Origin of the sequence: Halobellus captivus, from assembly GCF_003697845.1 — an archaeon.
In the GTDB taxonomy this organism is placed as follows: Archaea; Halobacteriota; Halobacteria; order Halobacteriales; family Haloferacaceae; genus Halorubrum; species Halorubrum glutamatedens.
On the sequence record NZ_RDQE01000002.1, the window covers coordinates 277,282 to 332,172 of the forward strand.

General features: G+C 68.8%; 57 protein-coding genes and 1 tRNA gene (2 of these 58 cut by a window edge). 24 read left to right on the plus strand and 34 right to left on the minus strand.

All coding sequences use genetic code 11. The features are described 5' to 3' along the window. Positions 1–369 carry the start of a site-2 protease family protein gene (locus EAO78_RS03470; RefSeq protein ID WP_122104453.1) on the minus strand. Its footprint begins 1,464 nt before the window's first position, so only the first 369 of its 1,833 coding nucleotides appear in the window; its start codon is at positions 367–369; its stop codon lies off the left edge, out of view. Between the two features lie 118 nt (positions 370–487). Between EAO78_RS03470 and EAO78_RS03475 the strand changes: the two genes are divergently transcribed. Further along, entirely contained in the window at positions 488–727 is a 240-nt protein-coding gene (locus tag EAO78_RS03475; RefSeq protein WP_122104454.1) for a hypothetical protein, read from the plus strand. Positions 728–755: 28 nt separating this feature from the next. Here the strand turns inward: EAO78_RS03475 and EAO78_RS03480 are convergent, their stop codons facing one another. From EAO78_RS03480 to EAO78_RS03490, 3 genes are all read right to left on the minus strand, one after another. Next, positions 756–1,676, minus strand: a complete 921-nt coding sequence (locus tag EAO78_RS03480; protein WP_122104455.1) for a class II glutamine amidotransferase — start codon at positions 1,674–1,676, stop codon at positions 756–758. A gap of 155 nt (positions 1,677–1,831) precedes the next feature. Next, positions 1,832–2,815, minus strand: a complete 984-nt coding sequence (locus EAO78_RS03485; RefSeq protein ID WP_122104456.1) for a 5,10-methylenetetrahydromethanopterin reductase — start codon at positions 2,813–2,815, stop codon at positions 1,832–1,834. 1 nt (position 2,816) lies between these two features. Then, positions 2,817–3,593, minus strand: coding sequence for a coenzyme F420-0:L-glutamate ligase (locus EAO78_RS03490; RefSeq protein ID WP_122104457.1), 777 nt, complete (start codon positions 3,591–3,593; stop codon positions 2,817–2,819). A gap of 442 nt (positions 3,594–4,035) precedes the next feature. Here EAO78_RS03490 and EAO78_RS03495 point away from each other — a divergent pair, with 442 nt between their 5' ends. Then, the gene (locus tag EAO78_RS03495) at positions 4,036–4,539 is read left to right on the plus strand and encodes a DUF367 family protein (protein ID WP_122104458.1); all 504 of its coding nucleotides are present in this window, start codon (positions 4,036–4,038) and stop codon (positions 4,537–4,539) included. Positions 4,540–4,586: 47 nt separating this feature from the next. Here the strand turns inward: EAO78_RS03495 and EAO78_RS03500 are convergent, their stop codons facing one another. The 3 genes from EAO78_RS03500 to EAO78_RS03510 form a co-directional block, all read right to left on the minus strand. Then, positions 4,587–5,492 (minus strand): decarboxylating 6-phosphogluconate dehydrogenase, encoded by a 906-nt coding sequence (locus tag EAO78_RS03500; protein ID WP_122104459.1) that lies wholly within the window; start codon positions 5,490–5,492, stop codon positions 4,587–4,589. Between the two features lie 74 nt (positions 5,493–5,566). Further along, a complete protein-coding gene (locus tag EAO78_RS03505) occupies positions 5,567–6,781 on the minus strand; it encodes a threonine synthase (protein ID WP_122104460.1) in 1,215 nt (404 codons plus the stop codon). A 136-nt stretch (positions 6,782–6,917) separates the two neighbouring features. After that, positions 6,918–8,168, minus strand: a complete 1,251-nt coding sequence (locus tag EAO78_RS03510) for a CaiB/BaiF CoA transferase family protein (protein WP_122104535.1) — start codon at positions 8,166–8,168, stop codon at positions 6,918–6,920. Between the two features lie 109 nt (positions 8,169–8,277). Between EAO78_RS03510 and EAO78_RS03515 the strand changes: the two genes are divergently transcribed. Further along, a complete protein-coding gene (locus EAO78_RS03515) occupies positions 8,278–9,075 on the plus strand; it encodes an SDR family oxidoreductase (protein WP_122104461.1) in 798 nt (265 codons plus the stop codon). A 73-nt stretch (positions 9,076–9,148) separates the two neighbouring features. Further along, on the plus strand, positions 9,149–10,054 hold the full coding sequence (locus tag EAO78_RS03520; protein ID WP_122104462.1) for an AEC family transporter: 906 nt from the start codon (positions 9,149–9,151) through the stop codon (positions 10,052–10,054). Positions 10,055–10,083: 29 nt separating this feature from the next. Here EAO78_RS03520 and EAO78_RS18070 read toward each other — a convergent pair whose 3' ends face one another. The 8 genes from EAO78_RS18070 to EAO78_RS03555 form a co-directional block, all read right to left on the minus strand. Further along, positions 10,084–10,248 (minus strand): DUF7838 family putative zinc beta-ribbon protein, encoded by a 165-nt coding sequence (locus tag EAO78_RS18070; protein WP_203227815.1) that lies wholly within the window; start codon positions 10,246–10,248, stop codon positions 10,084–10,086. Between the two features lie 88 nt (positions 10,249–10,336). Beyond that, the gene (locus EAO78_RS03525; protein WP_122104463.1) at positions 10,337–10,735 is read right to left on the minus strand and encodes a hypothetical protein; all 399 of its coding nucleotides are present in this window, start codon (positions 10,733–10,735) and stop codon (positions 10,337–10,339) included. Between the two features lie 80 nt (positions 10,736–10,815). Continuing rightward, positions 10,816–12,003, minus strand: coding sequence for a DUF7118 family protein (locus tag EAO78_RS03530; RefSeq protein ID WP_203227816.1), 1,188 nt, complete (start codon positions 12,001–12,003; stop codon positions 10,816–10,818). Beyond that, the gene (gene hisI / locus EAO78_RS03535; protein WP_122104464.1) at positions 12,003–12,383 is read right to left on the minus strand and encodes a phosphoribosyl-AMP cyclohydrolase; all 381 of its coding nucleotides are present in this window, start codon (positions 12,381–12,383) and stop codon (positions 12,003–12,005) included. The genes EAO78_RS03530 and hisI overlap by 1 nt, the downstream gene beginning before the upstream one ends. Before the next feature lie 77 nt (positions 12,384–12,460). Next, on the minus strand, positions 12,461–12,976 hold the full coding sequence (locus EAO78_RS03540; protein WP_122104537.1) for a GNAT family N-acetyltransferase: 516 nt from the start codon (positions 12,974–12,976) through the stop codon (positions 12,461–12,463). Positions 12,977–12,981: 5 nt separating this feature from the next. Further along, positions 12,982–14,406, minus strand: coding sequence for a DUF92 domain-containing protein (locus EAO78_RS03545; protein WP_203227817.1), 1,425 nt, complete (start codon positions 14,404–14,406; stop codon positions 12,982–12,984). 460 nt (positions 14,407–14,866) lie between these two features. Then, the gene (locus EAO78_RS03550) at positions 14,867–16,108 is read right to left on the minus strand and encodes an RNA-guided endonuclease InsQ/TnpB family protein (RefSeq protein WP_122104465.1); all 1,242 of its coding nucleotides are present in this window, start codon (positions 16,106–16,108) and stop codon (positions 14,867–14,869) included. A 198-nt stretch (positions 16,109–16,306) separates the two neighbouring features. After that, positions 16,307–17,086, minus strand: a complete 780-nt coding sequence (locus EAO78_RS03555) for an HAD-IIA family hydrolase (RefSeq protein WP_122104466.1) — start codon at positions 17,084–17,086, stop codon at positions 16,307–16,309. Between the two features lie 176 nt (positions 17,087–17,262). Between EAO78_RS03555 and EAO78_RS03560 the strand changes: the two genes are divergently transcribed. The 3 genes from EAO78_RS03560 to EAO78_RS03570 are packed head-to-tail and all read left to right on the plus strand — an operon-like array spanning position 17,263 to position 19,538. Next, positions 17,263–18,036 carry a GTP cyclohydrolase III gene (locus tag EAO78_RS03560; RefSeq protein ID WP_122104467.1) on the plus strand — a complete coding sequence of 258 codons (774 nt, stop codon included), beginning with the start codon at positions 17,263–17,265 and terminating at the stop codon, positions 18,034–18,036. A 1-nt stretch (position 18,037) separates the two neighbouring features. Then, a complete protein-coding gene (locus EAO78_RS03565) occupies positions 18,038–19,258 on the plus strand; it encodes a glycosyltransferase family 4 protein (protein ID WP_122104468.1) in 1,221 nt (406 codons plus the stop codon). Between the two features lie 49 nt (positions 19,259–19,307). After that, positions 19,308–19,538 (plus strand): hypothetical protein, encoded by a 231-nt coding sequence (locus tag EAO78_RS03570; RefSeq protein ID WP_122104469.1) that lies wholly within the window; start codon positions 19,308–19,310, stop codon positions 19,536–19,538. A gap of 22 nt (positions 19,539–19,560) precedes the next feature. Here EAO78_RS03570 and EAO78_RS03575 read toward each other — a convergent pair whose 3' ends face one another. Continuing rightward, positions 19,561–19,764, minus strand: coding sequence for a hypothetical protein (locus EAO78_RS03575; protein WP_122104470.1), 204 nt, complete (start codon positions 19,762–19,764; stop codon positions 19,561–19,563). A gap of 95 nt (positions 19,765–19,859) precedes the next feature. Between EAO78_RS03575 and EAO78_RS03580 the strand changes: the two genes are divergently transcribed. Then, positions 19,860–21,431, plus strand: a complete 1,572-nt coding sequence (locus EAO78_RS03580; protein WP_122104471.1) for a heme-binding protein — start codon at positions 19,860–19,862, stop codon at positions 21,429–21,431. 511 nt (positions 21,432–21,942) lie between these two features. Next, entirely contained in the window at positions 21,943–22,407 is a 465-nt protein-coding gene (locus tag EAO78_RS03590) for a universal stress protein (protein WP_122104473.1), read from the plus strand. Between the two features lie 23 nt (positions 22,408–22,430). On the opposite strand, the gene EAO78_RS03595 is transcribed toward EAO78_RS03590, so the two are convergent. Continuing rightward, positions 22,431–23,795: an MFS transporter gene (locus EAO78_RS03595; protein ID WP_122104474.1), complete on the minus strand. Its 1,365-nt coding sequence runs from the start codon at positions 23,793–23,795 to the stop codon at positions 22,431–22,433. A gap of 120 nt (positions 23,796–23,915) precedes the next feature. Then, positions 23,916–24,863, minus strand: a complete 948-nt coding sequence (locus EAO78_RS03600; protein WP_122104475.1) for a D-2-hydroxyacid dehydrogenase — start codon at positions 24,861–24,863, stop codon at positions 23,916–23,918. A 243-nt stretch (positions 24,864–25,106) separates the two neighbouring features. Here EAO78_RS03600 and EAO78_RS03605 point away from each other — a divergent pair, with 243 nt between their 5' ends. From EAO78_RS03605 to EAO78_RS03620, 4 genes are read left to right on the plus strand one after another with little or no spacing between them, the layout of a single operon-like run. After that, positions 25,107–25,727 carry a DUF2589 domain-containing protein gene (locus tag EAO78_RS03605; RefSeq protein WP_122104476.1) on the plus strand — a complete coding sequence of 207 codons (621 nt, stop codon included), beginning with the start codon at positions 25,107–25,109 and terminating at the stop codon, positions 25,725–25,727. 9 nt (positions 25,728–25,736) lie between these two features. After that, positions 25,737–26,381, plus strand: a complete 645-nt coding sequence (locus EAO78_RS03610; RefSeq protein ID WP_122104477.1) for a DUF2589 domain-containing protein — start codon at positions 25,737–25,739, stop codon at positions 26,379–26,381. Then, entirely contained in the window at positions 26,378–27,250 is an 873-nt protein-coding gene (locus EAO78_RS03615) for a hypothetical protein (RefSeq protein ID WP_122104478.1), read from the plus strand. The genes EAO78_RS03610 and EAO78_RS03615 overlap by 4 nt, the downstream gene beginning before the upstream one ends. Beyond that, positions 27,243–27,575 (plus strand): hypothetical protein, encoded by a 333-nt coding sequence (locus EAO78_RS03620; protein ID WP_122104479.1) that lies wholly within the window; start codon positions 27,243–27,245, stop codon positions 27,573–27,575. The genes EAO78_RS03615 and EAO78_RS03620 overlap by 8 nt, the downstream gene beginning before the upstream one ends. Positions 27,576–27,645: 70 nt before the next feature. Here the strand turns inward: EAO78_RS03620 and EAO78_RS03625 are convergent, their stop codons facing one another. Both EAO78_RS03625 and EAO78_RS03630 read right to left on the minus strand, forming a co-directional pair. Next, positions 27,646–28,842, minus strand: a complete 1,197-nt coding sequence (locus EAO78_RS03625) for a cystathionine gamma-synthase (RefSeq protein ID WP_122104480.1) — start codon at positions 28,840–28,842, stop codon at positions 27,646–27,648. 188 nt (positions 28,843–29,030) lie between these two features. Continuing rightward, positions 29,031–29,141, minus strand: a tRNA-Glu gene (locus tag EAO78_RS03630). A gap of 339 nt (positions 29,142–29,480) precedes the next feature. Between EAO78_RS03630 and EAO78_RS03635 the strand changes: the two genes are divergently transcribed. Further along, a complete protein-coding gene (locus EAO78_RS03635; RefSeq protein WP_122104481.1) occupies positions 29,481–30,479 on the plus strand; it encodes a phosphate signaling complex PhoU family protein in 999 nt (332 codons plus the stop codon). Between the two features lie 65 nt (positions 30,480–30,544). Next, complete coding sequence (locus EAO78_RS03640) at positions 30,545–30,928, plus strand: hypothetical protein (RefSeq protein WP_122104482.1); 384 nt, start codon at positions 30,545–30,547, stop codon at positions 30,926–30,928. A 31-nt stretch (positions 30,929–30,959) separates the two neighbouring features. On the opposite strand, the gene EAO78_RS03645 is transcribed toward EAO78_RS03640, so the two are convergent. Beyond that, entirely contained in the window at positions 30,960–32,156 is a 1,197-nt protein-coding gene (locus tag EAO78_RS03645; protein ID WP_122104483.1) for a PAS domain-containing response regulator, read from the minus strand. Between the two features lie 149 nt (positions 32,157–32,305). Further along, positions 32,306–32,569, minus strand: coding sequence for a hypothetical protein (locus EAO78_RS03650; protein ID WP_122104484.1), 264 nt, complete (start codon positions 32,567–32,569; stop codon positions 32,306–32,308). An 86-nt stretch (positions 32,570–32,655) separates the two neighbouring features. On the opposite strand from EAO78_RS03650, the gene EAO78_RS03655 reads away from it, so the two are divergent. After that, positions 32,656–34,062 (plus strand): class II fumarate hydratase, encoded by a 1,407-nt coding sequence (locus EAO78_RS03655; protein WP_122104485.1) that lies wholly within the window; start codon positions 32,656–32,658, stop codon positions 34,060–34,062. Positions 34,063–34,134: 72 nt separating this feature from the next. On the opposite strand, the gene EAO78_RS03660 is transcribed toward EAO78_RS03655, so the two are convergent. Continuing rightward, on the minus strand, positions 34,135–34,917 hold the full coding sequence (locus EAO78_RS03660; protein WP_122104486.1) for a response regulator: 783 nt from the start codon (positions 34,915–34,917) through the stop codon (positions 34,135–34,137). A gap of 180 nt (positions 34,918–35,097) precedes the next feature. On the opposite strand from EAO78_RS03660, the gene sucC reads away from it, so the two are divergent. From sucC to EAO78_RS03685, 5 genes are all read left to right on the plus strand, one after another. Continuing rightward, positions 35,098–36,243, plus strand: a complete 1,146-nt coding sequence (sucC, locus tag EAO78_RS03665) for an ADP-forming succinate--CoA ligase subunit beta (RefSeq protein WP_122104487.1) — start codon at positions 35,098–35,100, stop codon at positions 36,241–36,243. Next, positions 36,240–37,109, plus strand: coding sequence for a succinate--CoA ligase subunit alpha (gene sucD, locus EAO78_RS03670; protein WP_122104488.1), 870 nt, complete (start codon positions 36,240–36,242; stop codon positions 37,107–37,109). The genes sucC and sucD overlap by 4 nt, the downstream gene beginning before the upstream one ends. Positions 37,110–37,192: 83 nt before the next feature. Next, entirely contained in the window at positions 37,193–39,691 is a 2,499-nt protein-coding gene (locus tag EAO78_RS03675; RefSeq protein WP_122104489.1) for a GAF domain-containing protein, read from the plus strand. A 106-nt stretch (positions 39,692–39,797) separates the two neighbouring features. Continuing rightward, on the plus strand, positions 39,798–40,085 hold the full coding sequence (locus tag EAO78_RS03680; protein ID WP_122104490.1) for a helix-turn-helix domain-containing protein: 288 nt from the start codon (positions 39,798–39,800) through the stop codon (positions 40,083–40,085). Positions 40,086–40,175: 90 nt separating this feature from the next. After that, a complete protein-coding gene (locus EAO78_RS03685) occupies positions 40,176–41,543 on the plus strand; it encodes a tRNA (N(6)-L-threonylcarbamoyladenosine(37)-C(2))-methylthiotransferase (RefSeq protein WP_122104491.1) in 1,368 nt (455 codons plus the stop codon). 5 nt (positions 41,544–41,548) lie between these two features. Here EAO78_RS03685 and EAO78_RS03690 read toward each other — a convergent pair whose 3' ends face one another. From EAO78_RS03690 to EAO78_RS03725, 8 genes are all read right to left on the minus strand, one after another. Further along, positions 41,549–42,157 carry a trimeric intracellular cation channel family protein gene (locus EAO78_RS03690; RefSeq protein WP_122104539.1) on the minus strand — a complete coding sequence of 203 codons (609 nt, stop codon included), beginning with the start codon at positions 42,155–42,157 and terminating at the stop codon, positions 41,549–41,551. A 424-nt stretch (positions 42,158–42,581) separates the two neighbouring features. Beyond that, positions 42,582–43,313, minus strand: a complete 732-nt coding sequence (locus EAO78_RS03695; protein ID WP_122104492.1) for a GNAT family N-acetyltransferase — start codon at positions 43,311–43,313, stop codon at positions 42,582–42,584. Positions 43,314–43,374: 61 nt separating this feature from the next. Beyond that, the gene (locus EAO78_RS03700) at positions 43,375–43,752 is read right to left on the minus strand and encodes a hypothetical protein (RefSeq protein WP_122104493.1); all 378 of its coding nucleotides are present in this window, start codon (positions 43,750–43,752) and stop codon (positions 43,375–43,377) included. Position 43,753: 1 nt separating this feature from the next. After that, the gene (locus EAO78_RS03705; protein WP_122104494.1) at positions 43,754–45,418 is read right to left on the minus strand and encodes an FAD-dependent oxidoreductase; all 1,665 of its coding nucleotides are present in this window, start codon (positions 45,416–45,418) and stop codon (positions 43,754–43,756) included. Then, positions 45,415–47,061, minus strand: coding sequence for an electron transfer flavoprotein subunit alpha/FixB family protein (locus tag EAO78_RS03710; RefSeq protein ID WP_122104495.1), 1,647 nt, complete (start codon positions 47,059–47,061; stop codon positions 45,415–45,417). The genes EAO78_RS03705 and EAO78_RS03710 overlap by 4 nt, the downstream gene beginning before the upstream one ends. A 2-nt stretch (positions 47,062–47,063) precedes the next feature. After that, positions 47,064–47,918 carry an electron transfer flavoprotein subunit beta/FixA family protein gene (locus EAO78_RS03715; protein WP_122104496.1) on the minus strand — a complete coding sequence of 285 codons (855 nt, stop codon included), beginning with the start codon at positions 47,916–47,918 and terminating at the stop codon, positions 47,064–47,066. A 185-nt stretch (positions 47,919–48,103) separates the two neighbouring features. Continuing rightward, positions 48,104–48,433 carry a 4Fe-4S dicluster domain-containing protein gene (locus tag EAO78_RS03720; RefSeq protein ID WP_122104497.1) on the minus strand — a complete coding sequence of 110 codons (330 nt, stop codon included), beginning with the start codon at positions 48,431–48,433 and terminating at the stop codon, positions 48,104–48,106. A 105-nt stretch (positions 48,434–48,538) separates the two neighbouring features. Next, positions 48,539–50,596, minus strand: coding sequence for an AMP-dependent synthetase/ligase (locus EAO78_RS03725; protein ID WP_122104498.1), 2,058 nt, complete (start codon positions 50,594–50,596; stop codon positions 48,539–48,541). A gap of 126 nt (positions 50,597–50,722) precedes the next feature. On the opposite strand from EAO78_RS03725, the gene EAO78_RS03730 reads away from it, so the two are divergent. Beyond that, complete coding sequence (locus EAO78_RS03730; RefSeq protein ID WP_122104499.1) at positions 50,723–52,642, plus strand: helicase C-terminal domain-containing protein; 1,920 nt, start codon at positions 50,723–50,725, stop codon at positions 52,640–52,642. A 93-nt stretch (positions 52,643–52,735) separates the two neighbouring features. Here the strand turns inward: EAO78_RS03730 and EAO78_RS03735 are convergent, their stop codons facing one another. After that, a complete protein-coding gene (locus tag EAO78_RS03735) occupies positions 52,736–52,918 on the minus strand; it encodes a hypothetical protein (protein ID WP_136516479.1) in 183 nt (60 codons plus the stop codon). Between the two features lie 104 nt (positions 52,919–53,022). Here EAO78_RS03735 and EAO78_RS03740 point away from each other — a divergent pair, with 104 nt between their 5' ends. After that, positions 53,023–53,214, plus strand: a complete 192-nt coding sequence (locus EAO78_RS03740) for a UPF0175 family protein (protein WP_122104501.1) — start codon at positions 53,023–53,025, stop codon at positions 53,212–53,214. Positions 53,215–53,328: 114 nt separating this feature from the next. Here the strand turns inward: EAO78_RS03740 and EAO78_RS03745 are convergent, their stop codons facing one another. Further along, complete coding sequence (locus tag EAO78_RS03745; protein ID WP_122104502.1) at positions 53,329–53,877, minus strand: hypothetical protein; 549 nt, start codon at positions 53,875–53,877, stop codon at positions 53,329–53,331. Between the two features lie 105 nt (positions 53,878–53,982). On the opposite strand from EAO78_RS03745, the gene EAO78_RS03750 reads away from it, so the two are divergent. Continuing rightward, positions 53,983–54,396: a MarR family transcriptional regulator gene (locus tag EAO78_RS03750; RefSeq protein WP_122104503.1), complete on the plus strand. Its 414-nt coding sequence runs from the start codon at positions 53,983–53,985 to the stop codon at positions 54,394–54,396. A 12-nt stretch (positions 54,397–54,408) separates the two neighbouring features. Here the strand turns inward: EAO78_RS03750 and EAO78_RS03755 are convergent, their stop codons facing one another. Then, positions 54,409–54,891, minus strand: the 3' portion of a protein-coding gene (locus tag EAO78_RS03755; protein WP_122104504.1) for a 60S ribosomal export protein NMD3. It continues 621 nt past the right edge of the window; only the last 483 of its 1,104 coding nucleotides appear in the window; its start codon lies off the right edge, out of view; its stop codon occupies positions 54,409–54,411.

A 54,891-nucleotide genomic window follows, 5' to 3' on the forward strand; every position in this document is an offset into this window, starting at 1 on the left:
GCCGACGATCTCGGGCGCGACCGAGAGCGGGAGGAACTCGTTGACGCCGGGGATGATGAGGAAGTTCTGCGGCTGCTGGATCGCGGAGGGTTGCGTGGCCGAGAGCGCGGAGAGTCCCGAGGAGACGATGAGGACGAACGAGCCGACCATCGCGACGAGCGCGCCGCCGAGCCCGAGGTTCGCGACCGCGCGCCAGAACCGCCGCGGTCCGGCGAGTCGTTCGAGGAACGCCCGCCCGCGACGGGTATGGAGGGTCGTGAGCGGACCGGAGATCCGCACGGAGTCCGGGAGGATCCCCCGGTTCCGGAGCCACGTCATGGCCGCCGTGTACGCGAGGATCCCCGTCAGAACCCACAGCACCGTGTTCATGTCGAAGCCGTCAGGGTCGCCCGGGTGTAAGGCGTTCGGTTCGGGGAACCGGGCCCGGTCCGGGGCGGCCCGTCCCGCGAACTAAAACCCCAAGTACCCCCCCGTTCAACGTCCGGTCATGATCGCGCTCATCGGCTTCGTCTCTCGGCTGGTCGGCGACGTCGGCCGGTTCGTCGACGTCTTCGCGAACGACCTGATCCTCGGCGCGGGCGACCCGCTCTCCGCGGTGCTCGTCCTCGTCGGACAGCTGTTGATCGTCGCCTCCGTGGCCGTCCTCGGCTACGCGGCGGTCGGCGCGCTCCTCGGCGAGATCGGCGTGAAGCTCCCGTCGCTCGGCGGCCGCGGCCCGAGCGAGTAGCGCCCGTCACTCCGCGAAGCAGCGTTCGTCACCCCGCGAGGTCCAACTCGATCGGGTCGATCGAGACCGTCCCGTCGGGTTCGACGGTCACCCGGTGGTTCCGCGGGACCGCCCGCCAGACCCGGTCGTTCTCGAACAGCGCTTCGCTGGCCACGATCGTCGCGGCGGTTCCCTCGGGGTCCGGCGTCGAGCAGAACTCGCCGCCGGACTCGAACGAGCCCGCCTCGCCGACGTAGAGGCTCTGCGCCGCGGTCCCGGGGGTGGCGTATCGGGTCGCCACGATCGATTCCCCGTCGGTGAGACAGAAGTTCGCCTGCGTCCCCGCCTCCTCGTCGACCTCGGCTCTGAACGTCTCCAGCCGTTCGAGCGCCGCATGAACCGCCGCCGCGAGGTCGTCGAGGGACGGGTCAACCACGTCCCGGCCGAGTTCGTCCTGTATCACCGCGAACGCGTGCTCGCTGTCGGTCGAGCCGTGGATCCCGAAGTAGAACTCGTCGTCGAGCGACTCGCGGACGCGACGGATCACCTCGCGGTGGGCACCGAGCGTCCCGTTGTGCATGAACAGCAGCCGTCGTCGACCACGCTCGACCGGGTCGAGGTCGGCGTCGCGCTCGTGAAGCCCGGTGCCGCCGGTGAAGGGGTGACAGTTCAGCTGTTGGACCGAGAGGCCGGGGCTGGCCGCCCGGACGTGCGCGAAGTACAGCGACGTCTCGATCAGCGGGCTCACGTGCCGCATGTTGTCGTCGTTCCAGGCGGGACGCACCCGCTTGTGGAGTGCCGGCTCCGGGGAGCGCTCGCGGTCGTACCAGCCGACGCCCCAGCCGTCGCCGTTGAGCGGCTCGCGACGCTCCTCGGCGTGCATCGACTGGTCGATGATCGAGTGATCCGGCCTGTACAGCAGTTCGTCGAGCTCCATCGGCGGCCCGTGGTACGCCACGAAGCGGCACATACGTCACGACAAAAGTTCAACCGAGTTAAATTTGTGTCACGACAGCAGGTGTCGTGATGTTCGATCGCACGGGGATCCGCAGTGATCCGCACCGAGCGACCTCGAACCGTCTTCGCCGGCAGCCGGGAACGGGGGATCGGGGACCGGACGTCGACTCAGAAGAGCCCGCGGACCGCCTCGGCCGCGAGGTCGACGCCGGCCTCGAGGTCGGGCCCGAGCGGCGAGCCGACGACGAGCCCGTCGGCGTGCTCCGCGACGGCGGCCGCGCGTTCGCGGACCGTTTCCGTCGTTCCCGCCATACAGAAGGCGTCGATCATCGCGGGCGTCACCAGGTCGAAGGCGGCGGAGAACTCCCCCGCGGAGACGCGCTCGCCGATGGCGTCGGCGACGTCGGCGTCGATCCCGTGTCGGTCGAGCACCGGCGGGGCCGCGCCGCCGGCGATGAACGCGACCGGCGGGCGGGCCGCCTCCCGGGCGGCGGTCTCGTCCTCCGCGACCGACACCGCGGCGTAGGCGACGAGGTCGAAGTCGCCGCGACGGTCGGGGCGGTCGTCGACCCCGTCGTCGACCTGGTCGCGGGCCCACGCGAGGTCCTTCGGGTGCGAGCCGTTGAACAGCAGTCCGTCGGCGTGCTTCGCCGCCATCCGGCACATGTGGGGCCCCTCGCCGCCGACGTGGACGGGGATCGACGCGCCCTGCGGGGGCTCGTAGTTGAGCCCCGCCCCGCTGGCGTCGAAGCTCCCGTCGTGGTCGACGCGCTCGCCGGCCCACAGCTTCCGGGCGGTCTTGAACGCCTCCAGCACGGGCCGGAGCCCGCGCTGGTCCGCGAGCCCGAGGTTTCGCAGCGTCGAGGGGTCGCCCGGGCCGATACCGAGGACGGCGCGTCCCTCCGACAGCTCGTCGAGGGTGGCGACCCGCGAGGCGAGGGTGACGGGGTGGGTCTCGTAGGGGTTGGCGACGCCGGGACCGAGCCGAACCGACTCGGTCACGGTCGCGAGCTGTGAGAGCACCGCCCACGGGTCGCGGTTGTTGTAGTGACACGTCGAGTAGACGGCGTCGTAGCCGGCGGCCTCGGCGCGGACGCCGAGGTCGACGACGCGGTGCGGGTCGTGTTCGGGGGTGAGTTCGATTCCGAGCATGTCAGTGGTCCTCATGTCGTCCGTTGTCCTCGTAGCGCCAGTCGCGTAACGCCTGCCGGACGAAGTCTCCCTCGACCGCGCGGAAGTGCTCGTCCGAACCGGCGTGGTCGCCGAACGCCCAGTCGCGGACGACGACGACGGGCGTGCCGCCGTCGCCCTCGCCGGCGACGAGGTTGGCGGCGCCGGCCAGTTCGTCGATCACGTTCTGGACGGTGACGCCCATCTCGCGGCCGTCACGGTCGCGTTCGCCGCGCCAGTCGCGGCTCGCGGGCGTCCCCGACCAGCCGATCGCGACCCCGCGTTGGCCGTGTCTGAACGGCCGGCCGCAGGTGTCGCTGACGACGACGCGGTCGGCCGCGAGTCCCTCGCGGATCCGCGCCGCGCTCTCGGAGGGGCGTTCCGGGAGCAACAGCAGGTCGCCGTCGGGGACGTTCGACCGATCGATCCCCGCGTTGACGCCGATGTGGCCGAACCGGGTCGCCGTCAGGAGGAACGGCGCCTCCATGATCAGCTCCGTCGACTCCTCGAGGACGGCCTGGGCGAACCGGGGGTCCTTCTCCTCGCCGGCGATCGCCGCGAGCCGGTCCGCGATCTCGTTCGCGCGTGGGCCCGCCGGGAAGTCCGCGAGGTCGAACGTGCGCCCCTCGGCCTTGGAGACGACGGTGCTGGCGACGACGACGACGTCGTCCTCGCGGAGGTCGACGCGCTCGTCGATCATCGCCGCGAGGTCGTCTCCTTCCCGGATCTCCGGGAGGTCCGGGACGGCGAACAGCTCCATACTCGATCCTGCGTGTCGGCGAGGAAAAACCCCGCCGGTACCGGGCCGGCTTGACGGTATCCGGCGACGCTCGAACCGGGATGGGGCGATGAAGTCCGGCGTCTCGGACGCCGCGGTGGCGCGTGCCCGTGAGCGCCCGACAGGGCGCGAACCGGCCCGCGCGAGGGACGCGGCGAGCGCTCGAAGAGCGCGAGCCGCGAGGCTGGGGAGGCGTGAGGTGCGGTGCTGTGCGGGGCGGCTGGGGCTTCGGCAGTCATGTCCAAGTCGGGAACCGCGTATCATCGAGCGGCTGGGGCCTCACCGACGTTGGCCGTCGGTTCGGCGTTCCGATCCTCGCACCCCGATCCTTGACATCCTCCCACGGCTGAAGCCGTGGGCTCTCTCCTTGATTCTCTGTCGACCGCTCCGTACGCCTTATCAACGACACCGCCCATCTGGTATCGTGGACCTCCACGTCCGGTACGAGGGCGACGACGACCCCGACAAGTGTACGGCCCGGAAGCTCGCCCGGTTCGACCTCGCGGAGCTCCATCGATCGGACCGGGCCACCCCGTACGGGGTCGTCCTCAATCCCCACGCCGAGCGCGCGCTCTCGCCCGCGGACGCCGACATCGCCCGCGGGAACGCGCTCGTCGCGCTCGACTGCTCGTGGGAGTCGGCCGGCGAGAAGCGGTTCTCCCTCCCCGGCGAGCACCGCGCGCTCCCGTATCTCGTCGCCGCCAACCCCGTGAACTTCGGCCGGCCGATGAAGCTCACGACCGTCGAGGCGTTCGCGGCCGCACTCGCGATCCTCGGCGAACCGGACCACGCGGAGCGGGTCATGGCGAAGTTCACCTGGGGCGAGACGTTCCTCGAGCTCAACGAGGAACCGCTTCGACGGTACGCCGACTGCGAGGACTCGAGCGAGGTCGTCTCGGTCCAGCAGGAGTACCTCGACCGGGAGTGAGCCGGAGGTCCCGATCCGACCCGTTCCCGCTCGATCCGGTGCGGTCCCTACTCCCCGTCGGCTCGTCGTTTCACCTCGTGGCGACCGAATCCGTAGCGCAGCCGGTTGGCGAGCCGCCGCGAGAACCGGCCCTCGTTGCGGGAGTCGAACCGCTCGGCGAGCGCGCCGTAGATGAGCGGGACGGGGACCTCCTGTTCGAGCGCCTCCTCGACGGTCCACGTTCCGGTCGATCCGCCGGCGACGTGGTCGGCCACGTCGCCCAGGTCGTTCCCCTCCTCGCGGAACGCCTCCTCGCAGAGTTCGAGCAGCCACGACCGGATCACCGCGCCGTTGTTCCAGGTGCGCGCGATCGACTCCATCTCGAGGTCGTACCGGCCCTCCGCGAGCAGCTCGAACCCCTCGCCGTACGCCTGCATCAGCGCGTACTCCACGCCGTTGTGGACCATCTTCACGTAGTGGCCCGCGCCCGACTCGCCCATGCGGTCGTGGCCGGCGGGGCCGGTCGCGACCGCGTCGAGGACGGGCACCAGTTCCTCGTAGGCCCACTCGGGGCCGCCGACCATCAGGGAGAACCCCTCCTCCGCGCTCGCGGGCCCGCCGGACGTCCCGCAGTCGAGGTAGGCGGCGTCGGTCCCCTCGGCGCGACGGACCGACGCCTCGAAGTGGGAGTTGCCGCCGTCGACGACCACGTCCTCGCGTTCGAGGTGTGGCTCGAGGTCCGCGAGCGTGGCGTCGACCGCGTCGCCCGCGGGCACCATGAGCCAGATTCGCTTTTTTGTACCCAACCGCTCGCAGAGGTCCTCGACCGAATCCGCGGGATCCGCGCCCGCCTCCGCGGCAGCCGCCGTCGCCTCCGCCGAGAGGTCGAACGCGACCACGTCGTGGCCAGCGTCGAGGGTCCGGTCGACGACGATCCGCCCCATCCGTCCGAGTCCGATGACGCCGAGTTGCATGTGGGGGCGGTCGCCGGCGCGGGCCCTAGTGGTTCCGGTTCGCGACCCGATTCGCGTCTCCGTGGCCTCCCGATTCAGGCCTCCGTCTCGCCGACGTGCGCCCGCAGGGTGTCGACGTCCTTGTTGCCCGCGCCGGTGTTCAGGAGGACGACCGTGTCGTCGGGGCCGAACTCGCCCGACTCCGCGAGCGCGAATGCCCCCGAGGCCGCGGCCGCACACGTCGCGCCGATCTCGAGACCCTCCTCGCGGGCGACGGTGATCGCGGCGTCGAGGATCTCCCGGTCGGTCGTCGCCACCGCGCCCCCGTCCGACTCACGGATCGCCTCCAGGATCAGCGGGCTCGCGCCGGGGTCGGGGATCGCGATCCCGTTACAGGCGGTGTCGACCTCGTCGTCCGCGAGCGGCTCGTGTCGGTCCGCGCCCGCCTCGTAGGCGTCCACGACCGGCGCGCAGCCGGCGGCCTGCGCCGCGTACATCGGAACGAGCTCGTCGCTCCACCCGAGCTCGCGGGCCTCGCGGGCCGCCTTGTGCATCCCGACGAGTCCGACCCCGCCGCCGGTCGGGTAGACGACCGCGTCCGGGGCCTCCCAGTCGAGCTGCTCCAGGAGCTCCAGCGCCATCGTCTTCTTCCCCTCGTGGCGGTACGGCGTGACGAACGTCTTCGTCGAGTACCACTCGGGGTGCTCCTCCATCGCCGCGGCGTACGCCTTCCCGGCGTCGCCGATCTGCGAGTTCCCGCCGACGGGGTCGGTCACGGTCAGGTCCGCGCCGTGGACCTCCGTCATCGCCTTCTGGGTGAACCCCGCCCGCGACGGGAGGTAGACGTGCGCGTCGAGGTCGGCGCGGGCCGCGTACGCCGCTGCCGCCTGTCCCGCGTTGCCGGCGCTGTTCAACGCGACCTCGCTCGCGCCGTGCTCGCGCGCCGCCGTGGTCGCGAGCGACTGGCCGCGGTCCTTGAACGTGCCCGTGGGGTTCGCGCCCTCGTCCTTCAACAGCACCCGGCCGACGCCCATCGCATCCGCGAGCGCGGGGCACTCGACGAGCGGGGTTCCGCCCTCACCCAGCGTCACGGCGGCCTCACGGGCGAACGGCAGCAGCTCCTCGTAGCGCCACATCGACTCGCCGGGACGGGTTTCGAGGTCCGCCGGCGTCAGGTCGACTCGGTCGAGGTCGTAGCTCGGATCGAGGATCCCGTCGCAGTCCGGACAGCGGTGCGTGGCCGTCTCCGCGTCGAACGTCTCCCCGCAGTCGACACACGTGAGCCCCTCGAAGGCAACGGTCGTTTCCATGCGCGGGGATCGCACACCGGGGGACTTCCCTCCATCGGTCGGGGACGTTCGTCGCCCTCGCCCGGTCCCCGATCCCGTTCAGCCCTCGACCCGCTCGACCTTCGACCCCTTCATTCCCCGATCGGGTCCGGGACCTTCACTCCTCGACCGGAGCCGGGATCACGTCCGCCTCCGCCAAGCGGGCGAGGTCGGCGTCGGCGTAGCCGTACTCGTGGAGGACCTCCTCGGTGTGTTCGCCGAGCATGGGCGGGTGCCGGCGGACCGTCGTGGGCGTCCGCGAGAACTTCATCGGCGACCCCGGAACCTCGACCTCGCCGACTCCGGGATGGTCGATCCGCTGGCGCATGTCGCGCGCCTCGAGCTGCGGGTCGTCGAACAGCTCGGCCATGTCGCGGACGTGGCTCGCGGGCACGTCGTGTTCGGTGAGCGTCCGAACCGCCTCCTCCGTCGACATCCCCGCGAACTCCGCCTCGAGGTCCGCGTCGAGCGCCTCACGGTTCTTCACCCGCTTCTCGTTGGTCTCGAACCGCTCGTCCTCGAGGAGGTCGGGCCGGTCGAGCGCGTCACACAGTCCCGGCCAGAAGGAGTCCGCCGAACAGCCGACGACGACGTAGTCGTCCGCGGTCTCGAACGCCCGATAGGGCGCGATGTTCGGGTGTTTGCTCCCCATCCGCCCCGGCACCTCCCCGCTCGCGAAGTAGTTCGTCGCCATGTAGCTCATCCAGGCGGCCTGTCCGTCGAGCAGGCTCACGTCGATCTTCTGGCCCGTTCCGTCGCCGAGCTCGCGTTCGAGCAGCGCGGCCAGGATGGCCTGCGTCGCGTACATCCCCGCGCCGATGTCCGCGAGCGCGACGCCGACCCGGACCGGCGCCCCGCCGTCGACGCCCGTGATCGACATCAGCCCGCCGCGCGCCTGCATCACGATGTCGTAGGCCGGCTCGTCGCGGTCGGGTCCCCACTCGCCGTACCCGGAGATCCCGCAGTATATCAGCTCGGGGTTCTCCTCGACGAGGTCGGGGTAATCGAGCCCCCAGTCCGCGGTCTTGCCCACACGGAAGTTCTCGACGACGACGTCCGCCTCGCGGGCGAGGTCGCGGAAGACGTCCCGGCCCTCCTCGCTCGCGAGGTTCAACACGACGGAGCGCTTGTTCCGGTTGACGCTCGTGTAGTAGGCGCTCTGGGCGTCCTCGCCCTCGCCGAACGACGGCGGCCCCCAGCCTCGGGTCTGATCGCCGATGCCCGGTCGTTCGATCTTGATCACGTCGGCTCCGAGGTCGCCGAGCTGCATCGTACAGAACGGCCCCACGAGCACGCGGGAGGCGTCGAGCACCGTGACGCCGTCCAGCGGTCCGGTATCGCCCGACGGATGGCGCGCCTCACCGACCATGGTTCCCTCGCATACGCGCACCTCCGAGCCGACCATGATAAAGGCCCCGTCCCCGGCCCCGAATGCCGAGTCGATAACGATTAACCCCTCGGGTGAGAGGGAGTCACGTATGGATCTCGATATCGACGGGAACGTAGCACTGACGACGGCATCGAGCGACGGCCTCGGAAACGCGGCCGCGACCGCGCTCGCCCGCGAGGGCGCCAACGTCGTGATCAACGGCCGCGACGAGGACCGACTCGAAGCGGCCGCCGAGGAACTGCGCGAGGAGGCGGCGGGCGACGCGCGCGTCCACCCCGTCCAGGGCGATCTGACGGACGAGGACGACGTGGTCGGGCTCGTCGACGAGACGCTCGAGGAGTTCGGCCGGCTCGACCACCTCGTCACCTCCGCCGGCGGTCCGCCGTCGGGTCCGTTCCTGGAGACCGACGAGGAGGACTGGTATCACGCGTACGACCTGCTCGTGATGAGCGTCGTCCGGCTCTGCCGCGAGGCGGCCGATCCGCTCCAGGAGGGCGACGGCGGCACCATCGTCAACGTCACCTCCCGGTCGGTCAAGGAGGCTATCGACGGGCTCGTGCTCTCGAACTCGGTCCGCATGAGCGTGATCGGACTGGAGAAGACGCTCTCGAAGGAGCTCGCTCCCGACGTGCGCGCGAACGCCGTCCTTCCCGGTCCGCACGAGACGAGCCGGATCGAGGACCTCGTGACCCAGGCCGTCGAGCGCGGCGAGTACGACACCTACGAGGAGGGCCTCGCCGCCTGGGGCGAGGGGATCCCGGTCGAGCGCATCGGCGACCCGATGGAGCTCGGTAACACCGTCGCGTTCCTCTCCTCGCCGAAGGCCGGCTACATCAACGGCCAGTCGGTCGTCCTCGACGGCGGCGCGGGCAACGCGAACCTGTAGGGACCGGTCGAAGCCGTCCCCCATCGCGGTCGTCGACCCGAACGGTGAACACCCCCGGACGCCTCCGGGGTCCATGGACGTTCTTTTGCGGCTCCTCGGGATGCTCGCGGTGCTGCTCGTCGGCACGGGCCTCCGGAGCGTCGGCGTCCTCGATTCGTCCCGGACCGGCCGGCTCAACGCCGCCACCTACTACGTCGCGTTACCCTCCCTCGTCTTCGTCGCGACGTACGACCGATCGATCGCGGCCCTCCTCTCGGGCGCGCTCGTCGTCGCGGTCCTCGCCGCCCTGCTGGCCACGGCGGGGATCGCGTGGGTCCTCCACCGGAACCGCCCGGCCGCGCGTCGAAGCGTCGCGGTCGTCCAGTCGTACCACTCGAACCTCGGCTACCTCGGCCTGCCGCTCGTCGCCGCGACGTTCGATCCCGACGTGACCGCGCTCGCGAGCGTGGTCCTCGGCGTGGCGCTCCTGGTTCAGGTGCCGCTCACCGTCGCCGTGTTGAGCGTCGTCAACGGCGCCGACACGAGCGTCGTCCGGGAGGCGAGCACCCTCGCGCGGAACCCCGTCCTGATCGCGTTGGTCGCCGGGATCCTGATCGGTGCCGTCGGGGCTCCCGTACCCGTCGCGGTCGCGTCCGGACTCGACCGCCTCGGGTCGCTCGTGCTCCCGTTGGCGCTGCTCTGTGTCGGGGCGTCGCTCCGCGTCGACAGAGCGGTGGCCGACCCCGGCGCGACCGGGTGGGTCCTCGCGCTCAAACTCGGCTGTGCCCCGGCCATCGCGTGGGCGACGCTCGTCGGGTTCGGCGTCGACGCCGCGACGCTCACGGCCGGAGTCGTCATGCTCGGGACGCCGACGGCGGTCTCGACGTACGTGTTCGCGACCGAACTCGGCGGCGACGAGGCGTTCGCCTCCCGGAACGTGTTCGTGACGACCGTCGCGTCGGTCGCGTCGCTGTACGTACTCATCGGACTGGTCGGGTGAGAAGCGGGAACGGGACGGGGACCGACGGTTCAGGCCGGAAGCGTGTTGATGCCGTTTATCTCCACGTAGCCGAAGCCGCACTCCGGACACCGCCACTTCGTCTTCTCCCCGAGGTGGAGGGTCGTCGCCGCCGTCCGGTAGAACGCGTGCGTCTCGCCGCAGGCCGGACAGTCCACGTCCTTTTCGAGCGCCATGCGTACCGATGCGGGTACGTCGGGTTTCAAGCTATTGATCCGCAGAACGGCGAGAGGAGGCGAGGGAACCGACAGGCAGGGAGACGGGCTAGACGGCGGTGACCCACGCCTTGTACGTCGGGTCGAGCCCGTACACCTCCCGGAAGGCGCGCTCGATGAAGCCCGCGACGCGGTTCGCGTCCGACCGGGCAGTGACGACCGCGTTCGTTCCCTCGGCCTCCTCCGGAGTCACGAGCTCGTCGATCCGGAACTCGGGGAACTCCCCGAGCAGCTCCTTCAGCCGGTCGAGCTCCTCGTCGGTACAGTCCATCACGACCTCGGTGCCGGCGAGCTGGATCCACGGCGGGACCTCCCCGCCGTCCGTGACGTCGCTGTCGGGGTCGACGTCGACGGTCATCACGTCGCTCGAGCGGGCGCGGTGGGCCGCGGCCGCGTCCGCGTAAAGCGCCAGCCGCTCGGACTCCGTCGCGGCGTCGAATCGGGTCATGCCGTCGTCTCGTCGCCCTCGAGACTTAAACTACGGCGGTCGCCGAGGCCGTCGCGGTGCCGGACCGCTGCGGAGCGACGCTACCCGCGTTCCGTCTCCGCGAGCACGTCGTCGACGATCGCGAGCGTCCGCTCCGCCTCGGCGACCCGGTCGTCGATCTCGCCGCGTTCGAGCAGGGACAGTTCGGCGTCGCCGAGGGCGTCCCGGACGACCGCGGCGCGTCGGAGCCGCTCGTACTCCGACGAACGGGCGAGGTCCCGGATCGACCGGAGGTCCGCGACCGTCCCGTCGTCGGCGATCCGCGAGGCGAGCGGGATCAGCTCGTCGATCTCGTAGGCCAGCTCGTCGCCGGGGGCGGGCGGCCACGCGAGCGTCAGCGGCTCCGCGTCGATCCGGTCGAGGAACGTCCGGTGGACGGCCACCGCCGTCCGGAGCGCCCCCACGTCCTCGACGTAGTGTTCGAGCTTCGAGTTGGAGTAGTCGGCGTACTCGAGCAGGGTCGGGATCGACTCCTCGCCGGCGGGGTGGTCGTCGACGTACTCGCGGAGGTCCGCCGGCGGGAGGTCGGCGTCGACGAAGGGGGTCGCGTCCGCGCGCTCGAGGAAGTCCAGGACGTCCCGGGCCGACGCCGACCGGTAGAACTCGCGGAACGCCTCGCGGACCGCGTCGTCGTAGCCCTCGATCGGCTCGCGGAGCCGGGAGACGTCGGCGTCGAGGTCGGCGTCCGCCATGTCGGCGACCGCTCGGAGTTCCTCCAACCGGTCCGCGAGCGCGCCGCGGGCGTCGGTGGCGGCCTTCCGTGCGCGCCGGTACGCGTCGACGGCGTCGTCGCGGTCGGACAGCAGGTCGACGTAGTCGCCGGCGGGCTCGAGCGCCTCGCGGGCCGCGGCGAAGTCCGACTCGGAGAGCCGGCGCTTGTCGACGGCCTCGTCGGCGGCGGCGAACGCGTCCGCCGCGGGGGTGTCGTCGTCGACGTCGACCGCGTTCGCGAACGCCCCCTCGAACTGGACGTAGGAGCCGAAGTCCCCGGTGCCGACCGCGTCCTCCTCGTACTGGTCGAGCACGCGGTGCGCCCGGCGATAGGCGTCGGCGGCGGCCTCGACCCGCTCCTCCCCGAGGTCCGCGATCCGCGATTCGAGCCGGTCGAGCTCGTCGTACCGCTCGCGAAGCTCAGCGGCCGCCTCGCCGGCGGATCGGACCGGATCGTCGGGAGCACCGGGGTCGTCGCCGACGGCGTCGCTCGAATCGCCGCCGTCCAGTCCCGCCATCAGTACACCTCGTCGGGGTCGAAGACCTCCTCGCCGACGTGCTCGCCGTCGATCGTGCGGTGGAAACACGACCGATGGCCGGTGTGACACGCGCCGACCGACTGGTCGACGAGGTACAACAGGGTGTCGGCGTCGCAGTCGACGCGGATCTCCTCGACGGTCTGGGTGTGTCCCGAGGAGCCGCCCTTGTGCCACAGCTCCTCGCGCGACCTGGAGTAGTAGTGCGCCTCGCCCGTCTCGCGGGTCCGCTCGAGCGCCTCCGGCGAGACGTACGCGAGCATCAACACCTCGCCGTCCTCGGCGTCCTGTGCGATCGCGGGGACCAGTCCGTCCTCGCCGAAATCCACCGTCACGTCGGCGTCCGCGTCGACCTCACTCATACCTCGCCGGAGGCGGGCCCCTCGAATAGGCCTTTTGTCTGTTCTCGCGTCCATCCGCTCCGGCCGCGACGCCGGACCTACTCCCGGCGCAACACGAGCGCGTCGCCGTCGGCGTACGCGTCCGGCCGCCGGTCGACGAGGTCGAACCCGCACGCCTCGTAGAGCGCGAGCGCGGCGTCGTTGTCGGGGTGTGCCTGGAGGGTCACGGGCCCGGCCGCGGCGTCGACGACCGCCGCGAGGAGCCCGCGGGCACGGCCCTGCCGGCGGAAGTCGGGGGCGACGACGAGCTCGGCGAGGTGACAGCCGGAGCGGGTCGGCGCGTCGACCGGGAGCGCGTAGCCGACGACGCGGTCCGCGTCGGAGGGGACGCGTCCGTCGCCGGAGCCGATCGCGTTGGAGCCGCTCTCGTCGAGGGTACTCCCGTCGGAGCCGCCCCCGGCGACGCTCACGAACCCCGCCCCGACCGCGACCCCGTACTCGAGAAGGTCCGGGCTCGGCCGTCGAAGGTGCGTCTGGAGGGTCCGAACCCGGTCGGCGTCGGCGGGGCCGATCGGGCGGACGCGCGGGTCGGAGACGGCCTCGAGGTCGGCCATCGAGATCACCCGATCACGACGCCGACGCCGACCGCGAGGGCCGCGCCGGAGAGGGTCGCGAGGAAGTTCACCGTCTGGTTGCCGATCCGGCCCCCCTCGATCAGCGCGCCGAGAACGCTGTCGACGGTCATCCCGACGGCGCCGGCGGCGACGACGACCCCGCCGCCGAGGAGGGTGCCGCCGACGACCGGGTCGACGACCGGCAGCGGGGCCGCGGCGAGGAACGCGATCAGCGCGGCTCCGGCGAGCCCGGCGACCTCGCCCTGCCAGGTGACGGCCCCGTCGGTTCCGGGCTCGACCGGTCGGAGCGTCGTGATGAGTCGGGGGGCGTCGAAGAGCCCGCCGATCTCCGAGGAGAGCGTGTCCGCCATCGCGGTGGAGACCGCGCCGGCGAACGCGAGCCGAAAGACGGACTCGGGCACGCCGACGTGGGGGGCCGCGGCGTACCCGAGGAGCGCGACGAGCGCGACCGCGGAGTTGGCGAGGACGTTCCCCGTCCCGCGTGCGCCCTGGTTCTCCTGGGCGACGCCGCGGTCGGCCTTCTCGTCGAATCGGTACTTCGAGGCGAGACCGCCGACCGCGTAGAACGCCATCAGCGTGAGGAACCAGGCCACGCCGCCGAGCACGACGGTGAGAAGCGAGAGCAACACTCCCGTGAGCATCCCCGGGACCGAGGCGGCCCCGAGCGCGTACGAGGCGTACCCGAGCCCGGCCGTCACGGCGAGCGCCGCGACGACGCCGACGGCGGTCACGGTCGGATCGAGCGCCGTGAACCCCCACGCGACCAGCGCGACGATGACGACCGTGATGTGCGCGTCCCGCGCGTACACGAGCGATCGGACGAGCGCCGCGGTCAGGACCGCGACGGCTCCGAGGAACGCGAACGCGGGAAGCGAGCCGACGAGCGCGTCGAACCCGCCGGCGGGGAGGAAGCCGGCGGGCGCCGCGGCGGCGGCAGTGGCGCTCGCGTCGGGCGAAGCGGCCGAACCGCCTCCGAGGAGGATCGCGATCGCGCCGGAGACGACCTGACCGGCGACCGCGGCGACGCCGCCGGCGACGAGGTAGGCGGCGACGAGCCGGAACTCGTCCTCGGAGCGGATACGGACGAGCTCGCGCCCGAACCGTCCGCCGCCGACGGCGAGCGCGGCCGCCGCGAACGCGCCGGCGGGCAGCGGAACGGGGGGGACGGTGGCGACCGCCGCGAGTCCCGCGAGCGCGAGCGCGAACGCACCGACGCCGTAGAGGCGCTCCTCCTCCCTGTCGCCCGGGAGCGCGAGGACTTCGAACCACTCCCCGTCGCGGATTCCGAGGAGGAACACCCCGGCGACGACCAGGAAGGGAACGGGGGCAGCGTAGCCGAGCGCCGGCGTGAGCGCCGCGAGCGCGGCCACCGCGGCGAACACGCTCGCGCGTCTGACCCTCCGATACACGTCCACGAGTATCCCCGACGACCACTTAACCCTCCCGACAACGGGGCGGTGACCCGACCGATGGAGCGAGGAAAGGTGGAGACGCCAAACGGACGAACGCGGCGGTACCGCGAGGAAAAGGGGGTGGACGGGAGAAGGGGAGGAAACGGACGACGGACGGGAGAAGGGGAGGAAACGGACGACGGACGGGAGAAGGGGAGGAAACGGACGACGGACGGGAGAAGGGGAGGAAACGGACGACTGACGGGAGAAGGGGAGGAAACGGACCCGTCCGGCTCAGTACCGGTACTCGTTGAACTGGACCGCGTGACCCTCGATGACCGGAATCGTGCTCTCCGGCTCGGGCTCCGGGTCGTCGTCCGCGGCCGTGTCGTGTGAGTCAACCGCTGTCATACTCCGGTAGTTACCGTACTCCTACTTGAACGTTACCCCGCGCACGGTGGCGCGGGGAATCCTGCTCTCACGAGGGCAGACTTCCTGTTTCGATGACGTGACTTGCAGACACAGACTCAAACTGAGTTGTGTCCGTAGCCGTCACAGTCTCTACAGGCGTTGATTCGGGCCATCCCAGCCCTACTTCAGCAAAGCCTCGCTGCAACACGTTCATCGCCGCATTCGCATCCCTATCCGTCTCGAACCCACACGCCGGACACGAATGTTCCCTGACCCAGATTGGCTTCGCTGTCTCCACACCACACGACGCGCACTCCTTCGTCGTCCCTCTTGCCTCGACCTGAACGACGTGAGCACCGTAGAGGTCGGCTTTGTATTCGAGGAGCGTGATGAACTGTCTCCACGCCGCATCCTGCTTGTTTCGGGCGTTCCCGTCGCCCTGAAGCATACTCTGGATGTGTAGGTCTTCCACGAACACCGCGTCGTACTCCTTGACGAGCCACGTCGTGATCTTGTGCTGGTAGTCCAGCACTTTTCGACGAATGTGGCGTTTGATCGTGGCGACCCTCTGGCGTTGTCGCTCGTAGTTGTTCGATCCGTGTTGCTTCCGCGAGAGTTTGCGTTGCTCGCGGCGAAGACGCTCGTAGTCGTCCTCGAGATCAATCCAATCCACGGTCTTGCCATCCGATGTGTGGATGTAGTTCTGGATGCCGAGGTCGATCCCAACGCTGTTGCTCGCGTCCAGCGAGTCTACGTCGGGTTTCTCGGGCAAGTGGGCATCGTCGGTTTCCAGACCGAAGGAGACGAACCACTCGCCAGTCGTCTCTTTTTTGATCGTGACCTCTTTGATCGTGGCGTGGTCAGGAATCGGACGAGAATACCGGATTTTCACCCACCCGATTTTGCTGAAGTGCACGTATGCGTACTTGTCGTAGCCCCTCTTTTCATCGAGGTCAAAACCAGACTGATTGTACGTCACGCTTCGGTACTCGGTCGGTGATTGTCGTTTGAGCCGACCAACGTTGTACCCTTTCTGTTTCTTTTTACGAAGGTTCGAGAGGTTACGGTGGAAACGAGCGACGGTAGCTTGTGCGGCTTTCGAGTACAACTCACCGAACACCGGCCACTTGCGTTTCCACGCGGGGAGTTTGTTGTTCTGGTCGTACTCGCTGGGTTTGTCGTCCTCGGGGCTGTTCGTGTAGTCCCAGCGGACGTGGTTGTAGAGTTGGCGATGAACGTCTAGATGGAATTCCAGATCAGCCGCTACCTCTTGTGTCGGATAGGCGTGGTAGCGGTGACTGTATTCCATCGCTGTCTGCTGATTATCGATGTGTTCATTTGATGGTTTGTATCACGAGTTGTCGGCTTCATCCCCGACCACGGTGGGTCGAGGTATTCGCCTCGCTGACCAGTATAAATGATCCGGTAAGAACGTCCGGATCCGGGCGCGGGGTCGACCCGGATCCGTCCGGGTCCGGCCGGAGAGGCGACGTCCGGTACCGTTCGGTCAGTCAAGCACGCGGTCGATCTCGCCGAGGTGGTCGATGACGTGGTCGGGGTCGTGGTCGCTCCCCGCGAGGTCGGCCTCGTCGGTGACGCCCGACAGCACGAGAACGGTGGTCATTCCGGCGCGCGCACCGAGCGCGACGTCGGTGTCGAGCCGGTCGCCGACGACGAGGCACTCCTCCGGCGGGTAGGGGAGTCGCCCGCGAACCATCGCGATGGCGGGATCCGAGGGTTTTCCGAGGACGACGTCGGGGTCGCGCTCGGCGACGGCCGCGACCGCTCGGATCACCGCGCCGGACCCGGGAACGTCCCGCTCGGCGGCGGGGATGACGACGTCGGGGTCCGTTCCGATGAACGGTATCCCGCGATCGAGCGCCCACAGCGCCGTACACAGGTCGTCGTAGTCGAACGATCGATCGATCGAGGCGACGAGCGCCTCCGCGGCGTCGACGTCCTCGGTCGTCGAGAGCCCCGCGTCGGCGAACTGCTCGAGGAGGCCGGGCGCGCCCAGACAGAGCAGGTCGTCGTCGGAGTGGTGTTCCCGGAGGTAGGCCGTGGTCACGCTCCCGGCGGTGATCACGTCCGCGGCGGTGACGTCGTATCCCGCCGCACCCAGGCGGTCGACGTACGCCGGCGGCGCCTTCGTCGGGTTGTTCGAGACGAACAGCGTCTCCACGCCGGCCTCGCGAAGCCGGCGGTAGCCCGACGGCGCGCCGGGGATCGGGTCGTCGCCGCGCACGACCGTCCCGTCGACGTCGAGGACGGCACCGGAGAAGTCCATGCCCTCCCTCGGGCCGCCGTCGCCGTATGGGTTGCGCTCGACCGCTCGACGCGCCCGCTCGATGACGCGTTCCGTTCTCCGAGGACCGCCGCCGCCGCACGTTCCAACATCGGGATGGGTCGCAGCTTCGGGATAACGGAAGGGTAAAGCGGCGCCGGTCCGAATCGACGGGTACTGTGACGACGACCCAGGTGACCCTCGTCCAGATCGATAACTACGGGCCGTGGACGGTGACGCCGGAGCCCCGTCGGGAGATGGACCTCCAGAGCCTCCAGTCCCGACTCTTCGCCGACATCGCCGAGTTCCTCGGCCACCGCGACGGGTACGCCTTCTTCACCCGGTTCGACAACATGATCGCGGTGACGAACGGCGTCGACGGCGACGCGCTCGCCACGCTCCAGGAATCGATCGGCAACCGCTACCCGGTGACCGTCAGCCTCGGGACCGCCGTGAGCGATCGGCCGATCGACGCCCTCGAGGCGGCCAACGAGCGACTGCAGACGGAGGGGAGCGCGCAGGACGAGGGCCGGACCGAGGTGCTCGCCGGCGAGTACCTGACCGAGACGAGCCCCGGAGACGTCCGGATCGCCCACTTCGACGTGGTGAACGTGACCGGCAAGTACACCGACCGGCTCAACGAGTTCGACACGTTCATCGACATCGAGCGGGCCTACGCGTCCCTGATGCGACACCTCCGGCGGGAGCACGGCGCGCTCTCCTTCTTCGTGGGCGGCGACAACGTGATCGCCGTCTGCCCGGACATGCCCGAGTCCGCGTTCTCGGACGCGGTCGACCACGTCGTCGCCGACGTCGACGTGGAGCTTCAGGTCGGGGTCGGACACGGAGCCTCCGCCCACGAGGCGGGGTTCGCCGCCAAACACGCCCTGGAGGACTGCCGCCACGCCGGGACTGCGGTCGAACTGTTCGGCGCGCCCGCCGCGAGCGACTGAGATGGTCGGTCGGGGCGGCGACCCCGCTTTCGACGGATCCGGCGAGGGCGACAACGGAACCGAGCCCCACGTCGGGATCGTCGTCTACGGGGATCTCGATGCTCGCTCCGGCGGGTTCCTCTACGACAGACGGCTCGCCGATCACCTCGCGGACCACGGCTGGACGGTCGAGGTCGTCTCGCTTCCGGAGCGGTCGTATCGCCGGTCGCTTCTCACGAACCTCGCTCCCGGGCTCGTCGACCGGCTCGAGCGGTTCGACGTCGTCGTTGAGGACGCCTACTGCGGCCCGTCGCTGTTCCTCGCGAACCGCCGGCTCGAGACGCCCGTGGTCGCGTTGGTCCACTACCTCCGGTCGGCGGTCGTCGGCGACGGCGTCGGCGACCGGGCGGTTCGAGCGATCGAGCGCGACTACCTCCGAACCGCGGACGCGTACGTGTTCAACAGCCGCCCGACGCGGGACGCGGTCGCCGAGCTGTGCGGGGTCGATGGCGGTGACGGGCGAACGGGGCGAGCGGACCGGACCGGACGGGTCGGACCCCTCCCGGGGGTCGTCGCGCCCCCCGCCGGCGACCGGCTCGGAATGGCTCCGGCGCTCTCGGGCGATCGGCTGACCCAGAACCCGTTCCGGGTGGTCGCCGTCGGCAACGTCACCCCGCGGAAGGGGATTCCGACCCTGATCCGGGGACTGTCGCTCCTCGAGGAGGGGATCGACTGGCGGCTCCGCGTCGTGGGCGACACCAGCGTCGCGCCCGATCACGTCGCGTCGCTACGGGCGCTCGCCGATCGCCTCGGGATCGCCGACCGGGTCGCGTTCGCCGGCCGCGTCGACGACGACGCCCTCCGGGAGGAGTTGCGCTCGGCGCACGTCCTCGCGGTGCCGTCCCGATACGAGCCGTTCGGGATCGTCTACCTCGAGGGAATGGCGTTCGGGCTGCCGGCGATCGCCTCGGCGAACGGCGGGGCGAGCGACTTCGTGGGCGAGCACAACGGCGCGCTCGTGTCGCCGGGCGACGCCGAGGCCGTCGCCGAGGCGATCGGGCCGCTGGCGCGCGACCGTGACCGTCTCCGTCGGCTGAGCGAGGGGGCACGCGAGACCTTCCGGAAGCATCCCACCTGGGGGGAGACCTGTGATCGGGTCCGGCGGTTCCTCCGGCGGATCGTGGCGGACGGGACGGACCCCGTGTCGGCCGCGACGACCCGATCGTGGCGGTCTCACGAGTGATAATTCGCGTGTGACCTTTTTATGTACATGCGGGGAACGGCCGGATAGCATGTCGGAAGAGATAGTCTTCATCTGTACGGCGGAGGGCTGTGATGCCGGACCGTGGGAGGGAGCGCACGACGCGATGGCCCACTGCGAGGAGACTCCCGACCACGGGTACACCGGTCGGCCGCGGTCGGAGGTCGAGGACGTGATCCCCGCGACGAGGGTCGAGAAGCGTGACAACCGGAACCTCCAGCACAAGGGCCACCCGGAGGGCGCGCTGGCGAACGACGACTGAGAGGCGGACGTCCCCGCGCCCCCTACTCCTCGAACAGATCGAGGTCGTCGGCGACGAGGTCGGCCAGGCGGTCCTTGAGGCCCGGATCGACCTCGGCCACCTCCTCGCCGCCGTGTTTCCCCTCGTTGTGCCGGGAGAGCGCGTCCGCCACGTCCGAGAGCGGGACCCGCGTCTCCGTCTCGCAGTCGGTACACACGATCGGGACGGTCGGATCCTCGGAAGACATCGCTCTGACAGTGGCGGGTAACCGGTATAGGCCTTCGGGGACGCGCCGCGCCGTCGACTCGAAAGCCCCTAAGTCACGGCGACCCAAGGCCGCGTATGGTCGAGGCACCAGCGACGGAGGAAGGGTGGTTCGCGCTGCACGAGTTCCGGTCGATCGACTGGGACGCGTGGCGGAACGCGCCCGACCGGAGGCGGGAGCGGGCCGTCGAGGAGGGCCGATCGTACCTGCAACATCGCGAGGCGCTCGCGACCGCCGACGCCGGCGACTCCGCGCTCTTCTCCGTGCTCGGACACAAGGCGGACCTGTTGACGATCCACTTCCGGCCGACGCTGGACGAGCTGTCGACGATCGAGCGCGGCTTCGAGAACACCGCGCTCGCCGAGTTCACGACCACGGAGTCGTCGTACGTCTCCGTGACGGAGGTGTCGGGATACGTCTCGGACGCCTACTTCGAGGACGGCGAGGACGCCGATATCGACGAGGGGCTCCGTCGGTACATCGAGGGGAAGCTGAAGCCGGAGATCCCCGACGACGAGTACGTCTCCTTCTACCCGATGAGCAAGCGCCGCGGCGAGGAGTACAACTGGTACGACCTCTCCTTCGAGGAGCGCGCCGACCTGATGTCCGGCCACGGCGACGTCGGTCGCGAGTACGCCGGGAAGATCAAGCAGGTGATCGCCTCCTCCGTCGGCTTCGACGACCACGAGTGGGGCGTGACCCTGTTCGGGTCGGACCCGACCGACATCAAGGACATCGTCTACGAGATGCGCTTCGACGAGGCCTCCTCGCGGTACGGCGAGTTCGGGCAGTTCTACGTCGGCCGCCGGTTCCCGCCGAGCGATCTGGGCGCGTACCTCGCCGGCGAGGCGGTCCCGACCGGGGATGACGGGCACGCCGCCCACGGCCACCACGGCGAGGGTGACACGCACGGTCACCACGGGGAGAGCGGTTCGGCACACGGCGACCACCCCCACGGTGGCGAGGGTTCGGGCGGCGAGGGCGACCATCCTCACGGGGTGGACGACGTCGGAACCGCGGCCGACGACGATGGGGGACCTGCCGACGACGATGGAGGGTCCCCCGACGACGGGATCCGCGGCGAGCTCGCCGACCTCGACATCTACGCCGGCAAGCCCCACGGCGAGGACGTGTTCGCGACGGTGCTGTACAGCGAGGCCGACGTCGACGAGCTGTTCGGGGAGGTCGAGGGGCTCCGCGCCAACTTCGACCACTACGGCACCCACGTGAAGACCGCGGTCTACGGGGGACGGACGACCGACCGGGCCGCGGTCGTCTCCCTCTGGGAGACCGCCTCGGCGGCCGAGACCGCCGCGGGGTTCCTCTCGGAGCTGCCGGGGGTCGTGGGTCGCGCCGGCGAGGAGTCCGGCTTCGGGACGATGGGGATGTTCTACACGATCAAACCCGAACACCGCGAGGACTTCACCGACACCTTCGACGAGGTCGGCGAGGCGCTCGCCGGGATGGACGGCCACCTCGAGACGGATCTGATGGTGAACGTCGAGGACGAAAACGACATGTTCATCGCCAGCCAGTGGCGCGCGAAGGACGACGCGATGGAGTTCTTCGGCTCCGAGGAGTTCCGCGAGATCGTTCAGTGGGGCCGAGAGGTCCTCGCGGACCGGCCACGGCACGTCTTCCTGGCCTGATCGCGTTCCGATCGCGTCCCGATCGTCGTTCGATCGAACGAGCGTTTTCTCGGGAAGTCGTCTCCGAGGAGGTGGTCACGGGGAACACCTCCAAAGCCCCAGTCGCTCGGTACGACGGTGTCGTCAGCGTGACTAGAGAGAACACCGCCAAAGCCCCAGTCGCGAGGGCTCACGGCTTTGCCGTTCGCCAGTCGAGGGCTCCCTTCGGTCGCCCTCGCACGACTCGCGCGGCTCGCTGCGCTCCTCGTCACTCGCTCTACTCGTTCCTGCGGTGCTTACTTCGCCGGGCTTCGTCCTCGCGACTGCCCCTTTGAATCCCACCCGAACCGCACAACCCCGCGCCTCAGGCCTCCCCAACCTCGTCGACCGTCCTCCGCTCCGCTCCGGACGGCCGACTCCCTCGCGCGTGCTGACTCGCGCCCGTCGGGCGCTCGCAGGCGCGCGCCGACCGCGTCCGTCCCCGATCCGCCGACCGCCCCCTTTTAACTTCCGCGTCGACGAACGCTCGCGCATGTTCGACAGGATCGTGGTCGCGACGGACGGCTCCGACAGCGTGGGTCGGGCGGTCGACGTCGCGGTCGATCTGGCCGCCCGGTTCGACGCGACGGTCCACGCGCTGTACGTCCTCGACACCGGCGAGGTCGAGTCGTCGCCCGACGAGGTGCGCGAGGACCTCCGCGACGCGCTCGACGACCACGGCGAGAACGCGCTCGCGGCGGTCGTCGAGACCGGCGAGGCGCGCGACGACGACCTCGAGGTGGCGACGGACGTTCGCGAGGGCCGGCCGGCCAGGGAGGTCGTCTCGTACGCCGACGAGATCGACGCCGACCTCGTCGTCACCGGGACGCGCGGGCGACACGGGGAGAACCGCTTCCTCATCGGGTCGGTCGCCGAGACCGTCGTCAGGACGTGTAAGGTACCCGTGTTGACGGTCCGCCGGCTCACGGACGAGGACCCGCGGCGCGTCACGTTCTGACGGTCACGCCCCCGTCGTCGGAGTCACCGATACGCCTCGAACTCCTCGCCGAAGACGAGGAAGTACCCCGTTCCGACGACGCCGATGACCGCCGCGATCGTGAACGCGACCTCCGGGCTGACGAAGTCCCAGAGGTATCCGCCGATCGCCGCGCTGGGAATGACGACCGTGTTCCGGAGGAGGTAGTACGTCCCCGTGACGCGGCCGCCCGCGTCCCGCTCGGCGGGCCCGACGATGAGCGCCTTGTGGGAGGGGAGGCCCGCGAACCGGAGCCCCGAGAAGGCGAAGACGAGCACCATCGCCCACTGGAGCGAGAGGACCGGTTCGAGCGCTTCGGGACCCGCGATGAGGACGACGGGGAAGGTCCCGTACACGAGGAAGCCGAGCGCGACGATGGGCTTGAGCCCGACGCGCTCGGCGAGCTTCGCGGCCGGTGCCATCGTCGCCAGCGCGACCAGCATCTCGACGCCGAGCAGGTAGCCGAAGAACGCCTCCGGGGAGAGGTCGACGGCGTAGGAGAACCCGCCGAGCGCCAGCGTCGCGTCGAAGCCGACGTCGTAGAACTGGGTGATCACCAGCACGAAGAACACGTACACCATCCCATTGGCGAACCGGACGAGCGTGTCCCCGATCAGGAGCGGCCGCAGCGTGTCGGGCATCTCCCGGAGGTCCGTGCGGATCCGGTCGAGCCCCTCGAAGCTACCGCCGAAACTGTCCTCGCTCGCGTCGTAGAGGACGTGCTGAACGAGCGTGCCGACGGCCCCGAAGACGACCGCCACGGCGAGCACGTACCGGAAGCTCACCGTGAACGCGGGATGGAACCCGATGAGGACGGCGGCGAGGACGGGACCGACGAGGAACGCCGTCCGACGGAACGTCTCGGTGCTGGCGAACCCGGCAGCCAGCTTCGAGGGGTCGGTCGCCTGCTTGACGACCGCGAACGTCGCGCCGAGGCCGAACGACTTCCACGCCTGCGCGAGGACTAGCCCGACGAAGATCCACGCCCACGGCGGGACGGTGACGCCGCCGACCGAGAGCGCGCCGACGGACGGGGCGACGAGCCAGACGACGAACCCGAGCGTCGAGAGCAGGCCGAACAGCGTGAGCGCGTATCGGGAGCCGATGCGATCGGAGACGGCACCGCCCGGGTACGGGTACACCGCGCCGATGACGTTGCCGGCGGTCCCGTACAGGCCGACGACGAACCCGGACGCGCCGAGGGCGGCCATGTACTCGGGGAGGTACCGGCTCGTCATCTGGAACCCGAGGCTGAACGTGAACATCGCCAACGACAACACCAGCACGTCGCGCTCCAACGCGAAGAACCGCCGAAAAGTGTCCAGCGCCCCCGACTCGTCCGTGTCGTCCGCGGATGGGTCCTGACTCATGGTCGATCGGATCCTCCTCGCCCGTGTGGAGAACCGTCGTCCCGCGAGATAGTTCCTCCGGGGCGATACCCTCCGGGCCGACTCCCGTCGACGGTTCCGAGACCCCGACCCGCTCGGTTCTCAGACCGTTCGGTTCCGGAGTTCCTCGTCCGCCGCCAGCCGTTCCAGGTTCGCCGCGAGGATGTCGGCGACGCGGTCGAAGTACTCGGGGGTGTGCCCGGCGTTGTGCGGCGTGATCGTGACGTCCGAGAGCCCCCACAGCGGGTGGTTCTCGGGGAGCGGCTCGGGGTCGGTCACGTCGAGGGCCGCCCCGCGGATCCGGTTGTTGCGGAGCGCGGAGACGAGCGCGTCGGTGTCGACGACTCGCCCGCGGGCGACGTTGACGAGCACGGCGTCCGAGCGCATCGTCCGGAACACGTCGGCGTCGATCAGCCCCTCCGTCTCCTCCGAGAGCGGACAGGCGAGCACGACGTACTCGGCGTCGGTGACCGCCTCGTGGATCCGGTCGAATCCGACCACCTCGTCGGTCGGGCCGCCCTTTTCGGGGGTGTACCGGACGCCGACCGTCTCGACGTCGAACGCGGAGAGGCGGTCGACGACCGTCTCGCCGATGGCCCCGAGGCCGACGACGGCGACGCGGGAGCCGTACACCTCGGTCGTAGGATACGAGCACCACTCGCGGCGTTCCTGCTGGCGCTGGGCGCGGGGGAACTCGCGCGCGTGTCCGATCATCGAACCGACGACGTACTCGGCGATGTTCGGCCCGTGGACGCCGGAGGCGTTCGTCACCGCGACGCCGTGCTCCTCGAACGCCTCGCGAGGGAGGTGACCCGTTCCCGCGTACACGCAGGCGAAGAGCTCCAGGTGCTCCGCGACCTCGAGGTCGGCCTCGTCGAGCGAGAAGCCGGTGGCGACGCGGGCGGTTCGCAGGTACTCTCGCTCCTCGGCGGGCGTCCGTGCGAGCGCGACCTCGCGGTTCGGAAGTCGTCGGCGGAGCGCCTCGGCGTACTCGCTTCCCTCGATTCCGTGGATCTTCTGTCGCAGGACGACGACGTCGGGATCGCTCATGGAGCCGTTTTCGACGACGTCCCCCAAAAGCCTGCGTACTGCGGCCGCGGGCGGGTCGGCAACCGCGAGCCCTCGAGGACGCCCGGACCGTGCCGTCGGGGTGGTATCGTTCCGTCGGTGACGTCCGGCGTATCGAGTCGAACCGGGGCTGTGAGGCGTTATTCCACTTCACCTATCGATGATTTTCCACGTGATTCGCCGAAAAAACTTAGTGTCTTGATACGAATGTGGCAACCGTTAGCTATGCCCAATCCAGACTTCGCGGCCGAACTGGGGAACATCCCGTACGAGGAGGTGATCGGAACGCCGTTGCGAGCCGCCGTGGAGGCGAACGCGAAGGCCTCGATGACGGCGGCGGAGTTCATCAAGTCGGTCGGGTTCACCGATCCGACGGTCGGCGATCCGGAGCCGGTGACGGTCGACTTCGGATACCAGAAGCGAACCGTCGACGAGAACGGCAACGAGATCACCGAAAATCGCTCGCTTTCGGTCCCGTTGCTGCTGCTCCTGAACATCCCGTACTTCGAGGTCAGCAACGTGACCATCGACTTCAACGTCAAGCTGAACTCGGTGGAGTCGTTCGAGCAGTCGAGCGAGTTCGAGTTCGGCTACCAACGGGAGACGGAGGCGAGCGCGAACCTCGGGTTCCTCCAGGGAAAGACCAAGTCCGAGGTCAACGTGAGCTACAAGCGCTCGACGTCCCGCGGACAGGAGGTCGAGCGGACCTACGACCAGACCGTTCACGTGGAGGCGGAGTCGGTCGAGCCGCCGGAAGGGGTCAACCGGCTGATGGGCGCGCTCGAACAGACCATCGCGGACGACTCCTCGAACGGGAACGGCAACGGCAACGGAAACGGGAACTGACGAGGAACAGTGAACGGAACCGATACCCTCGCGGACCTCCCGCTGTCGTCGCTGTTCTCCGGGCCGCTCGTCGCGGCCGTCGAGGCCAGCATCCAGGCGCAGTCCGAGTCGCTCTCGCTGATCCGGGAGGTCGCGTTCGACGACGGCGAGCTGGTGACGGTCTCCTTCGAGTACCGGAAGGCCGAGGTCGACCCCGACACGGGCGAGGAGCGGCAGGTCACCAGACATCTCACGGTGCCGATCCTGTTGTTTCTCTCCGTGCCCGAACTCGTCGTCCACGAGATCGAACAGGAGTTCTCCGCGAAGATCGTCGACACCGAGACGGAGGAGGGCGAGGAGGACTCGGAGTCGACGGGCGGATCGGGACTGTCGACGCTCGCGCCGAGCCGCCTCCGGGTGTCGCCGGCGTCGGAGGAGACCACCTTCTCCCGGAAGACCAAGGCGAAGTTCGACCTCGACGTTCGGATGGTCGCCGAGATCGAGAGCCGGTCGACCGGGATGGAGATGCTCGAGCGGACGGCGAACGGCGCGATCCGCGAGGCGCGTGGCCCGGCGAACCGGCGCGAGGCCGTGAAGGGTCGTGAGGCCGTGTCGCGTGAAGACGTGTCAACCCTCGACGAGACGGCACGCGTCGACGAGAGCTCACGAGAATGACGACGCTCGACAGCTACCTCGCGGCGGTGTACGACGCGGCCGCGGAGGCCGAGACGCTCGCGTTGATCAACGGCCAGCGGCGACTCCTCCGGATGATCCGTGCGGGGCGGCTCCCCGAGGACGCCAGTGTCCCGGTCTACCACGCGGCCGACCTCTCCGTGACGCTCGATCTCGGACTCGAGGCACGCGAGACCGAGGACGGAACGGAGCTCGTGGTCACCGAATCCGAACCGGGCGACGACACCGTGATCGACGTCGACCTCGAGGTGTACGACATGCTGGAGGCCGGCGACCTTCCCGAGTCGGACTCGAAGCGCCGAGGAAGGGAGGCGATCGACGTCCACTTCCCGATCCAGAAGCCCTCGTCCCCCGAGGACGACGAGCCGGACGACGATCCCGAATCGTCGTCACCTCCCACACGCGGTGACGAACCGCCCGAACGGGAGGGGGGTCGACGGAGTGAGGAGGAAGCGGAGCGGGAGGAGAGGCGGAAGAGGAAACGGGAGAAGGAACGACAGGAGAAACGGGAGAAGGAACGACAGGAGAAACGGGAGGAGGAGCGGAAGAGGAAACGACGAGAATCGAGGGATGAGACCGGATCTCGAGCGGAGGACGAGACTCCGGGCTCCGAAGCCGACGACCCGGACGGTCGGGACGACGCCCGTGCGGCCGACGACGGCCCGTCCTCGACCCGCCCCCCGGCGAAGGAGGAGGGTTTCCTGCCGTTCGACCCCGACGTGTTCTCGGGGTTGGACCTCCTCCGATCGACCGGGGTGGGAACGGGTCCCGACCACGGTGACGAGGGCGATCCCGAACCGGGCGACGATCACGAGAACGACGACACCGAGACCCACGGAAACGATGACTGAGAACGACCCACCGCTCGACGAGTACTTCGATCCGCTACGCACCGACCACCGAACGTCGCTCCGGAAGCGCATGGAGCGCTACCGGGACCAGCTCGAGGAACAGGGCTACGAGGTAACGGTCGCCGAGGGAACGGAGGGGTTGTTCGCCGGCGTGCTCGTCATCGACGAGGCGAACGGCCGTTTCGGGTTCCTCGAGGAGGACGGCAGCGTCTCGTGGATCGACGGCAGCGGCGCCATCGGCGCGATCGGCTCCGCCGTCGCCCAGAACCACAGCGACACGCTCGAACGACGGACCGAGGGGCTCGAGAACGTCGACGTCGAGTGACCGCCGGAGGCGGACCGACGGATCCGCCGGTCCCCGGAAGCGGCGGCGACAGCGGGGATACCGGCGACGCCTACTCGAGCGCGCGGTCGAACGCGCGCTGGAGGTCCGCCTTCATGTCGTCGACGTGCTCGATGCCGACCGAGACCCGGATCAGACCGTCGCTGAGTCCGGCTGCGAGCCGCTCCTCGCGGGGGATGGCGGCGTGGGTCATCGCGGCCGGCTGCTCGATGAGGCTCTCGACGCCGCCGAGCGACTCCGCGAGCGTGAACACCTCGGTCTCCTCGACGACGGTCGAGGCCTGCTCGAGGGTGCCGTCGAACTCGAAGGAGAGCATCCCGCCGAAGTCGTCCATCTGTTCTGCGGCGAGGTCGTGGTGCGGGTGTGACTCCAAACCGGGGTAGTACACGCGGCTCACGTCGTCGTGTGCGTCCAGCCATTCCGCGAGTTCGGCGGCGTTCTCGCAGTGGCGGTCCATCCGCACCGGGAGCGTCTTGGTTCCCCGAAGCACGAGGAACGCGTCGAACGGGCCGGGGGTCGCGCCCACCGAGTTCTGGTAGAAGCCGATCCGCTCGTCGAGGTCGGCGTCGTCGACGATCAGCGCCCCGCCGATGGTGTCGGAGTGGCCGCCGAGGTACTTCGTGAGCGACTGACAGACCACGTCGGCGCCGTGTTCGAGCGGGCGCTGGAGGTACGGCGTCGCGAACGTGTTATCGACCGCACACAGCGCGTCGCCCTCGTGGGCGACCTCGGCGAGCGCGCCGATGTCGTTCACGTTCATCAGCGGGTTCGTGGGCGTCTCGACCCAGACCAGCTCCGTGTTCGGCTCCATCGCCTCGCGGACCGCATCGAGGTCGGTGGTGTCGACGAAGGTGGTGTCGACGTCGTACTCGTCGTACACCTGCGTGAGGATCCGGTGGGTGCCGCCGTAGACGTCGTCGCCGGCGACGACGTGGTCGCCCGCGGACAGGAGGTTGAGGACGGTGTTTATCGCGCCCATTCCGGAGGAGAAACAGCGGGCGTGGCTTCCCGACTCCAGCGCCGCGAGGTTCTCCTCGAGGTCGGTTCGGGTCGGATTCCCGGTCCGGGAGTACTCGTACCCGCGGTGGTCGCCCGGGGCGTCCTGTTCGTACGTCGAGTTGGCGTGGATCGGCGTCATCAGCGCGCCCGTCTCCGGATCCGGCTCCTGGCCGGCGTGGATCGCTCGGGTCTCGATCCGGAAGTCGTCGGCGTCGGCATCGCCGTCCGCCGCTGGGTCGTCGTCGCTCATGCGTGCACCCTCGGCGGCCGGGGTCCTCACTCTTGTCCTTCCGGTCCGTGACGGGACCGAAGCCGGCGGCTTCGAGGTCGATCCCGACAGAACGCTCGGTCAGGAATGGACCACAGTCGGAGCGGAGCTCCTCCCCGGTTCAGATCCCCGACGCTGCGCGTCCGCTCGTCACGTCGTTCCCCAGGAAATGCTCGGTCAGGGATTTGAACCCTGGTCGTCGGCTGTCTTCCGAACCGGCACGGCAAGGTACCGCGTTCGTCGAAAGGCCAACATGATTGGCCGGACTACACCAACCGAGCGCGTTCTCCCGTTACGACGGGGTCGATTTAACTCTTCTCAACTCCCCTCGCCAGGACACTCCTTCACACGGAGCCGAGTCACGGAGGGCGACTCGAAACGATGGATCGAGGAGACGATGGATCGATGAACGGATCGATCGATGAACGGATCGATCGCCCACGAACCGCGAACGACCATATATATCCCGTCTCGAACTATGTATTCGATCGAAAACGATCCCCAACGTCCGGATACGGTACCAATATCGACGTAAGGAGGCCCATGGATCGGTTCGGCGTACTGCGCCCGTCTATATATTTTAGCACAGCCTTAAGTCGGGTCGGCCACGATCCGATCGCATGGAAACGCGGAAGGTGCAAGTCACCGGCGGCTCGACGTACACGGTCTCGATCCCGAAGTCCTGGGCGACCGAGAACGACGTCGGTGCCGGAAGCGAGGTGGAGTTCTACCCGGACGGCGACTCGCTCTTTCTCACGCCCCGCTCGGAGGAGGAACGCACCCGAGGTACCCTCGAGATCACCGGCCTGACCGGCCAGGACCTCACCCGTGCGGTGACGACGATGTACGTCAGCGGGTTCGACGTGATCGAGCTGACCGGCGGGGACATCACCACCGAACAGCGCTCGACGGTCCGGGAGGCGGTCCAGAGCCTCGTCGGCCTCGAGGTGTTGGAGGAGACGCGGGACCGCGTCGTGATCCGGGACCTGCTCGACTCCTCGGAGCTGTCGATCCACAACGCCGTCACCCGGATGCGACTGATCTCGTTGTCGATGCTCGAGGACGCGATCACGGCGCTCTCGGAGCTCGATCACGACCTCGCGCGCGACGTGATCGGCCGCGACGACGACCTCGACCGGCTGTGGCTCGTCGTCTCCCGGATCTTCCGCGCCACGCTCCGGACGCCGAAGGCCGCGGAGGAGCTCGGGCTCCCCCGCGAGGAGTGTTTCGACTACCACTCGAGCGCCCGCCAGCTGGAGCGGATCGGCGACCACGCGACCAAGATCGCCCACCTGACGCTGAACATCGAGGAGCCGCTTCCCGAGGACGTGATCGACGCCATCGACGACCTCCACGGCGACGCCGTCGAGGTGGTCGACACGGCGATGGACGCGCTGTTCGCCGAGGACAACGACGAGGCCACCCGGCTGGCGAACGAGGCGCGCACCGGCGTGCGGGCCATCGACGAGCGCGTGCGGGCCATCGACGAGCTGCTCCGCGGGCTCGACCCGACGCGCGCGCAACTCCTGGGACTCGTCGTCGATTCCGTCCTCCGGTCGGCCGATTACGGCGGGAACGTCGCCGAGACCGCCCTTCAGAAGGCCGCGCCGACGCCCTGAGTTTCGAACGCCGCGAACCCGACGAGTGACGTGTCTTTTTGTCCGTTCACCCCTGAGTCGGTCGCATGCCCGAGATCGAGTTAGGCGTCCCGCGAGGGGTCATCGAGTCGTTGCCGGAGGGCGAGGAGACCGCGGAGCGGGACATGCGGCGGGCGATCGCCGGGATCCAGTCCCGGTTGAACGGGGAGATCGACGGGAGCGACCCAGCGGAGGCGGCGGCGGTCGTCGTCGACGCGATCGAGCGCATGGAGGAGCAGGCGAGCACCTACCACGAGTTCGTGCCCGAACTCCGCGCGTGGGGGCAGTCGCCGATCTACGCGATCGCCTGGCGGAACCTCTACGTCGAGCTGATCGGCCAGCTGTACGAACACGAGTGGCTCGCCGGCGAGCTCGACCGCGAGCGCAACTTCCGGCTCGTCGACGACGGGATCCGGCTCTCGGACCTGTAGCGACGGTCCCGACCGGGAGCCGCCGTCACGCTCACTCCGAGGTCTCCCCGTCCCCGCCGAGCCGATACAGCCAGAGGTGACCGTCGCCCCCCGGAAGGTCGACCGGCCGGTAGGTCCGCCGAAGCGTCCGCCCGTCGTCGAGCGCCAGCCGCTCGTCGTAGACCGGCTCCCCGGTCTCGACGACCGCGTTCAGTCGGGTCACGAACCCCTCCGGATCGACGAAGCGGTCGCTCACCTCGACCGCGAACCGCTCGCAGTCGGCTCCCACCGCCTCCTCGGGGTTCCCGTCGATCTCGAACAGGTCGTACAGTCGGTGGTTAACGGCGAGGACGCGACGGTCGGCGTCCTCGACGAGCACGCCGTGCGGGAGCGTGTCGAACACCGTCGAGAGGACCGAATTGGTGCGCTCGAGTTCGCGTTTCCGTTCCTCGCGTTCGGTGATGTCCTCGAACTGTGAGAAGACGCGGATGACCTCGCCGTCGTCGTCGGTCACCACCTGGTTGTGCCACGCACAGCGGATCCGCTCGCCGTCGCGGGTGACGTTGTCGTTGACGCTCCGATAGCCGCCACGGTCGGCGAGCAGGCCGCGCTCGATCTCCGCCACGCGCCGTCGCTCCGCTTCGGGGACGATCGGCATCCACGTCCCGCCGACGAGCTCCTCGGCCGTGTAGCCGGTTATCTCCTCGGCGACCGGGTTCACCCGGACGATCTCGAACGTCTCGTCGTACTCGATGATGCCGAGCGGCGACTGCTCGATGAACCGCGAGAGCCGGTCCTGGCTCGCCGCCAGCGCCCGTTTGGACCGGTGCTGATCGACCGCGTTTCGGACGCGGTTCGCGAGCACGGTGTACTGGTCCGTGCCGCCCTCCTTCTGGAGGTAGTCGGTGACGCCCGCGGAGATGGCCTCGCTCGCGATCTCCTCGGACCCCTTTCCCGTGAACAACACGAACGGGACGTCGACGTCGCGGTCGCGGACCGTCTCGAGCAGCTCCAGTCCGTCGGCCCCCGGCATGTCGTAGTCGCTGACGATACAGTCGATCCGCTCGTCTTCCGTCTCGAGCGCCTCCAACGCGTCGGCGGCGGCGGTCTCCGACCGGACCGAGAACGCGTCGTCGACGCGCTCGAGGAACGTGGCGACGAGTTCGGTGAACTCCCGATCGTCGTCGACGTGGAGGACGCGGATCCGCTCGTTCCGGTCCGCCTCCGGCCGATGGAGGGGCTCGGTCATGATAGTACGGAAGACAGTCACGTGAAATATATCTTCGGGTCGGGGGGATCGAAGCGTGCCGACCCGCGACGACGCGCCGCGAAAACGGCAGTTGAACGGCTCGCTTCGGGCGATCGACGGGGATCACCGAGACGTGATCCCGAGGCGGTTCACTCGGATCGAGACTCGATCGACGGGTCGTCACGTCGGTCCGGTTCCGAACTGCCGGTTCGGGCGAGCCGGAAGAGCCCGACGAGCGCGCCGGCGACGATGACGGCACCCTCGATTTGGGCGGCCGTGAGGACCCACGGCTTCGGCTCCGCGTCCTCGGCGTTCCGGTAGGCGACGCGGGTGAGCACGCGAACGAGCGGACCGGGGGCGACCGCCTCGATCAGCCCGAGGATTCCGGCGGCGAGGAGCAAGTGGGCTCGCATGTTCGTCCTTCCACGGGAGACGACAAAAGCGATGCGGCCCCACCGAGAAGGGTAGTTTTTACTCCGTCTCCGGGGAAGGTCGGGACATGGGTGAGGACTACCGCACGGAGGAGGACAGCCTCGGGGAGATGCAGGTGCCGGCCGACGCCTACTGGGGCGCACAGACCCAGCGAGCCGTCGAGAACTTCCCGATCTCGGGGATCGGGTTCGGGCGGCGGTTCGTCCGCGCGCTCGGCGTCGTGAAGAAGGCGGCGGCGCAGGCGAACCGGGACCTGGACCTGATAGCGGACGACACCGCGGAGGCGATCGTCGCCGCAGCCGACGAGGTTATCGCGGGCGACCACGACGACCAGTTCCCCGTCGACGTCTTCCAGACGGGCTCGGGCACCTCCTCGAACATGAACGCCAACGAGGTGATCGCCAACCGCGCCGCCGAGATCGCGGGCGCGGAGATCGGCGACCGCGTCGTCCACCCCAACGACCACGTCAACTACGGCCAGTCGTCGAACGACGTGATCCCCACGGCGATGCACGTGGCCGCCCTGGAGGCCGTCGAGAAGGACCTCGTTCCCGCGCTGGAGACGCTCCACGCGGAGCTGGAGGCGAAGGAGGCCGAGTTCGACGGCGTCGTCAAGACGGGCCGAACCCACCTCCAGGACGCCACGCCGGTCCGGCTCGGCCAGGAGTTCGGCGGCTACCGCACCCAGATCGCGAAGGGGATCGAGCGCGTCGAGGCCGTCCAGTCGAACCTGCGCGAGCTCGCGCTCGGCGGGACGGCGGTCGGGACCGGACTCAACACCCACCCGGAGTTCCCCGGGCTCGCGGCCGAGTACGTCTCGGAGGCGACGGGCACGGAGTTCCGCGAGGCGGACGATCACTTCGAGGCGCAGGCCGCCCACGACGCGATGGCGGAGGCACACGGCACGCTCCGGACCGTCGCCGGCAGCATGAACAAGATCGCGAACGACCTGCGGCTGCTCGCCTCCGGCCCGCGAAACGGCCTGGGCGAGATCGAACAGCCGGAGAACCAGCCGGGGTCGTCGATCATGCCCGGCAAGATCAACCCGGTCGTCGCCGAGTCGGTCAACCAGGTCCACAAACAGGTCGTCGGCAACGACGCCGCCGTCTCCGCGGGCGCGGCCCGCGGCGAGATCGACTTGAACCTCTACAAGCCCGTGGTCGCGCACAACTTCCTCCAGTCGGCCGAACTGCTCTCGAACGCGGCCGAGACGTTCGGCGAGCGCTTCGTCGCGAAGCTCGAGGCCAACGAGGAGTACTGCGAGACGCGCGTCGAGCAGTCGATGGCGCTCGCGACCGCGCTGAACCCCGCGATCGGCTACGACAAGGCGAGCAAGGTGGCGAAGAAGGCGCTCTCCGAGGACAAGAGCGTCCGCGAGGTCGCCGTCGACGAGGGGTACCTCACCGAGGCGGAGGCCGACGAGGTGCTCGACCCCGAGGCGATGACCCACCGCGTCATCCTCGGCGACGACTGAGTCGGCCGACTAGCCGAGGGCCGGCCGTTCGGTCGCGTCTCCCCGGCCGGTATGCGTCCGAACGGCCGGGACTCACCGTTCGGGATCCTCGATCTCTTCCCGTTCGGTGATATCTGAGTAGATCGCGAACCCGCCCGAACCGTCGTCATAGACGGCGTTCTGAAGGAGAAATCGACGGAGGCCGTCCGCGGTTCGACGTGTAACCGCCTCCGAGTGAAGCCGTCCGCCGTCCTGGACGTGCCGGTTGATCCGTTTCGCTCCCTGCGTTCTGTCCTCGGGGACGATGTACGCGTCGAGCGAATCGCCGACGATCTCGTCGACGTCGTAGCCGAAGGTCTCCTCGAAAGCCGGGTTGACTCGTTCCACGATCGGCTCGCCGGCTTCGTACTCGACCTCGACGGTCGGCTGTGAGAGGCGATCGAAGAGCGTCCGAAACCGCCGGCGTTCCTCCTCCACCTGCCGTTCGGCCCGGAGCTTGCTCACGGCGTTGGTGACGCGGTTGGCCAGGATTTCGTACTGATCCGTACCCGACCCCTTCTGGAGGTAGTCGGTGACGCCGGCGGAGATCGCCTCGCTCGCGATCTCCTCGTTGCCCTTGCCGGTGAACAGGATGACCGGGAGGTCGACCCACCGCTCGCGTATGCGACACAGGAACTCGATCCCGTTTCTTCCCGGCATGTCGTAGTCGGAGACGACACACTGGTACTCGGCGTCGTCGAGCAGATCGAGTCCTTCGTCCGCGCTCGTCGCCGTTTCGACCTCCAGGCGATCGTCCTCCCGTTCGAGAAAGGTGGCGGTCATCTCCGCGAACCCCGCCTCGTCGTCGACGTGAAGGACGCTGATTGAGCCGTTCATTGTCTGCAAGTCAATATCTAATACTATACTTCCGTGTGAGAATATAAATCCGGTGGCCCGGTCGTCGATCGGTGTCGCCGTCGGATTCTCGTCCCCCATCCGATTCCCGTCCCGCGTCGTACTCGCCGCGCGCGCCGAATCGGCACCATTTAAGCCGCCGTCGATACCGATCTAACACGGATGAAACTTCACGAACATCAAGCGAAGACTATCTTCGCCGACGCCGGGATCCCCGTACCGAACTCCCGGCTGGCGACGAGCGTCGAGGAGGTCCTCGACGCCGTCGACGAGATCGGCTACCCGGCCGCGATCAAAGCGCAGGTCCACGTGGGGGGCCGCGGGAAGGCCGGCGGGATCAAGATCGCGACCGACCGCGAGGAGGCCGAGGAGTACGCCGGAGCGATCCTCGGGATGGACCTCAAGGGCTACACCGTCGACCGGGTCCTCGTCGAGGAGGGCGTCGACTTCGTCGACGAGCTGTACGTCGGCGTGACGATGGACCGCGGCGAGGGGAAGCCGGTCCTGATGGTGTCGACGGAGGGCGGCGTCGACATCGAGGAGGTCGCGGCGGAGAACCCCGACGCGATCGCGCGCGAGCACGTCGACCCCGCGTTCGGGCTCCACCCGTATCAGGCCCGCAAGGTCGTCTACGAGGCCGGCGTCGACGCCGACGTGGCGCTCGACGTGGCCTCGATCCTCTCGACGCTGTACGACCTCTACGAGGACAGCGACGCCTCGGAGATCGAGGTCAACCCGGTCATGATCACGGGCGACCGCGACGTCGTCGCCGCCGACGCGGTGATGAACGTCGACGAGGACGCGCTGTTCCGCCAGCCCGAGCTCGCGGAGATGGCGGAGGAGTCCTACGAGGACGACCTCGAGCGCAAGGCCGGCGAGTACGGCTTCGACTACGTCCGCCTGTCGGGCAACGTCGGCATCATCGGCAACGGCGCGGGGCTCGTGATGACCACGCTCGACCTGGTCGACTACTACGGCGGGAAGCCCGCCAACTTCCTCGACATCGGCGGCGGCGCGAAGGCCGAACGCGTCACGCAGGCGCTCGACATGGTCTTCTCTGACCCCAACGTCGACAGCGTCGTCTTCAACATCTTCGGCGGGATCACCCGCGGCGACGAGGTCGCCAAGGGGATCAACGAGGCGCTCGCCGAGTTCGACGAGATCCCGAAGCCGGTCGTCGTCCGGCTCGCGGGGACCAACGCCGAGGAGGGAATGGAGATCCTGAACACCGACCTGATCGAGGTCGAGGAGACGCTGGAGGACGCGGTCCAGCGTGCGGTGAGGAACGCGGAGGAGGTGGCCCAATGAGTATCTTCGTCGACGACGACACGCGCGTGGTGGTCCAGGGGATCACCGGCGGGGAAGGCAAGTTCCACGCCGAACAGATGATCGAGTACGGGACGAACGTCGTCGCGGGCGCGGTGCCCGGCAAGGGCGGCCAGGAGGCCGCCGGCGTTCCGGTGTACGACACCGTGGACGAGGCCGTCGAGGCGGAGGACGCCGACGCCTCCGTGATCTTCGTGCCGCCGGCGTTCGCCGCCGACGCGGTCTTCGAGGCGCTCGACACCGACCTCGACCTCGCCGTGGCGATCACCGAGGGGATCCCGACCCAGGACATGGCGAAGGTGAACAAGCGTCTCGGCGAGACCGACACGCGACTGCTCGGCCCGAACTGTCCGGGCATCATCACGCCGGGCGAGGCGAAACTCGGCATCCTGCCGGGCAACATCTTCGCCGACGGCAACGTCGGGCTCGTCTCCCGCTCGGGTACCCTGACCTACCAGGTCGTCGATAACCTCACCGAGCGCGGCATCGGCCAGACGACCGCCATCGGCATCGGCGGCGACCCGATCATCGGCACCTCCTTCATCGACGCGCTGGAGGCGTTCGAGGCCGACGCCGAGACCGACGCGGTCGTGATGTGCGGCGAGATCGGCGGCGAGGACGAGGAGCAGGCCGCGCGGTTCATCGGCGAGCACATGGACACGCCGGTCGCCGGCTTCATCGCCGGCCGCACCGCCCCGCCGGGCAAGCGAATGGGCCACGCGGGTGCCATCGTCTCCGGCTCGGGGACGGGTACCGCCCAGTCGAAGATCGACGCGCTCAACGACGCGGGCGTCCCCGTCGGCGACACCCCCGAGGAGGTCGCCGACCACGTCGAGAGCTTCCTCTAGGAGCGCTCGTCCGTCCCCGTTGCGGGTATCGATCCTGATTCTTCCGCGAAACGTTCAAATAAACACACGATGTGTCGGACCGTATGGAACCACGCCCCGGGGACGGTTCCGGCGGACCGGACGGGTCCGACGGGGGGAACGGAACCGGACGGTCCGCGGGTGCCGGCACGGTGGAACGCCGGAAGGTCGTCCTCGTCGTCGACGACGAGCCCGGCGCGGCGGACCTCGCGGCGACGTACCTCGATCGGCTCCTCGACGGCGTCGAGGCCGTGACGGCGACGTCGCCGCCGGCGGCGCTCGAACTGCTCCGGGAGCGCCAGATCGACTGCGTCGTCAGCGACCACGACATGCCGGAGGCCACCGGGCTGGAGCTGCTCGGAAGGGTGCGTGAGGAGTACCCGAACCTCCCGTTCTTGTTGTTCACGGGGAAGGGGAGCGAGGAGATCGCGAGCGAGGCCATCTCCGCCGGCGTCACCGACTACCTCCAGAAGGGTGGCGGCACCGACCAGTACGAAATGCTCGCGAACCGCGTCCGTAACGCGCTCTCGCGCCGACGGGTCAAGTGTGACCTCCGCGAGGTCAACCGGAAGGTGACCGCGATCCACGAGTTCGCGACCGAGCTCTCCTCGGCCGACACCGTCGCGGAGGTGTTCGAGCGGGTCGTCGACGTTGCCGAGCAGGTACTCGAGTTCGACCGGTGTCTCACGGCCAGACGCGACGGCGAGTACGTCTATCCCGCGGCGCTCTCGGAGGGCGTCACGGACGACGACGTGCGGCGGTTCGAGTTCGGCGAGGGGCTCGCGGGCCGAACCGTGGCGGAGGAACGGACGTACCTGGTCGACGAGGTCGGCAGGTCGGCGGACGCCGACCCGGTCGCGGACGACATCGAGTCGGCTATCAGCGTTCCGATCGGAAGATACAGGCTCATTCAGGCGATCTCCGGCGGTCAAGCCACCTTCGACGAGCGGGACGTGGAGTTCGCCGAACTGGTCGCCGCACACGCCGCGGAGGCGATGGAACAGATCGAGACGGAACGGGCCCTCCGCGCGGAGCGCGACCGGCTCGCGGCGCTCTTCGACAACGTCCCGTCGCCGGTCGCCCGGCTCGTGATCGACGAGGACGGGACCCGCCGGCTCGACGAGACGAACGCGGCGTTCGAGGAGACGTTCGGCCGTGCCGCGGGCGAGGCCACGTACGAGGAGATGTGTGCGGCCACCCTTCCGGGGGGCGCCGAGTCGATCGAGCCGGACTGGTTCGACGCCGACGTCGACTCGATCCGGACGGAGGTCGAGCGACGGACCGTCTCGGGCGTCCGCGACTTCATCCTGAACGCCATCCCGACCGAGCGTGACGGCGGGATACTCCTCCATCTGGTGTACGCCGACATCGACGAGCAGAAGCGGGTCGAACGGACCCTCCGCCGACTCCACGAGGCGACCCGCGAGATGTTCCACGGGGAGGACCGCGAGGAGGTCGCCGGGATCGCGTCGCGGACGGCGATCGACACGCTCGGGTTCCCGAACAGCGGCGTCCGGCTGTACGACTCCGACTCCGGAACCCTCCGTCCGACGGCGATAAGCGAGGAGGCGACCGCGGCGATCGGCGATCGACCCCCGTTCGGTCCGGGCGACGGGCGGATCTGGGACGCGTTCGACCGCGGCGAGACGATCGTCGTCGACGACCTCGCGGCGACGGAGACGGCGGTCGAGTACGGCGACCTCCGGAGCCTCCTCGTCGTGCCGCTCGGCGACCACGGCGTGATGCCGCTCGGGTCGCCGGAGCCGGCGTTCTTCGGTGACACGGACGTCCAGCTCGCGCGGGTGTTGGCCGCGAACGTGACCGCCGCGCTCGACCGGGCGGAGCGAACCGAACAGCTCCGCGAGCGCGACGCCGCGCTCCAGCGTGAGCTCGACCGGCTCGAGAAGTTCGCGGGCGTGGTGAGCCACGATCTCCGGAACCCGCTCACCGTCGCGAACGGACGGCTCGGGCTCCTTCGCGGGCTGATCGACGGCGAGGACGCCCACGAGCAGCTCGATCTGGTCGAGGAGGCTCACGAACGGATGGGCGAGCTGATAGACGACCTCCTCGAACTGGCCAGAGAGGGGCGGACGGTCGACGACCCGGAGCCGGTCTCGCTCGCCGAGTCCGCGAGGGGAGCGTGGGGGACCGTCGACACGGACGGTGCCGTCCTGGAGGTCGAAAGCGAGGACACGACCGTCCACGCCGATCCGGAGCGACTCCGGACGCTCCTCGAGAACCTGTTCCGGAACAGCGTGGAACACGGTTCCACGGGCAGTCGGCCGGAGCCCGGCAACAACGGAGTGAACGACGGCCCGGGCGTCACCGTGACCGTCGGGACGCTGTCGGACGGCTTCTTCGTCGCCGACGACGGCCCGGGATTCGACGGCGTCGATCCCGACGAGGCGATGGAGTACGGGGTCTCGAGCGACGACCGCGGGTCCGGTCTCGGGCTGGCCATCGTCAGTGAGATCGCCGACGCACACGGCTGGCGGATGACGGTCGGCGAGAGCGGGGTCGCGGACGGGGACGGCGTCCGATTCGAGTTCCGGACCGAACGATAGCCGCCGCGGTTCGCCCGAATCGCGGCTCCGGAGTCCCGATCATCGGACGTGCGCGGCTCGCGCACACCCGGACCACGGTTATGGCCGGCTCGCCCCACCGATCGGTATGGACGACGACGTACGCGAACGGCTCGAACCGCTCCCGCCGAGCGCCAAGCTCGTGTACTACGTGCTCGACGCCGAGGGACGGTTCGACCAGACGGGGCTCGCGGCGGAGACCCGGCTCTCGACGCGCACGGTCCGGTTCGCGATCGAGAAGCTGGCCGACGCCGACCTCGTCGAGGAGGGGTTCTGTCCCACCGACGCGCGTCGTTCCGTGTACGAACCGGCCGACCCCGTGGAGGCGGAGTCCGCTCACGGGGCCGCGCCGTCCGCGGTCGCCGCCGAGGACTGACCGACGCGACGGCGACCGGGGAGTCGACTCGATACGCTTCTCCCCGATCCGTCGCCCTTTTGGCCGCCCGCCGGGTATGACGGGTAACCGATGGCGACGTACCACATCGAGACGTACGGCTGTACGTCCAACCGGGGCGAGAGCCGCGCGATCGAACGCGCCCTCCGGGACGGCGGCCACCGGCCGGCCGACGGTCCCGAGGACGCCGACGTCGCCATCCTCAACAGCTGTACGGTCGTCGAGAAGACCGAGCGAAACATGCTCCGCCGCGCCGAGGAGCTCGAAGCCCAAACCGCCGAACTCGTCGTCACCGGCTGTATGGCGCTGGCACAGGGCGAGGAGTTCCGCGAGGCCGGCATCGACGCCGAGGTGCTCCACTGGGACGAGGTTCCGGAGCACGTCCTCAACGGCGAGTGTCCCACGCACACCCCCGACACGGAGCCGATCCTCGACGGCACCATCGGCATCCTCCCCATCGCGCGCGGCTGTATGAGCAACTGCTCGTACTGTATCACCAAGTTCGCGACCGGACGCGTCGACTCCCCGCCGATCGAGGAGAACGTCGAGAAGGCCCGCGCGCTGGTCCACGCCGGCGCGAAGGAGATCCGCGTGACCGGACAGGACACCGGCGTCTACGGCTGGGACACCGGCGACCGGAAGCTGCCCGAACTGCTCGACCGGATCTGCGACATCGACGGCGAGTTCCGGGTCCGGCTCGGGATGGCGAACCCCGGCGGGATCCACGGCATCCACGAGGAGCTGGCGGACGTCTTCGCGCGAAACGAGAAGCTGTACGACTTCATCCACGCCCCCGTACAGTCCGGCTCCGACGACGTCCTCGCCGACATGCGCCGGCAACACCGCGTCGACAAGTTCCGGGAGGTCGTGGCGGCGCTCGACGACCGGCTCGACCACTGGACGCTCTCGACCGACTTCATCGTCGGCTTCCCGACGGAGAGCGACGCCGATCACGAACGGTCGATGGACCTCCTGCGGGAGGTCCGCCCCGAGAAGATCAACGTCACCCGCTTCTCCAAGCGACCCGGGACGGACGCCGCGGACATGAAGGGACTCGGCGGGACGGTTAAAAAGGAGCGCTCGAAGGCGATGTCGGAGCTGAAGATGGAGGTCGTCGGCGAGGCGTACGGCTCGATGATCGGCGACGAGTTCGAGGTGCTCGTCGTCGAGGAGGGTACCGGCGACTCCGTGAAGTGTCGCGACTCCGCCTACCGGCAGATAATCGTCCAGCGGGCGACGGACCGCGGGGTCGAAGTGGGGGACTTCCTGACCGTCGAGGTGACGAGCCACAACACCGTCTACGCGTTCGGCGATCCGGTCGAGGCGAGCGACGCCGACGAGGACGAGAGCGTCGGGGACGAGGCCGTCGAGAGTGAAGTCGACAGGAGCGAGGTCGACGGGAGCGGAGACCCCGCGGAGAGCACCCCGTCGTCGGCGTAGCCGAGTCAGCGCGTCGGCGGTTCGATCTCCCCGGCCGTGGGAAGCTCCCAGCCGTAGGTGACGGCCGCGAGCCGCGTCGCGACGGTGACGGCCGCACAGAGCGCGGCGGCGGTGCTGCCGACGACGCCGACGGCTCCCGCCACGACGTAGGTGAGCCCGCCCAGCACGGCACAGCTGGCGTAGAAGTCCTCGAAGAGGATGAACGGGGCTCGGTCGAGGAGGAGGTCGGCGAACGCGCCGCCGCCCACGGCGTTGATCGTCGCGATCGCGACGACGCCGAACGCGGAAACGCCCGCCTCCGTGGCGACGATCGCCCCCGCGGTGGCGAAGGCGGCGAGCCCGATCGCGTCCGACACGAGCGTGATCGGGTGGGTGTCCGGCGCCGCGAGCACGACCTGTAACGCGATCGCCAGCGCGACGCCGAACAGCCCGAGCGCGATCTCGATCGGCGACTGGAGCGCCAACGGCGTTCGTAACACGAGGACGTCCCGGGTCGCCCCGCCGGCGAACGCCATCGCCAGCCCGACGATGGTGATCCCGAAGAGATCGAAGTCCTCCCGGATCGCCTTCGTGGACCCGACGAGCGCGAACGCGACGAGCCCGACGGTGTTCATCACCGCGAAGGGGTCACCGAACAGCGTGACGAGGAGTTCCCGGCTCACTGGGAACCCCTCCGTAGGGTGAACGGTTGAATCTACCGTCAGCGGATCCGGTCCCGGGGCGTTCGGCGTCCTCCCGTCGACGACCGCCAGCGTGGTCATCGCCCCGGCGACGTGGGTTGCAGCCGTCGACACGGTGCCCCGAACCGGATCGACCGCGTTTCCGGTCTCCGACATCGCCGGAAGGGTGGGTTTCGAGCCGTACGAATGTGTGATGAATTCAGATACTATTACTGAGAATAGATCAGGGTGGACACGGGAAAAAGCTCGCTTGCTGTCGGGGCGAGCGAGTCCAGAGCGGGGCGTCTCCGCGACCGGACGACTCTCGGTGGCCGCGAGACGGCCCGCGGGGGGCGTCGATCGCCGCCGCCGGGGGCGATCAGAGCGTGACGGCCATCATCACTTCGTCGACGTACTCGCCGTCGATGCGGTAGTGGCCCTCGCGGGTCGCCTCCTCCTCCCAGCCGTGCGCTTCGAGGAACGCGATCGCCTCCTCGTTCGTCGAGGGGACGCTGTTGTAGATCCGCTCGTAGCCCTCATCGGCGGCCCACTCGAGACCGCGTTCGAGGAGGTGGCTCCCGATCCCGTTTCGCCGGTACTCGGGGAGGACGCCGACCGTGAGCTCCGCGGTGTGACTCAGCTTCTCCAGCTCCGGATGGCTGATGTTGACCCAGCCGATCACGTCGCCGTTCACGGTCGCGACGAAGAACACGCGGGATTTCACCCCGCCCTGCTGGTAGAGCACCTGTTCCTCGTCGAGGATGTCCGCGATGTTCTCCGCGACGACGTCGTTGCCGTCCTCGACGGCGTCGCGTATCACTCCGAGGAGCCCCGAGAGGTCGGGCTGTCGCGCCGGTCGGATGTTGAACGACACCGCCTCGCCGGCGAACTCCTCTTCGGCCCCACCCCCGAAGTCGTCCTCGACGCCGGGCACGAGTTCGCCGCCCTCCTCCCGCAACAGCCCGTCACGCTTCAGGATCGTGATGTGGTGTCCGAACTGCGTCGGATCGAACCCCAGGTCCTCCCGGGCCGCCTCGTACGCCACGCGGCCCCGATCCTGGACGTACTCGTAGATGTCTCGACGGTCCTTGTGTTCTACTTCCCGGATCATGCCTGATACTACCACGCACCCTCACTTATGTTTAATTATAAATTATATTTAATTTCCAATACTACCGTCCGGTTCGCGGCGGGACGTCGGTGAGCAGCTGGGCGGTGTCGCGGACGTTGTGCGTCTCGACCAGCAGCTCCGCGGCCTCCCGAACGGTCACGTCGGGGTCGCGAGGCGAGCCGTGACACCGGAGATACAGCGCCAGCCAGTCGTTCACCGCCGCCTGTAGCATCGACAGCTCGACCTCGGAGAGTCGGACGTGCTCGTCACCCGTGCGGGCCCGGAGGTACACCGCGATCGTCGGACCGAGCCCCTTCCGGAGGTACTCGAGACCGCGCTCCTCGGCCGGTGGCGACGCCGGGGGTTCGAACGACTCCCGCTCCTCGCGAGCCCGACCGGCCAGGTCGGCGATCCGCTGGGCGTACTGTGAGGTCGTCATCTCATCCCTGCCGGAACTCGACGCCCTTCCCGCCGCGGGGGTGTTCCCAGTCGGTGTCCGCGACGACGGCGCAGGTGCCGCACTCGACGCATGGCTGGGTGTCGAGACTCACGACGGTCCGCTCGTCGCCGTTCGTCCGGACCGTCTCCTCGCGGTAGCAGCCGCCGCCGAAGTCGCGGGCGCTGACCGGACAGGCGGTCACGGCGTCGCCGCTGGCCGCGAAGGAGTCGTCGTCGACCTCGATGTGCGGGTTGCCCACGTCGACGTCGTAGGTGAGGTCGCCGATCCGATCGGCGAGGTCCGGCGGATCCACGTCGTTTTCCCCGCCGATCCGCTCGCCGAGCTCCTCCGCGATGACCGTCGGCAGGGTCACGTACGGCGTCCGGGTGTCCGGCACCATCATCGAGAGGAACGGCGAGCCGTACAGCGTCTCGAGACGGTCGCCGAGCGCCCGCACGCCGAACCGTCCGACCGGCGACTCCAGCACCGCGTCCAGGACGTCCGTGACCGGATCGTGTTCCGCGAGCGCTCGAACCGCGCGATACCGCGGGGGACAGAGCTTCTTCATCACCCCCTCGTCGCGGAGCTTCCGCTCGTAGAGGTCGCCCGCCGCGTCCGGGTCGTTCCGCGAGCGCGCTTCAGAGAACGCCTCGGCGGCGAGCGCGCCGGCCGTGACAGCGTGGTTCATTCCCTTGATGATCGGGCCCTGCGCCTGCATCTGCCCGGCGGCGTCCCCGACGAGAACGAGGCGACCCTCGTGTGGCGAGGGGTGGGCGACCTTCTTCGAGTCGGGAACGAGCTTCGCGGCGTACTCGAGCTCCTCGTACCCGTCGTCGAGCCAGCGGGCCAGAAGCGGATGCGTGAGCAGCGCGTCGAGCAGCTCGTGAGGCTCGGCCTCCTCCGCGACGAGGCTGTCGAGGTGGAACACCGTGCCGATCGAGAGGGTGCCCTCGTTGGTGTAGAGGAACCCGCCACCGCGGACGTCCTCGAAGAGGTCGCCGGAGAACAGGTGGGCCTCCCCCTCGTCGCCGTCGAGGCCGAACCGGTCGTCGATCGCTCCCTCGGGCATGTCCACGACCGCCTTCACGCCCTGGAACCACTCCTCCGGCTCCTCCCAGTCCATCAGCCCGGCGTCGCGAGCGAGTTCGCTGTTCACGCCGTCGGCGGCGACGACGAGGTCGGCCTCGATGGGGTCGAGCTCGTCGCAGGTCACGCCGACGATCTCGCCTCCCTCGCGGAGCAGGCCGTTCACCCGGACGCCGGTGAGCAGCCCGCCGCCGGTCTCGCGGGTCAGTTCGTGGACCCGTTCGGCGAGCCAGGAGTCCATCTTCCGGCGAAGGACGGCGTCCGACCACTCGGTGTCGTGCTCGTGGAGGTCGGTGATGTCGAACGTCTCGACTCGATCGCCAGCGAGGTTGTGGAGGTAGTAGTCCGTGACGGGACGCTCCGTGGCCGCCTCCCGGAACCCGGAGAACAGGTCGTCGATGGCGTAGGGAGCCGACTCCTCGGCGTAGAGGAGCCCCCCGGAGACGTTCTTCGACCCGGCCTCGACGCCCCGCTCCAACACGAGGGTCTCCACGTCGTTGCGGGCGAGCACGGCCGCGGCCGCCGCGCCGCCGGGGCCCGCGCCCACGACGACGGCCTCGTAGCGTTCGCGTTCGGTCATTCGGTCTCACCCCCGTCGGCGACGGCCTCGGCGTCCAACTCTCCGCTTTCGAGCGCCTCGGTCAGTCGCGGCAGGACCTCGAAGAGGTCGCCGTCGATGAAGTAGTCCGAGAAGTCGCGGATGTCCGCCTCGGGGTCGGTGTTGATCGCGACGATGGTGTCGGACTCGTCCATTCCGACCTTGTGCTGGATCGCGCCGCTGATGCCGGCGGCGACGTAGAGGTCGGGTTCCACCTCCTGGCCGGTCTCGCCGATCTGCCGCTCCTCGGCGGCGTACCGCTCGACGTGGCCCTCGAACTGGTAGGAGGAGGTGACGATCCCCCGTGAGATCCCCAGTGCGGCGTCCTCGAACGCGTCGACCAGGTCGAGACCGAGTTCCATCCCCCGCGTCGGGTCCGCGCCGATCCCGCGACCGAGCGCGACGATAACCTCGTGGCCCGTCAGGTCGACGCCGCCCTCCAGGCGGTCGAACTCCTCGACGTCGACGCGGAACCACTCCTCGTCGAGGGCGAACTCGTGTTCGACCACCTCCCCCTCCCGCTCGGGGTCCGGTTCGGGCGTCTCGAAGCTCCCGGGGATGACCGAGGCACCCTGCGGGTGGAACTCGCGGCTCGGGTTGTCGAGACAGAGGATCGTCGAGTACTCGAAGCCGCTGAAGTCCGGTCGCTTCATGTGGAGGACGCGCTCGAACTCGCGGTCCTCGCCGCCGGTCTTCGCGGGGTTCGAGATGACCGCGTTCTCGATGTAGAGCCCGGAGCAGTCGCTCGCGAGCCCCGAGTCGAGTTCGGCCTGTACCAGCGCCGAGAGGTCGCGGCCGTTGTGCGTCGCCGGGAACAGGACGTACCGGGGCTCGTCGTAGTCGCGCCACTCCGCGGGGTCGGGGTCCCCCGCCCCGGGGTCGCCGCCCCAGCGCGCCATGTCACAGAACACGCGGGTGTACGGCTCGTGCCGGAACCGACTCAGCCGGGCATCCTCGTGGTAGACGACCACGTCGGCGCCGTGTTCGATACACGTCTCGGCGTGGCCCACGACGTCGTCGCCGACGAGCACCGCGACGACCTTCTCCTCGGCGTCGTACTCGTCGGTGTAGTCGTCCATCAGCTCGCGCGCCTTCCCGAGCATCTCCAGGGAGGCGTCGATCAGCTCGCCGGCCTGCGTCTCACAGTACACCCACACGTCCCCGTAGGTGCCGTCCTCCAGCGCGCGGACGTGTCGCTTGTCCGCCGTCGGGTGGTCGAGGTCGGGGTGTTTCTCCTCCGGCGGGACGACCTCCGTCGCCTCCTCGTCGCTGCCGCGTACCGAGTCGAGGCGATTGTCGACGAGCGTGAGCACGCTGTCGCGGCTCTCGCCGGCCGCCTCGGCGTCGCGGATCCGCTCCAGCTCGTCGGGGTCGTCGATGTCCTGAAGCGCGTTACCCACCTCGGCGGCCGTCATCTCGGTCGGGTCGACTTCGCCGGCCTCCTCCTCGTCCTCGGTGAACTTCTCGATCCGGCTCTCGATGAGGGTTTTCGCTCCCGCGCGGTTCTCGCCGGCCGCCTCGGCCGACAGGATCGCCCGCAGTCCGTCGACGTCCTCGATGGTCTGGATCTCGGGACCCAGCTCCTGGATCGTGTACTCGCCGGGGTCGAGCGGCGGTTCCGTCATGCTCACTCACCCCCCGCGAGCGGTGCCATCTCCTCGAACACCTGCCGCATCTCCTCGTCGCGCTCGGGGTCGACCATCGTGGCCTCGCGCTCGGCGGGGGCCTTCGGGATGGGATCGACCGAGGAGACGACCGTCGGGGAGCCGTCGAGGCCGATGTAGTCCGGGTCGAGGTTGAGGTCGGCGTGGTCCCACACCGTCATGTGCTCCTCGTGGTCCGCGGCGCGCTCCCGCGTCTCCTCGCGGAGGTCCCTGTGACGCAGGCGGTGTTCGGCCCGCCGGTAGGACGGCTCGAACTCGGGATCAGCGACGACGAACGCCGGAAGCGACGTCTCGACGGTCTCTATCTCCTCGATGTCGCCCTCGACGAGCCGCTTCGCGCGCAGACGCTCCTCGTCCGGGTCGATCTCCAGGGAGACGACGTGGGTGACGATCGGCATCCCGTACGCCCAGCAGGTCTGTGGCCCGGTGTGTCCGGTCTCCCCGTCGGCGGTCTTGAAGCCCGCGAAGACGAGGTCGGGCGAGGGCTCCATCTCCTCGAGGGCGGTCGCGATCGTGATCGCCGTCGCCCACGTGTCCGCGGCCGCCATCTCGCGGTCCGACAGCAGGTAGAGGTCGTCCGCGTAGACCGACTCCATCGCCTCGCGGAGGACGTCCCCGTAGCCCGGCGGTCCCATGCTCATCACGCTCACGGTGCCGCCCTGCCGCACCTTCGTCTGTAGCGCGGCCTCGAGCGCGTGCTCGTCGTTCGGGTTCATCACCGTCGGCGTTTCTCCCCGTTCGAGGTGTCCGTCCTCGTCGAAGGAGACCTGTCCCTCCCGGAAATCCGGAACGCCTTTCGTTAGAACGACCATGTTCATTGTTACATCCCCACGTGTTCGATCCGACGGGTGGTTCCTTAATTGTTGTTCGTGTTATATGCGCGAACTCGATCCCCCGTTCGTGACGGCGACCGTCGCCTCACTCCGATTCCGGGACGAAGGACGCGGGCAGGACCGGCAGGACGCCATCCGAGGGTCGGTCGCCTGACTCAGGTCCGTCCGGCTCAGGTCCGCCCGGCTCGGCCCGCGTCGACGTCGATGGCGTCGACGGGGCAGACGTCGACGCAGATCATACAGTCGATGCACTGCGGCTCGTTGGCCGGGTCGGCCTTTATCTCGCTCTCGGGATGGCCGGGAGTATCCACCCACTCGAACACGTCGACGGGGCAGTCCTCGATGCAGGCCCCGTCGGCGAGGCAGATGTCGAAGTCGACCGCGACGTGCGTGCCGTGTATCCCCAGCTGCTCCGGCTCGTCCACGGGCCCCCAGACGTCATGCCCCTCGTGCTCGTCGACGACCTCCCTGTTCTCCTCGAAGTTGGGATCTATCGACATGTTACACGTTACCGGTTATCTATAACTATTTAAAATTGAGGTCTGATCTCCCGATCGTGTCGGGAGAGAGGTGGCCCGCGACGTCGGCTCGGGGGTGAGGCGTTCCTACTTCTCCTCGTAGATCAGTTCGATCTCGTCGGCGAAGCGGTCGAGGACCTTCCGTCGCTTCTTCTTCATCGTCGGCGTGAGCAGGTCGTTCTCCTCGGAGAACTCCTCCTCGACCAGCCGGAACCGCTTGATCCGCTCGTACGGCTCGAACGCCTCGTTCACCACGTCGACCTCCGCCCAGAATCGCTCGCGGACGCGCTCGTCCCGGCAGATCCCTCGTCGATCCGCCGGGAGGTCGATCCCCTCCGCGTCCGCCCACGCCTCGACCGCCTCGAAGCTCGGAACGAGGAGCGCCGAGACGAACTTGCGGCCGTCGCCGAGCACGACGCACTGCTCGACGAACTCGTTGGCGGCGAAGCGGTCCTCGATCGGCCCGGGCGCGACGTTCTTGCCCGTCGAGAGCACGAGCAGCTGCTTGGCCCGCTCACGGAAGGCGACGTAGCCGTCGGGACGGAGCTGGACGATGTCGCCGGTGTGAAACCACGGCTCCTCGGGGTCGCCGTCGCGCTCTCCGGGCGGGGCCCCCGCCACGACGGCCTCCTCGGGAAGCGCGTCGTGCGCCGAGAACGCCTCGCGAGTCGCGTCGGGCCGGTTCCAGTACCCCGTCGTCACCTGCGGGCCGCGAACCAGCAGTTCGCCGACGTCGCCCGGGACGTCCGCGACCTCCTCGCCGACGACGCGACCGTCGAGCGCGATCTCGGTGTCGACGACCGGCGGCCCGATGGTACCCACCTTCGGCTCCTCGGGCGGGTTGACCGCGATCACCGGCGACGTCTCCGTGAGCCCGTACCCCTCCAGTATCGGGAGGTCCATCGCGTGATACAGCGCGCAGAGCTCCGCGGACAGCGAGCCGCCGCCGGAGATGAAGAAGTCGACGTTCCCGCCGAGGGCCTCCCGCACCGACGAGAAGACGAGCCGGTCGGCGAGCGCGCGCTTCGCGTCGAGCAGCGGACCGGGATCGTCGACTTCGTGGTGGGTTCGTCCGACCGCGACGGCCCACTCGAAGATCCGCTGTTTCACCGAGGACTCGGACGCTCGATCGCGGATCGCGTCGTAGAGCTTCTCGTAGACCCGCGGAACGCTCGTCGTCGTCGTCGGCCGAACGAGTCCGAAGTCCTCCCGGAGCGTGTCGGGGCTCTCGGCGTAGCCGACGGTCGCGCCGGCCGTGAACATCATGTAGTGACCCGCCAGGCGCTCGAAGACGTGCGCGAGCGGGAGAAACGAGAGGGTGGTCGACTCCGCGGAGATCCCCGGGACCCCCGCGTCGCGGTCGGGTCGGTCCGCGAACCGCCGGTAACACTGGTTGACGTTCGACCGGAAGTTGCCGTGAGTGAGCCGAACGCCCTTCGGCTGGCCCGTCGTCCCGGAGGTGTAGATGAGGCTCGCGAGGTCGTCGACGGCGGTCGAGTCGAGCCACGACTCGTAGGCCGCCTCCTCGAAGGCCTCCGCGCCGAGTTCGTGGAGCCCGCCGAGGGAGTACACGTCCTCGTCGCCGGCGGCCGGATCGCCGACGGTCGCGTCACTGCCGCCCGCTCCGCCGCCGATCTCGTCCATGGTCACGATCGCGTCCAGGTCGTGAGCGAGGTCGTCGCGGACGTCGAGCACCTCTCCGAGGAGCGCGCGGTTCTCGACGACGACGACCGCCGCCTCGGGGTCCTCGAGCAGGTAGCGGACCTGCGACGGCGACGAGGAGGCGTACACCGTCGTGACGACCGCGCCGGCCGCGAGCGCCGCGAAGTCGACCTGCGCCCACTCCATGCGCGTTCCCGCGTAGATCGCGAGTCGGGTGTCGTCCGCGACGCCGACCTCGCGGAACCCCGCCGCGAGGTTCCGGACGATCGTCCGCATCTCCGCGTACGTGAGGCCGGCGTAGTCGCCGTCGGGGGCGGGGTCGATGACGCCCGCCGCGACGAGCGACCGGTCGTACACCCCGCCCTTGTAGCGCTGGGCGACCCGATCGGCGTTGCGCGCGGCGGAGCGCTCGAACGTTCGAGGGAGGGTCTCGCGGGCGGTGGCGTCGTCCGCGAACCGCCGCTCGGCTTCCTGCCAACTCATACCGCCGAGACTCCCGGGAGTGTCATAAACGATCCGGCTGTTGTTCGTTTCTTTCGCTCGACTGTCCCGCTCCGACTAGTCCCTCCACTCCGAGGGTTTAATTCCCGGAGCGCGCGAGGGGGTCGTGTGGACCCCGACCGGATCCCCGCGGAGTTCCCGGCTCCGAGCTTCCGCGGCACACAGGAGCGCGCGCTCGCGGACGTCCGCGACGCCTTCGCCGCCGGCAACGACGTGGTGTTGGTGCGCGCGCCGACCGGCAGCGGCAAGTCCCTGCTCGCGCGGGCCGTGATGGGATCGGCCCGAGAGGTCGCCGACGCCGCGCCGAGCGAGCCGACCGACGCGTACTACACCACCCCGCAGGTCTCCCAGCTCGACGACGTCGCGAGCGACGACCTCCTCGAGGACCTGAAGGTGATCCGCGGGAAGTCGAACTACGACTGCGTCCTTCCCGGCGAACACGACACCTCGGTCGACCGCGCGCCCTGCGCCCGCGAGCAGGGGTTCGACTGTTCGATCAAACACCGCTGTCCGTACTTCTCGGACCGGGCGATCGCCTCGTCGGGGCGGTTCGCCGCCATGACGCTCGCGTACTTCATGCGAACCGCGGGCTCGGAGGTGTTCCGGAAGCGCGACGTGGTCGTGATAGACGAGGCCCACGGGCTCGCCGAGTGGGCGGAGATGTACGCGACGATCGACCTCTCGCCCGAGCGCGTCCCGGTCTGGGACGACGTGGGCGTCCCGGACGTCGAGCGCGACGCCGGCGACGACGAGGACGCGCTCGACCGCACCGCCCGGTTCGTCGAGAGCCTCCGCGACGTGGCGAAGCGGGCGAAAGACGAGCTGACGGGACGGTCCGAGTTGAGCCGCGAGGAGGTCGCGAGGCGCGACCGGCTCGGCGAACTGATCTCCGAGTTGGGCTGGTTCCTCGAGGACTACCGGGACCTCGACTCGCCGACGACCTGGGTCGTCGACCAGCCCGACGGCGAGGGGTCGGCGATCGCGATCAAGCCGCTCGACCCCGCGCGCTACCTCAGACACACCGTCTGGGACCGCGGCGAGAGGTTCGCGCTGCTGTCGGCGACGATCCTCTCGAAGGAGGCGTTCTGTCGGGGGGTCGGACTCGATCCCGCGAACGTGGCGCTCGTCGACGTCGAGCACACCTTCCCGCTCACGAATCGTCCCCTCTACGACGTGACGCAGGGGCCGATGACCTACGAGCACCGGGACGAGACGGTGCCGAGGATCGCCCGCCTGATCGTCCGGCTGATGGCCGAACACCCCGACGAGAAGGGGTTGATCCACGCACACTCCTACGACATCGCGGGACGGCTCGTCGAGAAGCTGGGCGAGTTCGGCGTCGCCGCGCGCGTCCGTCGACACACGCGATCGAACCGCGATGCCGAACTCGAGGCGTGGAAAGCGAGTTCCGATCCCGAGGTGTTCGTCTCCGTGAAGATGGAGGAGGCGCTCGATCTGGAGGGAGACCTCTGTCGCTGGCAGGTGGTGTGTAAGGCGCCCTACCGCAACACCAACGACTCGCGGGTCGCCCGGCGGCTGGCCGACGGGCAGTGGCCGTGGTACCATCGAACCGCGCTGCGCACCGTGATACAGGCGTGCGGCCGCGTCGTTCGCGCGCCCGACGACCACGGGGCGACGTACCTCGCGGACGACTCGCTTCTGGACCTCTTCGATCGCGCGGCGGCGGACACCCCGCCGTGGTTCCGCGACCAGATCGACGCGATGACGACCCCCGATCTCCCCGAGTTCGACCCGTCGGCCGCGCTCGCGGGGATCGACGCCGACCCGTCCGGTCCCGGTCGCGCCGGCCGCCGGAACGGCAGGTCGGGTGGTTCCGCATCCTCCGGGCGGCCGGGCAAATCGAGCGGCAGCGCCGGAAGCGCCGGCGGAACGTCGGGGCGTTCGGAGTCGACCGGCACGGGCGGATCGACGGGCGCGACCGACGACGGGACGACGCGTACCCGCTCCGAGGCCGACGCCGAGCGCCGGGAGGACCACCCGCTCTCGGACGTCTGGGGCGACGGTTGAACGACGGACGACCGGCGGGAGGCGGTTGAGCGGGTCGCCGACTGCCGGGTGACGACCGCGACGGTTCGTTCGTTCGGGACCGTCCGACCGGTCTCAGAGGAAGCTGACGCCCCAGGCGACCATGGAACTCACCATGAGGAACGCGAAGAACAGCGCGATGGCCTGTTGTCTGTCCATGTTCGGGTTCGACCGCAGAGACGCATAATTCCTCCGGGCCTCCGTCGACAGCGAGAGGGTGATCTCGCCCGTCGTATCGGTGTGTGGATGAGGGATCATTATATATTCCCCGCCGGTGGTGTGACACATTATATCGTATAAGGTGTATCAGGGTCCTGAATGAATTAGTAAGGTTCATAAACGTTCACGTTGGATACGTGGGTATGGCAACGAACGCGCTGTCGAGTGCGCTGACGCTGTACGGTGCGCGAACGCTGACGCTCGAACAGGCGGCGACGCAGGCGGGCGTCAGCGAGGCCGAGTTCGTCCGGCAACTGGAGCGACGCGGCATCGAGGTAACCGAGGCCGAGCGCTCGGCAGCGTTCGAGAGCGACCACACCGCTCGCGCGGACTGATCGGCCCCTCGATCGGGACCGATCCGACTCCCGACCCGAACCGGCTCGACAGAGACCCCCCACGCCGACTCGCGTTCACCACCGGTTTTATCGGAAATATCCCATACACTGCTGTCACGGAAGGTTCTCAGCCGCTTCGACGAGCTTCTCCTCAGTTTGCCAGCGATACAGCCACCCTTCCTGGTCGAATAGCTCGAAGACGCCATCCTGCATCCAACCAAACGGATGCTCCTCGTCCTCGTATTCCCGCTTAAGGACGTGACTCTTCGAAAAGTACTCCGTCGTGCCGACGAGGAGTCCCTGTTCGACGAGAAAGTCGCTCGCGTCCTTCTCGGCGATACCAACGAGGTACGTCACGATATCAGCGATGAGGCAGAACTTCTGGATGCTGTTGTCCCACTCTCCTCGAATATCCACCATCCGGAAGGCGTAGGCGTTCTGCCGGCGATTGAGACGATCGACCACCAGATTCAGCCGACGGATCGGCTCTCGTTCGTAGTTTCCGAGTACGAAATACGACCGATCGTTCTCGTAGACAGGAGTCAACTCGCTCAGAGTGTGAAGAATGTCTTCGTTGTCCGCCAGCGTGATCTCTTCCTCATCGAGTTGATCCTTCGCGCTGGTCAGGATCTCCTCGGAGACAGGCAGCACTTCGTCGGACAGACACCGATCCTCTCAACGGCACATGAGATGATTTATGAAGTAATTTACTATAGAGTAGTTTACTCAAGAGCAAATTGCTTGTCGCCGAGGCGTGTACCATGTCGTATGAGTACCGATCTGGGAGCTACCGAGGGAATCGAATCCCGCGAACTCGTTCACTTCGTCACCCAACAGACGCGATTCGCGCTCATCAACAACATCCTCCAGCATCCCGACCAGCTCGCTTCGATGTACGAACTCGAGGAGCTCAACCCCAGCGTGAGCGATGCCACCGTCTACAAGCATATCCAGAAGCTTATCGACGCCGGCATCGTCAGGGAAGTCGCACTCGAGGACGACCAGCGCCGGCAGGGATATCCCTGGAAGTTCTACGGCCTTACGGAGGAGGGGCGAGATTTCCTCGAGAAACACGATCTTCTCGCCGCGGAAGAGACTCTCCAACGGATCTATGAGAGCATCTCAGACAAGCCCGAAAAGATGACCAAATACGAGAACGCACCCCGCCCTGACGCTACGTGACGACCGCGGCCGCTATTCGCGCGGGACGAGGTGAACGTCGTCGCCGTGTTTGAACGCCCATACGGTGTCGGCGTCGTCGACGAAGTCGGGATTCGGAACCGTCCGCGCCTCGTACGTCTCCGGGTCGAGCACCTGGATCGCTCGGTCGTCCTCGACGGTCACGACGGTCGTCTCCGCGGCGTCGTCCCGGCTGCCGAGCCGGGTCGCCTCCGGCGTCTCGCCCTCGTCGAACGCGGAGGCGTACTCCTCGCCGGTAGCGAGCCGGATCCCCTGGATCCGGCCGGAGACGCCGGTGACGAGCACCGGACCGTCGTCGTCCCCGGGATCGAGTATCTCGCCCGGCGCGTACCTCGGGAGCCGGACCGCGAACGTCACGCGGTACACCTCGTTGCCGTCGCCGTCCTCCGTGACGAGCGTCGGGTACGACTCGAAACTCCCGCCCAGTTCCTCCGTGATCCGCGTCGCGACGTTCTGTGCGAGGCGGTTCGAGGAGAC

Coding starts and splice junctions, on each gene's coding strand:
- EAO78_RS03725 (WP_122104498.1), bottom strand. CDS start 50,596: ATGAGTTGGCAGGAAGCCGAGCGGCGGTTCGCGGACGACGCCACCGCC.
- EAO78_RS03520 (WP_122104462.1), top strand. CDS start 9,149: ATGGACGTTCTTTTGCGGCTCCTCGGGATGCTCGCGGTGCTGCTCGTC.
- EAO78_RS03625 (WP_122104480.1), bottom strand. CDS start 28,842: ATGAGCGACGACGACCCAGCGGCGGACGGCGATGCCGACGCCGACGAC.
- EAO78_RS03635 (WP_122104481.1), top strand. CDS start 29,481: ATGGAAACGCGGAAGGTGCAAGTCACCGGCGGCTCGACGTACACGGTC.
- sucC (WP_122104487.1), top strand. CDS start 35,098: ATGAAACTTCACGAACATCAAGCGAAGACTATCTTCGCCGACGCCGGG.
- EAO78_RS03575 (WP_122104470.1), bottom strand. CDS start 19,764: ATGTCTTCCGAGGATCCGACCGTCCCGATCGTGTGTACCGACTGCGAG.
- EAO78_RS03555 (WP_122104466.1), bottom strand. CDS start 17,086: ATGGACTTCTCCGGTGCCGTCCTCGACGTCGACGGGACGGTCGTGCGC.
- EAO78_RS03750 (WP_122104503.1), top strand. CDS start 53,983: ATGAGTACCGATCTGGGAGCTACCGAGGGAATCGAATCCCGCGAACTC.
- EAO78_RS03580 (WP_122104471.1), top strand. CDS start 19,860: ATGGTCGAGGCACCAGCGACGGAGGAAGGGTGGTTCGCGCTGCACGAG.
- EAO78_RS03620 (WP_122104479.1), top strand. CDS start 27,243: ATGACTGAGAACGACCCACCGCTCGACGAGTACTTCGATCCGCTACGC.
- EAO78_RS03590 (WP_122104473.1), top strand. CDS start 21,943: ATGTTCGACAGGATCGTGGTCGCGACGGACGGCTCCGACAGCGTGGGT.
- EAO78_RS03655 (WP_122104485.1), top strand. CDS start 32,656: ATGGGTGAGGACTACCGCACGGAGGAGGACAGCCTCGGGGAGATGCAG.
- EAO78_RS03695 (WP_122104492.1), bottom strand. CDS start 43,313: ATGATCCGGGAAGTAGAACACAAGGACCGTCGAGACATCTACGAGTAC.
- EAO78_RS03650 (WP_122104484.1), bottom strand. CDS start 32,569: ATGCGAGCCCACTTGCTCCTCGCCGCCGGAATCCTCGGGCTGATCGAG.
- EAO78_RS03600 (WP_122104475.1), bottom strand. CDS start 24,863: ATGAGCGATCCCGACGTCGTCGTCCTGCGACAGAAGATCCACGGAATC.
- EAO78_RS03515 (WP_122104461.1), top strand. CDS start 8,278: ATGGATCTCGATATCGACGGGAACGTAGCACTGACGACGGCATCGAGC.
- EAO78_RS03490 (WP_122104457.1), bottom strand. CDS start 3,593: ATGGAGCTGTTCGCCGTCCCGGACCTCCCGGAGATCCGGGAAGGAGAC.
- EAO78_RS03740 (WP_122104501.1), top strand. CDS start 53,023: ATGGCAACGAACGCGCTGTCGAGTGCGCTGACGCTGTACGGTGCGCGA.
- EAO78_RS03690 (WP_122104539.1), bottom strand. CDS start 42,157: ATGAACACCGTCGGGCTCGTCGCGTTCGCGCTCGTCGGGTCCACGAAG.
- EAO78_RS03700 (WP_122104493.1), bottom strand. CDS start 43,752: ATGACGACCTCACAGTACGCCCAGCGGATCGCCGACCTGGCCGGTCGG.
- EAO78_RS03605 (WP_122104476.1), top strand. CDS start 25,107: ATGCCCAATCCAGACTTCGCGGCCGAACTGGGGAACATCCCGTACGAG.
- EAO78_RS03660 (WP_122104486.1), bottom strand. CDS start 34,917: ATGAACGGCTCAATCAGCGTCCTTCACGTCGACGACGAGGCGGGGTTC.
- EAO78_RS03480 (WP_122104455.1), bottom strand. CDS start 1,676: ATGTGCCGCTTCGTGGCGTACCACGGGCCGCCGATGGAGCTCGACGAA.
- EAO78_RS03550 (WP_122104465.1), bottom strand. CDS start 16,108: ATGGAATACAGTCACCGCTACCACGCCTATCCGACACAAGAGGTAGCG.
- EAO78_RS03640 (WP_122104482.1), top strand. CDS start 30,545: ATGCCCGAGATCGAGTTAGGCGTCCCGCGAGGGGTCATCGAGTCGTTG.
- hisI (WP_122104464.1), bottom strand. CDS start 12,383: ATGAGTGAGGTCGACGCGGACGCCGACGTGACGGTGGATTTCGGCGAG.
- EAO78_RS18070 (WP_203227815.1), bottom strand. CDS start 10,248: ATGGCGCTCGAAAAGGACGTGGACTGTCCGGCCTGCGGCGAGACGCAC.
- EAO78_RS03595 (WP_122104474.1), bottom strand. CDS start 23,795: ATGAGTCAGGACCCATCCGCGGACGACACGGACGAGTCGGGGGCGCTG.
- EAO78_RS03710 (WP_122104495.1), bottom strand. CDS start 47,061: ATGACGGAACCGCCGCTCGACCCCGGCGAGTACACGATCCAGGAGCTG.
- EAO78_RS03540 (WP_122104537.1), bottom strand. CDS start 12,976: ATGGCCGACCTCGAGGCCGTCTCCGACCCGCGCGTCCGCCCGATCGGC.
- EAO78_RS03530 (WP_203227816.1), bottom strand. CDS start 12,003: ATGGCGGGACTGGACGGCGGCGATTCGAGCGACGCCGTCGGCGACGAC.
- EAO78_RS03565 (WP_122104468.1), top strand. CDS start 18,038: ATGGTCGGTCGGGGCGGCGACCCCGCTTTCGACGGATCCGGCGAGGGC.
- EAO78_RS03510 (WP_122104535.1), bottom strand. CDS start 8,168: ATGGTCGGTGAGGCGCGCCATCCGTCGGGCGATACCGGACCGCTGGAC.
- EAO78_RS03570 (WP_122104469.1), top strand. CDS start 19,308: ATGTCGGAAGAGATAGTCTTCATCTGTACGGCGGAGGGCTGTGATGCC.
- EAO78_RS03500 (WP_122104459.1), bottom strand. CDS start 5,492: ATGCAACTCGGCGTCATCGGACTCGGACGGATGGGGCGGATCGTCGTC.
- EAO78_RS03485 (WP_122104456.1), bottom strand. CDS start 2,815: ATGCTCGGAATCGAACTCACCCCCGAACACGACCCGCACCGCGTCGTC.
- sucD (WP_122104488.1), top strand. CDS start 36,240: ATGAGTATCTTCGTCGACGACGACACGCGCGTGGTGGTCCAGGGGATC.
- EAO78_RS03720 (WP_122104497.1), bottom strand. CDS start 48,433: ATGTCGATAGATCCCAACTTCGAGGAGAACAGGGAGGTCGTCGACGAG.
- EAO78_RS03705 (WP_122104494.1), bottom strand. CDS start 45,418: ATGACCGAACGCGAACGCTACGAGGCCGTCGTCGTGGGCGCGGGCCCC.
- EAO78_RS03680 (WP_122104490.1), top strand. CDS start 39,798: ATGGACGACGACGTACGCGAACGGCTCGAACCGCTCCCGCCGAGCGCC.
- EAO78_RS03685 (WP_122104491.1), top strand. CDS start 40,176: ATGGCGACGTACCACATCGAGACGTACGGCTGTACGTCCAACCGGGGC.
- EAO78_RS03525 (WP_122104463.1), bottom strand. CDS start 10,735: ATGACCCGATTCGACGCCGCGACGGAGTCCGAGCGGCTGGCGCTTTAC.
- EAO78_RS03675 (WP_122104489.1), top strand. CDS start 37,193: ATGGAACCACGCCCCGGGGACGGTTCCGGCGGACCGGACGGGTCCGAC.
- EAO78_RS03645 (WP_122104483.1), bottom strand. CDS start 32,156: ATGACCGAGCCCCTCCATCGGCCGGAGGCGGACCGGAACGAGCGGATC.
- EAO78_RS03735 (WP_136516479.1), bottom strand. CDS start 52,918: ATGATCCCTCATCCACACACCGATACGACGGGCGAGATCACCCTCTCG.
- EAO78_RS03615 (WP_122104478.1), top strand. CDS start 26,378: ATGACGACGCTCGACAGCTACCTCGCGGCGGTGTACGACGCGGCCGCG.
- EAO78_RS03475 (WP_122104454.1), top strand. CDS start 488: ATGATCGCGCTCATCGGCTTCGTCTCTCGGCTGGTCGGCGACGTCGGC.
- EAO78_RS03505 (WP_122104460.1), bottom strand. CDS start 6,781: ATGGAAACGACCGTTGCCTTCGAGGGGCTCACGTGTGTCGACTGCGGG.
- EAO78_RS03715 (WP_122104496.1), bottom strand. CDS start 47,918: ATGAACATGGTCGTTCTAACGAAAGGCGTTCCGGATTTCCGGGAGGGA.